General features: G+C 42.5%; 56 protein-coding genes, 1 tRNA gene, 1 other RNA gene and 2 pseudogenes (2 of these 60 running past the window's edge). 52 read left to right on the top strand and 8 right to left on the bottom strand.

Annotation, left to right across the window (positions count from 1 at the left end; translation table 11 throughout):
- The 10 genes from murA to ACVC7Q_RS03575 all read left to right on the top strand — a co-directional run.
- Positions 1–105: the 3' portion of a UDP-N-acetylglucosamine 1-carboxyvinyltransferase gene (gene murA, locus ACVC7Q_RS03620; protein ID WP_447264869.1), read on the top strand. It extends 1,179 nt beyond the left edge of the window; 105 of the gene's 1,284 nt are visible here — the last part of the coding sequence; its start codon lies beyond the left edge, outside the window; it ends in the stop codon at positions 103–105.
- Positions 95–283, top strand: coding sequence for a DNA-directed RNA polymerase subunit beta (locus ACVC7Q_RS03615; RefSeq protein ID WP_049486327.1), 189 nt, complete (start codon positions 95–97; stop codon positions 281–283). Before murA ends, ACVC7Q_RS03615 begins: the two co-directional genes overlap by 11 nt.
- Before the next feature lie 82 nt (positions 284–365).
- A complete protein-coding gene (locus ACVC7Q_RS03610) occupies positions 366–1,205 on the top strand; it encodes a DNA/RNA non-specific endonuclease (RefSeq protein ID WP_447264868.1) in 840 nt (279 codons plus the stop codon).
- A gap of 81 nt (positions 1,206–1,286) precedes the next feature.
- Positions 1,287–2,006: a M57 family metalloprotease gene (locus ACVC7Q_RS03605; RefSeq protein ID WP_447264867.1), complete on the top strand. Its 720-nt coding sequence runs from the start codon at positions 1,287–1,289 to the stop codon at positions 2,004–2,006.
- A 107-nt stretch (positions 2,007–2,113) separates the two neighbouring features.
- The gene (locus ACVC7Q_RS03600) at positions 2,114–4,021 is read left to right on the top strand and encodes an ABC-F family ATP-binding cassette domain-containing protein (protein WP_447264866.1); all 1,908 of its coding nucleotides are present in this window, start codon (positions 2,114–2,116) and stop codon (positions 4,019–4,021) included.
- 55 nt (positions 4,022–4,076) lie between these two features.
- The gene (locus ACVC7Q_RS03595) at positions 4,077–5,051 is read left to right on the top strand and encodes a hypothetical protein (protein WP_447264865.1); all 975 of its coding nucleotides are present in this window, start codon (positions 4,077–4,079) and stop codon (positions 5,049–5,051) included.
- Positions 5,052–5,345: 294 nt separating this feature from the next.
- On the top strand, positions 5,346–5,699 hold the full coding sequence (locus ACVC7Q_RS03590) for a hypothetical protein (protein ID WP_447264864.1): 354 nt from the start codon (positions 5,346–5,348) through the stop codon (positions 5,697–5,699).
- A gap of 4 nt (positions 5,700–5,703) precedes the next feature.
- On the top strand, positions 5,704–6,576 hold the full coding sequence (locus tag ACVC7Q_RS03585; RefSeq protein ID WP_447264863.1) for an Rgg family transcriptional regulator: 873 nt from the start codon (positions 5,704–5,706) through the stop codon (positions 6,574–6,576).
- A 25-nt stretch (positions 6,577–6,601) separates the two neighbouring features.
- A complete protein-coding gene (locus tag ACVC7Q_RS03580; RefSeq protein ID WP_447264862.1) occupies positions 6,602–7,780 on the top strand; it encodes an MFS transporter in 1,179 nt (392 codons plus the stop codon).
- 109 nt (positions 7,781–7,889) lie between these two features.
- Positions 7,890–9,068, top strand: a complete 1,179-nt coding sequence (locus ACVC7Q_RS03575; RefSeq protein WP_447264861.1) for an MFS transporter — start codon at positions 7,890–7,892, stop codon at positions 9,066–9,068.
- Positions 9,069–9,152: 84 nt separating this feature from the next.
- Here the strand turns inward: ACVC7Q_RS03575 and ACVC7Q_RS03570 are convergent, their stop codons facing one another.
- Genes ACVC7Q_RS03570 through murT form a run of 3 tightly spaced genes read right to left on the bottom strand, consistent with a single transcriptional unit; the run spans position 9,153 to position 11,596 of the window.
- Complete coding sequence (locus ACVC7Q_RS03570) at positions 9,153–9,455, bottom strand: LapA family protein (RefSeq protein WP_447264860.1); 303 nt, start codon at positions 9,453–9,455, stop codon at positions 9,153–9,155.
- 9 nt (positions 9,456–9,464) lie between these two features.
- Positions 9,465–10,253, bottom strand: a complete 789-nt coding sequence (gatD, locus tag ACVC7Q_RS03565; RefSeq protein ID WP_447264859.1) for a lipid II isoglutaminyl synthase subunit GatD — start codon at positions 10,251–10,253, stop codon at positions 9,465–9,467.
- Positions 10,253–11,596, bottom strand: coding sequence for a lipid II isoglutaminyl synthase subunit MurT (gene murT, locus ACVC7Q_RS03560; protein ID WP_447264858.1), 1,344 nt, complete (start codon positions 11,594–11,596; stop codon positions 10,253–10,255). The genes gatD and murT overlap by 1 nt, the downstream gene beginning before the upstream one ends.
- 103 nt (positions 11,597–11,699) lie before the next feature.
- Between murT and cdaA the strand changes: the two genes are divergently transcribed.
- From cdaA to whiA, 11 genes are all read left to right on the top strand, one after another.
- Positions 11,700–12,548, top strand: coding sequence for a diadenylate cyclase CdaA (cdaA, locus tag ACVC7Q_RS03555; RefSeq protein ID WP_447264857.1), 849 nt, complete (start codon positions 11,700–11,702; stop codon positions 12,546–12,548).
- Entirely contained in the window at positions 12,545–13,294 is a 750-nt protein-coding gene (locus ACVC7Q_RS03550) for a CdaR family protein (RefSeq protein ID WP_447264856.1), read from the top strand. The genes cdaA and ACVC7Q_RS03550 overlap by 4 nt, the downstream gene beginning before the upstream one ends.
- Positions 13,295–13,315: 21 nt before the next feature.
- Entirely contained in the window at positions 13,316–14,665 is a 1,350-nt protein-coding gene (gene glmM / locus ACVC7Q_RS03545; RefSeq protein WP_447264855.1) for a phosphoglucosamine mutase, read from the top strand.
- 45 nt (positions 14,666–14,710) lie between these two features.
- Positions 14,711–16,045, top strand: coding sequence for an Ig-like domain-containing protein (locus ACVC7Q_RS03540; protein ID WP_447264854.1), 1,335 nt, complete (start codon positions 14,711–14,713; stop codon positions 16,043–16,045).
- 117 nt (positions 16,046–16,162) lie between these two features.
- Positions 16,163–16,294, top strand: a complete 132-nt coding sequence (locus ACVC7Q_RS03535; RefSeq protein ID WP_003011566.1) for a DUF4044 domain-containing protein — start codon at positions 16,163–16,165, stop codon at positions 16,292–16,294.
- Between the two features lie 33 nt (positions 16,295–16,327).
- On the top strand, positions 16,328–17,641 hold the full coding sequence (gene obgE / locus ACVC7Q_RS03530; RefSeq protein WP_013903339.1) for a GTPase ObgE: 1,314 nt from the start codon (positions 16,328–16,330) through the stop codon (positions 17,639–17,641).
- Between the two features lie 51 nt (positions 17,642–17,692).
- Positions 17,693–17,857: a hypothetical protein gene (locus ACVC7Q_RS03525; RefSeq protein WP_003006512.1), complete on the top strand. Its 165-nt coding sequence runs from the start codon at positions 17,693–17,695 to the stop codon at positions 17,855–17,857.
- A gap of 18 nt (positions 17,858–17,875) precedes the next feature.
- The gene (locus tag ACVC7Q_RS03520) at positions 17,876–18,259 is read left to right on the top strand and encodes a RidA family protein (protein WP_003006514.1); all 384 of its coding nucleotides are present in this window, start codon (positions 17,876–17,878) and stop codon (positions 18,257–18,259) included.
- Positions 18,260–18,335: 76 nt separating this feature from the next.
- Positions 18,336–19,226 (top strand): RNase adapter RapZ, encoded by an 891-nt coding sequence (rapZ, locus tag ACVC7Q_RS03515; RefSeq protein WP_009732574.1) that lies wholly within the window; start codon positions 18,336–18,338, stop codon positions 19,224–19,226.
- Complete coding sequence (locus ACVC7Q_RS03510; RefSeq protein ID WP_347089282.1) at positions 19,223–20,200, top strand: YvcK family protein; 978 nt, start codon at positions 19,223–19,225, stop codon at positions 20,198–20,200. Before rapZ ends, ACVC7Q_RS03510 begins: the two co-directional genes overlap by 4 nt.
- On the top strand, positions 20,197–21,114 hold the full coding sequence (gene whiA, locus ACVC7Q_RS03505) for a DNA-binding protein WhiA (RefSeq protein ID WP_447264853.1): 918 nt from the start codon (positions 20,197–20,199) through the stop codon (positions 21,112–21,114). The genes ACVC7Q_RS03510 and whiA overlap by 4 nt, the downstream gene beginning before the upstream one ends.
- Positions 21,115–21,136: 22 nt before the next feature.
- Here the strand turns inward: whiA and ACVC7Q_RS03500 are convergent, their stop codons facing one another.
- Positions 21,137–22,105, bottom strand: coding sequence for an NAD(P)/FAD-dependent oxidoreductase (locus ACVC7Q_RS03500; protein WP_447264852.1), 969 nt, complete (start codon positions 22,103–22,105; stop codon positions 21,137–21,139).
- A gap of 172 nt (positions 22,106–22,277) precedes the next feature.
- Between ACVC7Q_RS03500 and rpsU the strand changes: the two genes are divergently transcribed.
- On the top strand, positions 22,278–22,454 hold the full coding sequence (gene rpsU, locus ACVC7Q_RS03495) for a 30S ribosomal protein S21 (protein WP_000048054.1): 177 nt from the start codon (positions 22,278–22,280) through the stop codon (positions 22,452–22,454).
- Positions 22,455–22,554: 100 nt separating this feature from the next.
- On the opposite strand, the gene mscL is transcribed toward rpsU, so the two are convergent.
- A complete protein-coding gene (mscL, locus tag ACVC7Q_RS03490) occupies positions 22,555–22,935 on the bottom strand; it encodes a large conductance mechanosensitive channel protein MscL (protein WP_447264851.1) in 381 nt (126 codons plus the stop codon).
- 215 nt (positions 22,936–23,150) lie between these two features.
- Here mscL and dnaG point away from each other — a divergent pair, with 215 nt between their 5' ends.
- From dnaG to ACVC7Q_RS03425, 13 genes and pseudogenes are all read left to right on the top strand, one after another.
- Entirely contained in the window at positions 23,151–24,929 is a 1,779-nt protein-coding gene (dnaG, locus tag ACVC7Q_RS03485; RefSeq protein WP_447264850.1) for a DNA primase, read from the top strand.
- Between the two features lie 2 nt (positions 24,930–24,931).
- Positions 24,932–26,041, top strand: coding sequence for an RNA polymerase sigma factor RpoD (gene rpoD / locus ACVC7Q_RS03480; RefSeq protein WP_285308018.1), 1,110 nt, complete (start codon positions 24,932–24,934; stop codon positions 26,039–26,041).
- 189 nt (positions 26,042–26,230) lie between these two features.
- Complete coding sequence (locus ACVC7Q_RS03475; protein ID WP_004220168.1) at positions 26,231–26,560, top strand: metal-sulfur cluster assembly factor; 330 nt, start codon at positions 26,231–26,233, stop codon at positions 26,558–26,560.
- A 171-nt stretch (positions 26,561–26,731) separates the two neighbouring features.
- On the top strand, positions 26,732–27,439 hold the full coding sequence (locus ACVC7Q_RS03470) for an ABC transporter ATP-binding protein (protein ID WP_223141196.1): 708 nt from the start codon (positions 26,732–26,734) through the stop codon (positions 27,437–27,439).
- Positions 27,440–27,448: 9 nt separating this feature from the next.
- A complete protein-coding gene (locus ACVC7Q_RS03465; RefSeq protein WP_340280446.1) occupies positions 27,449–28,243 on the top strand; it encodes a hypothetical protein in 795 nt (264 codons plus the stop codon).
- A gap of 103 nt (positions 28,244–28,346) precedes the next feature.
- Positions 28,347–28,695, top strand: a transfer-messenger RNA (tmRNA) gene (gene ssrA / locus ACVC7Q_RS03460).
- An 11-nt stretch (positions 28,696–28,706) separates the two neighbouring features.
- A tRNA-Ser gene (locus ACVC7Q_RS03455) sits at positions 28,707–28,794 on the top strand.
- 95 nt (positions 28,795–28,889) lie between these two features.
- Positions 28,890–31,991 (top strand): DNA polymerase III subunit alpha, encoded by a 3,102-nt coding sequence (locus ACVC7Q_RS03450; RefSeq protein WP_447264849.1) that lies wholly within the window; start codon positions 28,890–28,892, stop codon positions 31,989–31,991.
- Between the two features lie 83 nt (positions 31,992–32,074).
- Positions 32,075–33,088, top strand: coding sequence for a 6-phosphofructokinase (pfkA, locus tag ACVC7Q_RS03445; protein ID WP_447264848.1), 1,014 nt, complete (start codon positions 32,075–32,077; stop codon positions 33,086–33,088).
- Positions 33,089–33,157: 69 nt separating this feature from the next.
- Entirely contained in the window at positions 33,158–34,663 is a 1,506-nt protein-coding gene (gene pyk / locus ACVC7Q_RS03440) for a pyruvate kinase (protein ID WP_447264847.1), read from the top strand.
- Between the two features lie 159 nt (positions 34,664–34,822).
- Positions 34,823–35,383, top strand: coding sequence for a signal peptidase I (gene lepB / locus ACVC7Q_RS03435; protein ID WP_447264846.1), 561 nt, complete (start codon positions 34,823–34,825; stop codon positions 35,381–35,383).
- A gap of 100 nt (positions 35,384–35,483) precedes the next feature.
- A pseudogene (locus ACVC7Q_RS03430) lies at positions 35,484–36,120 on the top strand (amino acid ABC transporter permease).
- Positions 36,102–36,200, top strand: a pseudogene (locus tag ACVC7Q_RS03425) (amino acid ABC transporter substrate-binding protein); the annotation flags it as partial. The pseudogenes ACVC7Q_RS03430 and ACVC7Q_RS03425, both read left to right, overlap by 19 nt.
- A gap of 283 nt (positions 36,201–36,483) precedes the next feature.
- Here the strand turns inward: ACVC7Q_RS03425 and ACVC7Q_RS03420 are convergent.
- Positions 36,484–37,674, bottom strand: a complete 1,191-nt coding sequence (locus tag ACVC7Q_RS03420) for a cation diffusion facilitator family transporter (protein WP_447264845.1) — start codon at positions 37,672–37,674, stop codon at positions 36,484–36,486.
- Positions 37,675–37,826: 152 nt separating this feature from the next.
- Between ACVC7Q_RS03420 and pcrA the strand changes: the two genes are divergently transcribed.
- The 4 genes from pcrA to ACVC7Q_RS03400 all read left to right on the top strand — a co-directional run bounded on the left by pcrA (position 37,827) and on the right by ACVC7Q_RS03400 (position 43,042).
- Complete coding sequence (pcrA, locus tag ACVC7Q_RS03415; protein WP_447264844.1) at positions 37,827–40,112, top strand: DNA helicase PcrA; 2,286 nt, start codon at positions 37,827–37,829, stop codon at positions 40,110–40,112.
- A 370-nt stretch (positions 40,113–40,482) separates the two neighbouring features.
- Positions 40,483–41,757 (top strand): DUF2130 domain-containing protein, encoded by a 1,275-nt coding sequence (locus ACVC7Q_RS03410; RefSeq protein ID WP_447264843.1) that lies wholly within the window; start codon positions 40,483–40,485, stop codon positions 41,755–41,757.
- Positions 41,758–41,766: 9 nt separating this feature from the next.
- Complete coding sequence (locus ACVC7Q_RS03405; RefSeq protein ID WP_447264842.1) at positions 41,767–42,210, top strand: N-acetyltransferase family protein; 444 nt, start codon at positions 41,767–41,769, stop codon at positions 42,208–42,210.
- Between the two features lie 31 nt (positions 42,211–42,241).
- On the top strand, positions 42,242–43,042 hold the full coding sequence (locus tag ACVC7Q_RS03400) for an alpha/beta fold hydrolase (protein ID WP_447264841.1): 801 nt from the start codon (positions 42,242–42,244) through the stop codon (positions 43,040–43,042).
- 314 nt (positions 43,043–43,356) lie between these two features.
- Here ACVC7Q_RS03400 and ACVC7Q_RS03395 read toward each other — a convergent pair whose 3' ends face one another.
- Entirely contained in the window at positions 43,357–44,673 is a 1,317-nt protein-coding gene (locus ACVC7Q_RS03395) for an FAD-containing oxidoreductase (protein ID WP_447264840.1), read from the bottom strand.
- A 180-nt stretch (positions 44,674–44,853) separates the two neighbouring features.
- Between ACVC7Q_RS03395 and truB the strand changes: the two genes are divergently transcribed.
- The 13 genes from truB (at position 44,854) to ACVC7Q_RS03330 (ending at position 57,323) form a co-directional block, all read left to right on the top strand.
- Positions 44,854–45,750: a tRNA pseudouridine(55) synthase TruB gene (gene truB, locus ACVC7Q_RS03390; protein WP_447264839.1), complete on the top strand. Its 897-nt coding sequence runs from the start codon at positions 44,854–44,856 to the stop codon at positions 45,748–45,750.
- 4 nt (positions 45,751–45,754) lie between these two features.
- Positions 45,755–46,675 carry a bifunctional riboflavin kinase/FAD synthetase gene (locus ACVC7Q_RS03385; protein ID WP_447264838.1) on the top strand — a complete coding sequence of 307 codons (921 nt, stop codon included), beginning with the start codon at positions 45,755–45,757 and terminating at the stop codon, positions 46,673–46,675.
- Between the two features lie 172 nt (positions 46,676–46,847).
- Complete coding sequence (locus tag ACVC7Q_RS03380) at positions 46,848–47,249, top strand: Spx/MgsR family RNA polymerase-binding regulatory protein (RefSeq protein ID WP_021152971.1); 402 nt, start codon at positions 46,848–46,850, stop codon at positions 47,247–47,249.
- A gap of 12 nt (positions 47,250–47,261) precedes the next feature.
- Entirely contained in the window at positions 47,262–47,540 is a 279-nt protein-coding gene (locus ACVC7Q_RS03375) for a UPF0223 family protein (protein WP_003003480.1), read from the top strand.
- Positions 47,530–48,300, top strand: a complete 771-nt coding sequence (locus tag ACVC7Q_RS03370; RefSeq protein WP_447264837.1) for an inositol monophosphatase family protein — start codon at positions 47,530–47,532, stop codon at positions 48,298–48,300. The genes ACVC7Q_RS03375 and ACVC7Q_RS03370 overlap by 11 nt, the downstream gene beginning before the upstream one ends.
- Entirely contained in the window at positions 48,301–49,605 is a 1,305-nt protein-coding gene (locus tag ACVC7Q_RS03365) for an RsmF rRNA methyltransferase first C-terminal domain-containing protein (protein WP_447264836.1), read from the top strand.
- A gap of 107 nt (positions 49,606–49,712) precedes the next feature.
- On the top strand, positions 49,713–50,579 hold the full coding sequence (locus ACVC7Q_RS03360) for a phosphate ABC transporter substrate-binding protein PstS family protein (protein ID WP_368403295.1): 867 nt from the start codon (positions 49,713–49,715) through the stop codon (positions 50,577–50,579).
- A 16-nt stretch (positions 50,580–50,595) separates the two neighbouring features.
- On the top strand, positions 50,596–51,507 hold the full coding sequence (pstC, locus tag ACVC7Q_RS03355; RefSeq protein ID WP_447264835.1) for a phosphate ABC transporter permease subunit PstC: 912 nt from the start codon (positions 50,596–50,598) through the stop codon (positions 51,505–51,507).
- On the top strand, positions 51,497–52,381 hold the full coding sequence (pstA, locus tag ACVC7Q_RS03350; RefSeq protein ID WP_003006597.1) for a phosphate ABC transporter permease PstA: 885 nt from the start codon (positions 51,497–51,499) through the stop codon (positions 52,379–52,381). The genes pstC and pstA overlap by 11 nt, the downstream gene beginning before the upstream one ends.
- Before the next feature lie 10 nt (positions 52,382–52,391).
- Positions 52,392–53,195, top strand: coding sequence for a phosphate ABC transporter ATP-binding protein PstB (gene pstB, locus ACVC7Q_RS03345; RefSeq protein WP_447264834.1), 804 nt, complete (start codon positions 52,392–52,394; stop codon positions 53,193–53,195).
- 29 nt (positions 53,196–53,224) lie between these two features.
- Positions 53,225–53,983 (top strand): phosphate ABC transporter ATP-binding protein PstB, encoded by a 759-nt coding sequence (gene pstB / locus ACVC7Q_RS03340; protein WP_049496099.1) that lies wholly within the window; start codon positions 53,225–53,227, stop codon positions 53,981–53,983.
- A 12-nt stretch (positions 53,984–53,995) separates the two neighbouring features.
- Positions 53,996–54,649: a phosphate signaling complex protein PhoU gene (phoU, locus tag ACVC7Q_RS03335; RefSeq protein WP_447264833.1), complete on the top strand. Its 654-nt coding sequence runs from the start codon at positions 53,996–53,998 to the stop codon at positions 54,647–54,649.
- Positions 54,650–54,779: 130 nt separating this feature from the next.
- Positions 54,780–57,323 carry a M1 family metallopeptidase gene (locus tag ACVC7Q_RS03330; RefSeq protein WP_447264832.1) on the top strand — a complete coding sequence of 848 codons (2,544 nt, stop codon included), beginning with the start codon at positions 54,780–54,782 and terminating at the stop codon, positions 57,321–57,323.
- A gap of 97 nt (positions 57,324–57,420) precedes the next feature.
- Here ACVC7Q_RS03330 and ACVC7Q_RS03325 read toward each other — a convergent pair whose 3' ends face one another.
- Positions 57,421–57,671 carry the 3' end of a sensor histidine kinase gene (locus tag ACVC7Q_RS03325; protein WP_447264831.1) on the bottom strand. It continues 1,027 nt past the right edge of the window, so 251 of the gene's 1,278 nt are visible here — the last part of the coding sequence; its start codon lies off the right edge, out of view; its stop codon occupies positions 57,421–57,423.

The following is a 57,671-nucleotide window of genomic DNA, read 5'->3' as shown; positions in this document are numbered from 1 at the left end:
AGCAAATTAAGTCACTTAGACCGTGGTTATTATCAATTCCATAAGAAATTGGTGGCACTTGGTGCAGACGTGAAACGTGTAGAGGAAGCAGACGATGAAAACTAATCTTCGCTATGTTGGAAAACAGCTAGGAATTGTCCTCCTGTTGGCTGTGATTGGCATCATCATTTTTGCAATTGGTTTGGTCATTGGCTATGGAGTGATTGGCGATGGAAAAAATCCATGGTCCATTCTCTCTCCGGATACCTGGTCAGAAATCATTGGAAAGCTAACCGGCAAATAAGATTTAAATAACATTGAGTAAAAAGGAGAGCAGCGAATCGAGTCAGTGACCCATCTAGCGCTGCTCTTTTTTGGAGAGAGGCATGACAAAACAAACAGTAACCAAACGAACCAAACAAACCTTAGCAGGTTTTGTGGTGGCAACAGTCCTAGCAATCGGGGGCTATTATTTTAATCAACCGACGATAAAAGAAGCGACGGATCAGGTTGTTTCCGTGGTGACCAGTAGCCAACAGGAAACACCCAGTAAAGAGTTAGCTAGCTCTGTACTAACAAAATCTGCTCGTTCACAATTAGGAAATGACATAGAATGGAATGGAGCTGGAGCCTTTGTCGTTAAGGGCAATCGAACAGATTTGGATGCCAGTGTGGCTAGTCAACCCTATGCGGATAACAAGACAAAAGAAGTCAATGGAAAGACCGTACCAACTGTTGCTAATGCCATCATGACTAAGGTGACTCGTCAGTACAGAGATCGCGATGCAACAGGAAGTGGCCTAACCGATTGGAAACCTGCAGGTTGGCATCAGGTTCATAATCTGTCAGGAGAGTACGACCATGCTGTGGATAGAGGTCATCTATTGGGCTACGCCTTGATCGGCAATCTCAAAGGCTTTGACGCCTCTACTAGCAATCCCAAAAATATCGCCGTGCAAACAGCTTGGTCTAATCAAGCCAATGATCCTCATTCCACTGGTCAAAACTACTATGAGACCCTGGTTCGAAAAGCCCTAGATAAGAACAAGCGGGTCCGCTATCGGGTCACTTTGATCTACAATCAGCCGGAAGATCTGATTCCTTTAGGTTCTCAGATCGAAGCCAAATCGAGTGACGGGACTCTTGAGTTCAATGTCTTTGTTCCCAATGTTCAAAGTGGAATGAGCCTGGATTACCAGACAGGAAAAGTAACCATCCATCAATAAGCTGGAAAGTGGATTTGCTTAAGCTTTTTTTAAGCATGAGGTGTTACAATTGCATACCTTCTTTAAGAGAAAGGAGAATGTATGAGAACCATTTTTCGATTTGTCAGAGGAAGCCTTCGCATGGCTTGGAGTCTCTTTTGGGGATTTTTCTGGACAATTGCGATCAGTTTTCTAATTTTAGTGGGGATTATCTATTTCACAGATTCTCCTAGTTCTGGTATGGATGGGGTTGGACGAGCTGCGCAAAAAGTGGTCTATCAGGTTGGAAATTTATTTGGCGATCAGGGCTTTGCGTCGCGTTTTGGAATGGCGCCTAGTTCACCAACAACCCAGACGGACAATCATGAGCATAGCGGTGCTCGCTGGGAAAAGGCTGAGGCTACGGTTTATCTAGATCCCAATATTAGTCAAACCTTTATAAAAGCATATCGGGATGCTATTGAGGCTTGGAATCAAACAGGCGCCTTTACCTTTAAATTGGTCACAAATGAAAAAGAGGCCAATGTGGTCTTGACCGAAATGGACAACGCATCCGTTTCTGCAGCAGGAGAAACTGCCTCTCAAACTAACCTCTTAACCAATCGGTTCACCCACATCACAGTTCGCCTCAATCGCCATTATCTGTTAAATTATGTCTATAACTATAGTTATGATCGGATTGTCAATACAGCTGAGCATGAGCTAGGCCATGCGATTGGGTTGGACCACACAGATGGAGAATCGGTCATGCAACCAGCTGGCTCTTTCTACAGTATCCAGGATTCAGATGTAGAAGCAGTCCGGCAATTATACAAGGAATAATGAGTTTTAAAATACTTGCTAAAAGTTCTGGGCCTCAAGGGGCTCGGGATTTTTTTGATGCTTCGTCTTCCCTTGTTTAATCCGTAAAAAGATAGTAAAATAGGGACATGATTATTTTACAAGCCAACAAAATTGAACGCTCTTTTGCAGGGGAGGTTCTTTTTGATAACATCAGCCTGCAAGTGGATGAACGGGACCGGATTGCCCTGGTCGGAAAGAACGGAGCCGGTAAGTCGACGCTCTTAAAAATCTTGGTGGGAGAAGAAGAGCCGACTTCTGGGGAAATCAATAAAAAGCGCGACCTTTCTCTCTCTTATCTAGCCCAGGATAGCCGCTTTGAGTCGTCCAATACCATCTACGATGAGATGCTCCATGTCTTTGACGATCTCAGAAAGACAGAGAAAAGTTTGCGGCGGATGGAGCTGGAGATGGGGGAAAAAACTGGGGCTGATTTGGAGAAACTTATGCAGGATTATGACCGCCTTTCGGAAGAATTCCGTCAGGCTGGTGGCTTTACCTATGAGGCAGATATCCGCGCTATTCTAAACGGCTTCAAGTTCGATGAGTCCATGTGGCAGATGAAGATTGAAGAGTTATCAGGAGGGCAAAATACCCGTCTAGCTCTGGCCAAGATGCTCTTGGAAAAACCAAATCTTTTGGTACTGGACGAGCCGACCAACCACTTGGATATTGAGACCATTGCCTGGTTGGAAAATTACTTGGTCAATTATAGTGGGGCCCTTCTCATTGTAAGCCACGACCGGTATTTCTTAGACAAGGTTGCTACCATTACACTGGACTTGACCAAGCATTCTTTGGACCGCTATGTCGGCAATTACTCCAGCTTTGTAGAGCAAAAAGAGCAAAAATTGTTGACCGAAGCCAAGAACTACGAGAAGCAACAAAAAGAAATAGCCGCTCTCGAAGACTTTGTCAATCGTAATTTGGTGCGAGCGTCGACCACCAAACGGGCCCAGTCTCGTCGCAAGCAGTTAGAAAAAATGGAGCGCCTAGACAAGCCCGAAGCTGGGACCAAGTCTGCCCATATGACCTTCCATTCTGATAAGGCCTCTGGCAATGTCGTTTTGACAGTAGAAGAGGCAGCTGTCGGCTATGATGATCAAATCCTGTCCGAGCCAATCAATCTGGATATCCGTAAGATGAATGCGGTCGCTATTGTAGGACCAAATGGGATCGGGAAATCTACTCTTATCAAGTCTATTGTCGGGCAGATTCCTTTCATCAAGGGGGAAGCTCGTTTTGGGGCCAATGTCGAGGTGGGCTACTATGACCAGACCCAAAGTAAACTAACCCCTCACAATAGTGTCTTGGATGAACTCTGGAATGACTTTAAACTGACACCAGAAGTAGAAATTCGCAATCGCCTAGGAGCCTTCCTTTTCTCAGGGGACGATGTCAAGAAAACCGTCGGCATGCTGTCAGGTGGAGAGCGGGCCCGCCTGCTCTTGGCCAAGCTGTCCATGGAAAACAACAATTTCTTGATTCTCGATGAGCCGACCAACCACTTGGACATCGATAGCAAGGAAGTACTGGAAAATGCCTTGATTGATTTTGATGGGACCCTGCTCTTTGTCAGCCATGACCGCTACTTTATCAATCGGGTAGCGACCCAAGTCTTAGAACTCTCAGAAGAGGGCTCGAACCTTTATCTGGGAGACTATGATTATTATCTGGAGAAAAAAGCAGAGTTAGAGGCCCTTGCTGCAGCGCAAGCAGAAGCTGAGCCCGCTTCTTCAACGGAAGAAGTCACTGGCAATGACTATCACTTGCAAAAGCAAAATCAAAAGGAACTCCGCAAAATCACCCGTCGCATTGAGCAATTGGAAGCAGAGATGGAAGAGCTGGATCAGAAAATCCAAGACATCACCGAAACCATGCATAGCACCAACGATGCAGACGACTTGGTCCAACTGCAAAGCGAGCTGGACCAACTGACTGTCCAGCAGGAAGCGGTCATGGAAGAGTGGGCAGAACTGTCAGAGCAGGTGGAATAAATTGTCTCGTTGAAAAGTGGATTTTAGACTCCTAGGGTAATCAACGGAGAGTAAGATGAACAAAAAGATATTTGTTAGGACACTATTTGACTGGTGTATCGTTATTGTTTTATCGGTTGTTTGCTATTTTGATATACAGCCAGCTATTCATATGAATACGAACCCCGAAAAATTGTATCAGCAAGGCTATGTTTATAAGGCCGAGAATAGTGAAGATGTATTAGCGATAAAAGTGCTGGATATTGACCCTAACCCGATTGAGAGAAAGAATAATACTTATTATTTAGTTAAACATGAATATGGGGTCACAGCCATGAAGGTCATTAAAGGAAGCGTAAACAAACTACTTGAGATGAAAGAAGCACTTGCTCCTCAAGAAAATCCTTTGGAATCTGCTGAGTTTTATCTTCATGTACAGGTGTTGCCTGAAATTCGCAGGAGAAGGAAAAGTTCAGATGTCGTCATTATTAGCCAAGAATTTAAGGACATCATTCAAGAGAGATTTAACCAAAGCGACCTTTCAAAAGACGGGGCTACTGTCGATACGACGCATCTTCTTGATTTGATGGACGACAAAGGAGTAGCTCATTTTCTCGTGAAACCTGTATTGGTGGGACTTGCAGCATTCTTTTTCTTCATCAATACAATCAGAAGGACTTTCTATTTACGTAGACAGTTCAAACTTTTTAATACATTGTTTCCAGGTTATGCTAATCAGCCAGAGCGATTAGTGAAAGTTGCGGACTATGGGGATCACTCGTTACGAATGTTAGTTCACCAAGATGTTCTCGTGCTATACGGTTCGGAGTTTCAAGTCGTTCCAGTAAAAAGTATTAATCAAATTAAATTGTTTAGAACACGCAGAAAAGGACATTTTCGTTATAAGGCGAAGCTGTTCTTCTATTCGGGATCTTCTCTACAATTAGACGTCAATAGTGACGTGATTGAAGCGCAATATCGTTTCTTTGAATATCTAGCTACTCTTGCACCAATAGCAGTTGAAGATGGATGGATGATGAATCACAGTTAAGGGGATTGAGTTTGAAGATCTAAAAAGAATCCTGAAGAAGGACTTGAGGCCCTTGTTGCAGCACAAGCAGAAGCGGTGCCCGCCTCTTCAACGGAAGAAGTCGCCAGCAATGATTATCATCTGCAAAAGCAAAATCAAAAGGAACTCCGTAAAATCACCCGTCGCATTGAGTAATTGGAAGCTCAAATCGAGGACTTGGATAGTCAGATCACTCAGCTTCAGGAAGCCATGCTAGAATGGGAAGAATTAGCGGAGAGAGTGTAGTTTTCTAATTTGCCTAAGGAGAACATTGTGATGACTGAAAATGATTGGTTTATGAAGCAGATTAAAGGTGTAGCCGATATAATTGGTACAACTTTGCGCCTACAGATTCAGAATTTAGATTTGGGGCAGTATGAGGATGAGGAAGGAAGACTCGTCAACGGGAATCACTATCTTCAGCAAGTTTTAGAAGAGCAGCGCTTTGCAGAGGCCATTTCTTTTGTTGAAGAGCAGATGAAACGCCTACCTCTTCATCAGTATGATCTATTGGTTGATTGGCTGATTTCTTACTTAAGACAATTAGATTTTTCCGTTAAAGAAGATCATGGATTCTACGAAGGATACTTGCAAGAGTTAGAAAGGTACTTAAAGGAATTTAAGTGGTAATCAAATGGAAGATTTAGGCAAAGTTTTTCGTGAATTTCGAATGAGTAAAAATTATTCATTGAAAGAAGCTGCAGGAGAAGCCTGCTCGACCTCTCAATTATCCCGCTTTGAATTGGGCGAGTCGGATTTAGTTGCGTCGCGTTTCTTTGAGATATTAGATAATATCCATGTGACGATTGAGAATTTTATGGATAAGGCTAGAAGTTTTCAACACCATGATCATGTGGCCTTGATGGCCCAGATTATTCCTCTTTACTATTCAAATGATATTGCTGGTTTTCAAAGGCTTCAAAGAGAACAACTTGAAAAGGCTAAAAGTTCGATCAATCCCCTTTATTTTGAATTGAACTGGATTTTGTTACAAGGGCTGATTTGCCAGAGAGATGCCAGCTACACGATGAAACAGAGTGATCTGGACAAGGTGGCGGATTATCTCTTTCAAACGGAAGAGTGGACCATGTATGAGTTGATCCTCTTTGGCAATCTTTACAGCTTTTATGATGTGGATTATGTCACTCGGCTTGGTAGAGAAGTGATGGAGCGTGAAGATTTCTACAAGGAAATTGGTCGCCATCGAAAACTGGTCTTGATTCTAGCTCTGAATTGTTACCAGCATTGTTTAGAACACCGTTCTTTTGAAAATGATAGTTATTTTGAAGCCTATGTGGAAAAGATTATCGGCAAGGGAATTAAACTATACGAACGCAATGTCTTTCATTACCTCAAGGGATTTGCCCTCTATCAGAAGGGACAAACAGAAGAAGGGCGTCAGCAAATGCAAGAGGCTATGCATATTTTTGATGTGCTAGGTCTTCCAGAGCAGGTAGCTTACTATCAAGAACACTTTGATAAATTTGTAATAGATGAATGTTCCTAAATAGGACAGAGATAAAGGAGATTTTATGAACCGACATGCGGTCCAATTAATTAGTCGTGGGGCGATTACCAAAATTGGAAATATGCTTTATGATTATGGGAATAGTGTCTGGCTGGCCTCAATGGGGACTATAGGAAAGACGGTATTAGGAATCTATCAGATTTCTGAGTTAGTGACAGGGATTCTCGTCAATCCTTTTGGAGGAGTGATTTCAGACCGTTTTTCTCGTCGCAAGATTTTGATGACGACCGACTTGGTGTGTGGACTCCTTTGTTTGGCGATTTCTTTTATCAGAAATGATCGTTGGATGATTGTGGCACTGATTTTTGCCAATATTGTTCAGGCCATTGCCTTTGGTTTTTCTCGACCTGCTAATAAAGCCATTATTACAGAGGTGGTAGAAAAAGAAGAGATTGTAACCTATAATGCGCACTTGGAGTTGGTCTTACAGGTTGTTAGTGTCAGTTCACCTGTCTTTTCTTTCCTAGTTCTACAATTTGCCAGTCTCCATGCGACCCTCTTACTAGATGCGCTGACCTTTTTCATTGCCTTTGTCCTAGTGGCATTCCTTCCGAAAGAAGAAGCTAAGGTTCAAGAGAAGAAACAGTTTACGGGAAAAGATATTTTTTCTGATATCAAGGAGGGGTTAGACTATATCTGGCATCAGAAAGACATTTTCTTTCTCCTCTTGGTGGCTTCCGGCGTTAATTTCTTTTTTGCAGCTTTTGAGTTTTTACTTCCCTTTTCCAATCGACTTTACGGAGTCAAGGGGGCTTATGCGACTATTTTAACACTGGGAGCAATTGGGTCTATTCTAGGAGCACTTGTTGCCAATAAAATTGCATCAAGTATGAAAACTCTCCTGTTTTTACTGATTATGGCAGGGGGCGGAGTGTTCATGATGGGCTTGCCTCTTCCGCCTTATTTTTCCTTTTCGGGAAATCTGGTCTGTGAATTTTTTGTGACCATTTTCGACATCCACGTTTTTAGTCAAGTGCAAACAAAGGTGGAAGATGATTATCTGGGGAGAGTCTTGAGCACGATTTATACTTTGGCTGTTCTTTTTATGCCCATCGCCAAAGGTTTGATGACTTGGTTACCAAGTGTCCAAGTAGAATCCTTTCTCCTGATTGGAGCTGGAGTTATTCTCTTTTCACTCTTTGCTCAGCTAGTAGCTAAGCAGTTTCAATCAAAAGAACAGTAGGTATCCTTTTATAAAATTGCAATCTATTATTTTTCCCAAATAAGGGACAAAATGAAAACCTCTTTCATGAACTGATACAATAGTTTCAGAAAATGAAGGAGGTTTTTTTATGAAGCGACATGCAGTCCAATTAATTGCTCGTGGTGCAATCAATAGAATGGGAAATATGCTCTATGATTATGGGAACAGTGTCTGGCTGGCCTCGATGGGGACGGTAGGAAAGACAGTATTGGGGATTTATCAGATTTCTGAACTTGTTACCTCCATTCTAGTTAATCCATTTGGTGGCGTGATTTCAGACCGTTTTTCTCGTCGTAAGATTTTGATGACGACCGATTTGGTGTGTGGTCTCCTTTGTTTGGGCATTTCTTTTATCAGGAACGATCGTTGGATGATTGCGGCTCTGATTGTTGCCAATATTGTCCAGGCCATTGCCTTTGCTTTTTCTAGAACTGCCAATAAAGCCATTATTACAGAACTTGTAGAGAAAGACGAGATTGTGACTTATAATGCCCACTTGGAGTTGGTCTTACAGGTTATTGGTGTCAGTTCTCCCGTATTCTCTTTTCTTGTTTTACAATTTGCCAGTCTCCATGCGACCCTCTTACTGGATGCACTGACCTTTTTCATTGCTTTTGTACTGGTTGCTTTACTGCCGAAAGAAGAAGAAAAGGTTCAAGAAAAGAAAGGGTTTACGGGAAAAGATATTTTTTCTGATATCAAGGATGGACTGCACTACATCTGGCAGCAGAAAGAAATTTTCTTTCTCTTATTGGTGGCTTCCAGTGTCAATTTCTTCTTTGCTGCTTTTGAGTTTTTACTTCCCTTTTCGAACCGACTTTACGGAGTCAAGGGGGCTTATGCGACCATCTTAACCTTGGGGGCTATTGGCTCCATCATCGGAGCCTTGATTGCTAATAAATTTAAATCAAGCATGGAGATGCTTCTCTTCTTATTGATCTTAACAGGAGTAGGAGTATTCATGATGGGCTTGCCTCTTCCTCCTTTCCTTTCCTTTTCTGGCAATTTAGTCTGTGAACTCTTTATGACGATTTTTAATATCCACTTTTTTACCCAAGTGCAAACTAAGGTGGAAGGAGACTATCTAGGAAGGGTCTTAAGCACCATTTTTACCCTGGCCATTCTCTTTATGCCCATCGCTAAAGGCTTGATGGCCTGGTCGCCAAGCGTCCGCATGGAATCTTTCCTCCTGATTGGTGCTGGCGTCATTCTCTTTTCCTTCCTAGCCCAACTAGTAGCCAAGCAGCTACCATCAAAAAGTCATTAGATCAGCATGAAAAAAGCACCGACTGGTGCTTTTTTGATCTAGACAAACTGTTTTACAGAAAACAACCGAAGCGATGCTAAAAAATCAATCGGTGCTTTTGTTTTCGATTTGTTCGATTTTTTCTTCTTTATCACCTGACATCTTTTGTCCTAGTTGTTTTTTCGCGGCTTTTAACTCATGTTTTAATGAGAAATTTTTTGGAAGGCTGACTAAGAAAGTCACCAGCGAACCGAGAAGGACACAAACCAGAATCAAAATGATGAGAGGGAGTTTAAATTGGACCAGCAAAAAGTTCACAGTCACCGTTTGCATATTGGCCAAGGAAATAATCGCAATGAGCAGTACAGAAATCAGTAGTGCAACATATTGTAGTTTTCGTTTATTCATTTTGTCTCCCTATTTTTCTAATTCAGCCTTGCTTTTTACATCAGCGTATTCTTCTGCTTTTTCAAGGCTTAAGATATCATTGTATGTCGCTAGGACGATGTCTTGTCCATATTTTTTCTTTAGAGCTGTTGTCACCAAGCGATAGGCCAAATTGGCGTTGCGAGAGAGGATAGGACCGTGGAAGTAGCTACCAAAGACGTTTTTGTAATGAACGCCTTCGCACCCATCTTCTTTATTGTTCCCATTTCCGTAGACGACCTTGCCCAGCGGTTTTTCATCCTCTGCCAAGAAGGTCCGACCTTGGTGGTTCTCAAAACCATAGTAGGTTTCATTGAACTCTTCATTATGGATCTTGATGTCGCCAATATAGCGGTTGTTTTCTTGGTTGAGAGTGTAATGCCCCATAATACCAAGGCCCTCAATGCGTTTGCCAGAAGCTTCAATGTAGTATTGGCCTAGAAGCTGAAAGCCACCACAGATAGCAAGGACCACACCATCGTCATCAATAAATCGTTTGAGATCTTCTTTTTTATCAGGTAGATCTTCTGAGACAATAGTCTGTTCGTAGTCTTGGCCTCCACCGAAAAAGGCAATATCGTAGTCGTCTGGATCAAAGCGGTCTTTGAGAGAAACGATATCCACAGTGACATGAGCACCAAGCTTTTCCGCAACGTACTTGAGCATGAGGATATTTCCATTGTCCCCATAGGTATTCATCAAATTCCCATAAAGATGGGCAATTCTCAATTCGTATTGGTAGGTTTCCTGATCAGGGGATTGTAGTGAAGTATAAGTCATTAATTCATCTCCTTTTCAATCAGGTGTTCTTGGGCCAAAATCTCACGGAATTCAAGCATGGCCGTATAAGTGGCTAAGATATAGGCGTGAGGGGTTTCCTGTTGCTGGATGCGTTGGAAGACCTCTTTTAATTCAGCCATTTCTGTGATTTGATCAGCAGGGTAGCCAGTGACCCGAAGTCGCCGAGCAATCTCAGAGTGGCGCACCCCGCCAGCATTGATTTCTGGAATATCCATCTGGGTGATTTGCTCAAAGTCCGCATCCCAAATCCAGCTCGTGTCGATTCCGTCTGCATAATTCGCATTAAGGAGGACTGATAAGCTAAAGGAATAAGGTGCTAGTTTGATCATTTCAATGGCTTGGGTCGCACCAACTGGATTCTTAATCAGAACCAAGGTACATTCCTTATCCCCAATCTTAAAGGTTTCCTGACGACCAAAGACAGCGCGACTGCGATCAAATCCTTGCTTAATCACTTCAGGTTGCACTCCAAAGAATCCAGCAACGGAAACAGCAGCTAAGGCATTGTAGATGTTGTAGAGACCGCCGATATTGATGTGGTAGTCTTGGCCTTGAATCCGGAATTGGGAAGAGCGATGGGTTAAAGAAAGGAGGTCTGATACGGCATAAGTCAGAGGAGGTCTGTGGAAACCACAGTGCTCACAGATATAATCCCCAAGATTAGCATAGGTATTGAGCTTGTACTTGAGAATATTGTGGCAATGCGGACAGAGGATTCCTTCCGTATTGTAATGAGCTAGTTGTGGCTCTGATTTGTCAGTATCAAATCCATAATATTGGATCGGATTGGATAAGGTCTGACTATTAAAGAGCGGACTATCACCATTTAACAAGACTGTTGCAGTTGGGACCTTGTGAATGGCATCCAAAATCATTTGGTAGGTCGTATAGATCTCTCCGTAGCGGTCCATCTGGTCCCGGAAAATATTAGTGACCACAAAAAGGCTGGGCTTAATATAATCACAAATCCGAGAGAGGCTGGCCTCGTCAATTTCAAGTACCGCAATCGGTCGATTTGATTTCGAATGCTTAGCCCGTAAGAAGGTCGTTGTAATCCCAGAGATCATATTGGCCCCACTTGGATTGGTCAAAATAGGTCCAAAAGCTTCTTGGAGAATACCTACTGTTAGCGCAGTGGTCAGGGTTTTTCCATTTGTCCCTGTAATCACAACAATCTCATAGTTTTTTGCCAGTTGACTGAGAATATCTTTATCAAATTTGAGGGCTACTTTACCTGGTAGGGTTGATCCCCGCCCCATCTTTTCTAGAATAGAGCCGGAAAGCTTTCCTGCCAGAAGGCCCAAGGTTGTATTTATCTTCATAAATCATATTTTATCATAAAAAGCATCAGAAGGTTACAGAAAAATCTGTTGAAACGTGTTATAATAAGATGATGTCTTTTAGAGAAGTGGTAGGTATGAGAATATGAATATTCAACAGTTTTCAAATCCACAATTTTGGACCAGTTTGTTCCCGAATTGGTGGAGTGTTATTATCAATATCATCGATATTGCCCTGGTGGCTTGGTTGCTGTATTTTTTGATCAAGGCCATCGTCGGGACCAAAATCATGATTTTGGTTCGTGGGGTCATTATCTTTTTCTTGGTTCAGTTTTTGGCCAATTTCTTAGGTCTCACGACTATTTCTTGGCTGATCAATCAAGTGATTACCTACGGGGTTATCGCCCTGGTTGTGATTTTCTCCCCTGAGATTCGGATTGGCTTGGAGCGTCTGGGTCGGGCGACAGAGTTCTTTACGACGAGTGAAGTCAGTGAGGAAGAGAAAATGGTACAGGCCTATGTTAAGGCAGTGGCTTATATGAGCCCACGTAAGATTGGTGCCTTGGTAGCTATTCAAGGAGCCAGAACCCTTCAGGAATATATCTCCACAGGTATTCCTCTGGATGCAGATATTTCAGGAGAATTGCTGATTAATATCTTCATTCCTAATACTCCTTTGCACGATGGAGCGGTCATTGTCCGCAATGACAAAATCGCTGTTTCTTGTGCCTACCTGCCCTTGACGGAAAACACTGAGATTTCAAAAGAGTTTGGAACGCGTCACCGTGCAGCTATTGGCTTATCTGAAGTTTCTGATGCCTTTACCTTTGTGGTATCAGAAGAAACGGGTGGCATCTCTATGACCTACAACGGAACTTTTCGTCATGATTTAACTTTAGAAGAGTTTGAGACGGAATTGAGAGCCTTCTTGGTTCCTGAAGAGAATAAAACGATTAGTTGGAAAGAGCGTCTATTTGGGAGGGTAACAAAATGAGATCGAAAAAAGAATTTCTTTATGTTTTCGCCTCCGTCTTATTATCCTTTATCTTATTTATCAATGCGTCTTCCTTTAATTTTCAAAATAATAGTAGCGCTAGACAAGTGAGTTCAGAGACCTATACCAATACCTTGACCAATATTCCAATTGATGCTAAATATAATGACAAAAAATACTTTGTCAGTGGGTTGACGTCAGAGGTAACGGTCTTTCTTAAAGGTTCAAACCGGGTCGCACTTGCAAGTGAGATGCAACCGGGAACTCGGAAGTTTCGTGTGGTAGCGGATCTACGTAAGGTCAAGGAAGGCACCGTCGAAGTTCCGTTGATTGTAGAAGATCTTCCAGCTGGTTTAACAGCAACCGTAGAACCTCAGAAAGTTTCTGTAAAAATCGGTAAGAAAGCGAAAAAATCGTTTGCAGTTAGAGCCACGATCCCGGATAATCAAATTGTGGATGGAATTACGGTAACGGATATTTCTCTTGAAAAAACTAAGGTGGAAGTGACGAGTGATCAAGAAACCTTAAGTCGTATTGATCATGTCCAAGCAGTCTTCCCATCCAGTGAGATCATCAGTGGAAATTATAGCGGAACCATTTCCTTAAATGCAGTGGATGCTCAAGGAAATATTCTACCAGGCTTGGTTAATCCGAGTGAAACACGGATTCAAGTGACCACAAAGAGTAGCTCGTCTACGTCAAGCTCTAGCAGTTCGTCGTCGACCTCTTCCAGTTCAAGTAATTAGAAAGTAAAAAGGTAATCAAAAATGGGTAAATATTTTGGAACGGACGGTGTCCGTGGAGAAGCAAATGTAGAATTAACGCCAGAATTAGCCTTTAAGTTGGGTCGTTTCGGTGGTTATGTGTTGAGCCAACATGAAGAAGAAACACCTTTGGTGTTTGTTGGACGTGATACGCGTATTTCTGGTGAAATGCTGGAGCATGCTTTGATCGCTGGCCTCTTATCAGTTGGGATTCGCGTTTATAAGTTGGGTGTGATTGCAACGCCAGGTGTTGCCTATCTGGTTCGTACGGAAAAAGCCAGCGCCGGCGTTATGATTTCTGCTAGCCACAATCCAGCCTTGGACAATGGAATCAAATTCTTTGGTGGTGATGGTTTCAAATTGGATGATGATCGCGAGCTTGAAATTGAAGCCTTGCTTGATGCCGCTGAAGATATCCTTCCACGTCCAAGTGCGCAAGGTTTAGGAACAGTCATGGAATATCCGGAAGGCTTGCGTAAGTATCAAGAATTCCTTGTATCGACAGGAGTCCAACTCGAGGGCATGCACGTGGTCTTAGATACAGCAAATGGTGCAGCCTCTACCAGTGCTCGTCAAATCTTTGCAGATTTAGGAGCTCAATTGACCGTCATCGGTGAAAACCCAGATGGTTTGAACATCAATGATGGGGTTGGCTCTACTCACCCAGAGCACTTGCAAGAGAAAGTGAAAGAAGTAGGCGCAGCGATTGGTCTTGCCTTTGACGGAGATAGTGATCGCTTGATTGCAGTGGATGAAAATGGAGAAATCGTAGACGGGGATAAGATCATGTACATCATCGGTTCGTATCTTTCAAGCAAGGGCTTGCTCGAAAAAAATACGATCGTTACAACTGTTATGTCCAATCTCGGTTTCCACAAGGCATTAGATGCGAAGGGGATTCAAAAAGAAATCACAGCTGTTGGAGACCGTTATGTGGTCGAAGAAATGCGCAAATCTGGGTATAACCTTGGTGGGGAACAATCCGGTCACGTAGTGATCATGGATTACAACACGACTGGGGATGGCCAATTAACAGGCGTTCAATTGACTAAAATCATGCAAGAAACCGGTAAGAAATTATCTGAATTGGCTGCAGAAGTAACCATTTACCCACAAAAGCTTGTCAATATCCGGGTTGAAAATAGCATGAAAGACAAGGCGATGGAAGTGCCTGCTATTCGTGAAATCATTGAAAAAATGGAAGCGGAAATGGCAGGAAATGGTCGTATCCTTGTGCGTCCAAGTGGAACCGAACCCCTCCTTCGTGTGATGGCAGAAGCACCAACTCATGAAGAAGTAGACTACTATGTGGATACCATTGCTGCAGTTGTCCAGGCAGAAATTGGTCTTTAAATCTATAAAAAATAGCTCGCAAACGGGCGAGCAGAGGAGGAAATTATGAAACAGGTCCGTCAAATTGTATGGGCACTTGTCTTAGTGCTAACGATTCTATTCACAGCTGGTTTGACTAAAACCATTCAGGCCGCAGAAGTCTCGTCTTATACACAGACAGCAAGCTTAACGAAAGATGGCAATCCTTTAACGAATGGCAGCAAGGTGTTGACGAATGAAAAATTGTCAGCAAGCATTTCTTTGACCTTCCCTAATTCGCAAGCCATTCAAGCTGGTGATACTTTAACACTTAGCTTACCAAAAGAATTAACCCTCTACACAGCATTGGAATTCAATGTTCTTGAGGAAGGTCAATCAAATGGTCAAACTGTGGGGAAAGCTGTTGTTGATACAGGTAAGAAAACTGTGACCGTTACCTTTAATGATTATTTCGCATCTCATCCACTTAATAAACGAGTTGCCTTGCATTTTGATGTAAAAGTAGACTCCGAAGTGGTTACTAAAACATCCCCAATCCAGTTTAAACTAGGCAATACAGATTTTTCATTGAATTATGAAAAGACTGATGGAGAAGCTGGAGACTATGAGATGAAATATGGCTACCAAGATAAGTCTGATCCAACCATTATTAAATGGCGAATTATCTTAAATGCCCGCCAAGATATGCTTCGTGGAATGGTTATTAAAGACCAGTTCGGAGATGGTTTAACATTGGTTAAAGGTAGCTTGCGTGCCGTTCGGTTTGCTCCTGTAGAAGGTGGCATTAAGAATGAAGCGCAGATTTTAAGTCTTCCAGTTCTTGATAACTTTACTAAAAAAGCGGTCTTGGAAAAGAATGCAGATGGTCAAATCACTGGCTTTACCATTGATTTTGGAGATAACTACAACTGGCCAATGTATATTGAATATTCGACCAAAGTAGCTCCTGGTACAAAAGTAGGTGATCTTGTTCATAACACGCTCACATGGACAGCAACTAATTTCCCGGCACCACGTAGTTTAACCCGTGAAGTGAGATTAGAATCAGGATCTGGCGAAGGATTAGGTGAGAAAGAACAAACCCCACCGACACCTAGCACAACATCCTCGTCAAGTTCATCGTCTTCATCAAGTTCTAGATCTTCGTCAAGTTCTAGCTCTTCGTCAAGTTCATCGTCTTCATCAAGTTCATCGTCTTCATCAAGTTCTAGCTCTTCGTCAAGTTCTAGTACTTCATCAAGCTCATCATCAACTTCTGTCAAAGAAGAAGAAGCACCAAAACCTGGTAAGAAAAAAGTTCTTCCAAGTACAGGTGAGAAGATGACACCGGTTGTTCTTGTCATGGGTGTCTTACTGGCGGTTCTTTCTGTTAGTATTTTACGAGTAAGAAAAGATTCCTAAATCTATCCATAAGAGATCAGACGTTTGTCTGGTCTTTTTGTGTAGGCTCGATTTGAAAAATCCCCTATTTCGTGGTAAAATAGGGCTAATGAATTTATAGTAATCGAGGTATTAGCAGTGGCTTTTGGAGATAACGGAAAACGTAAAAAAACACCATTTGAAATGATCACGATGGTGGTTATTGTGATTATGTTGATTGTAACGGTTGGTGCAATCTTTGCAACCGCAATTGGTGCTCTTTCTTATTAAGACGCACGCAGAAATAAAGGAAATCATCTATTTATGAGTATGTTTTTAGATACAGCCAAGATTAAGGTCAAGGCTGGAAATGGCGGCGATGGCATGGTGGCCTTTCGCCGTGAAAAATATGTCCCTAATGGCGGACCTTGGGGTGGTGATGGAGGTCGTGGTGGCAATGTCATCTTCGTAGTAGACGAAGGCTTGCGCACCTTGATGGACTTCCGTTATAATCGGCATTTCAAAGCCCAAAATGGGGAAAAAGGAATGACCAAAGGGATGCACGGACGGGGAGCAGAAGATCTCTATGTACGAGTTCCCCAAGGAACGACCGTCCGAGATGCTGAGACTGGCAAGGTCATTACCGACTTGGTTGAAAATGGACAAGAGTATATTGTAGCGCACGGAGGCCGAGGAGGTCGCGGAAATATTCGTTTTGCCACTCCTAAAAATCCAGCACCAGAGATTTCTGAAAATGGAGAGCCTGGTCAGGAACGTGAATTAGAGTTAGAACTGAAGGTCTTGGCAGATGTTGGTTTGGTTGGCTTCCCTTCTGTTGGGAAATCGACCCTTCTCAGTGTTATCACTTCAGCCAAACCAAAAATTGGGGCTTATCATTTCACAACCATCGTTCCAAATTTGGGTATGGTTCGGACACCGTCAGGTGAATCCTTTGCCGTAGCAGACCTTCCTGGATTGATTGAAGGGGCCAGCCAAGGTGTCGGATTAGGAACCCAGTTCCTTCGTCACATTGAGCGCACCCGTGTTATCTTGCACGTCATCGATATGTCAGCCAGTGAAGGTCGCGACCCTTATGAAGATTATGTTCAAATCAATAAAGAGCTTGAAACCTATAATCTTCGCTTGATGGAACGTCCTCAGATTATCGTGGCGAATAAGATGGACATGCCGGAAAGCCAAGAAAATTTGAAAGAATTCAAGAAGAAATTGGCAGCTAATTACGATGAGTTTGATGAACTGCCACAGATCTTCCCGATCTCTAGTTTGGCTCATCAAGGTTTAGACAATTTGTTAGATGCAACGGCAGAATTGTTAGACAAAACACCAGAATTCCTCTTGTATTCAGAAGACGACATGGCCCAAGAAGAAGTCTACTATGGCTTTGATGAAGACCAGCCAGCCTTTGACATCAGTCGTGATGACGATGCCGCTTGGGTCTTGTCTGGTGAAAAACTTGAAAAACTCTTTAATATGACCAATTTCGATCGGGATGAAGCGGTCATGAAATTTGCTCGTCAATTGCGTGGAATGGGTGTTGATGAAGCTCTTCGTGCACGTGGGGCAAAAGATGGCGATATCGTCCGGATCGGTAAATTTGAATTTGAGTTTGTAGATTAAGGGTGGTCCCGAGCGGATCAAGGATTCCAAATAAGAAATGAGGCTTTTTCGGTGGGAGATAAACCAATATCTTTTCGAGATGAAAATGGAAATTTTGTTTCAGCAGCTGATGTTTGGAATGCTGAAAAATTAGAAGAACTATTTAATACGCTAAATCCAAAGCGCAAGTTGCGCCTACAAAGGGAAAAATTAGCAAAAGAAAACCAGCAGAAGTAAATAGACTTGGAGAATACTATGGCAAAAACAATTCATACAGATAAAGCACCTGCAGCAATTGGACCTTATGTTCAAGGGAAAATTGTAGGCAATCTTCTCTTTGCAAGCGGACAAGTTCCCTTGTCACCTGAAACAGGAGAAATCATTGGCGAAACTATCCAAGAACAAACAGAGCAAGTCTTAAAGAACATTGGGGCTATTTTGGAAGAGGCTGGGACAGACTTCGACCACGTGGTGAAAACCACTTGTTTCTTAAGTGATATGAATGACTTTGTACCTTTCAATGAGGTCTATAAAACAGTCTTTACCACAGAGTTTCCAGCTCGATCTGCTGTTGAAGTAGCACGCCTGCCACGTGATGTGAAGGTTGAAATTGAAGTTATTGCGGAAATCAAGGCCTAATAACCATTCAAAGACAAAAAGACAGAGTGGAAAGCAGGAAACTGTAGGCCACTCTGTTTTATTTTGGGAGGAGAAAATGACAGAAAGTAAGATTCAACTGGTCATGGTAACAGGGATGAGCGGTGCTGGCAAGACCGTCGCTATCCAATCGTTTGAGGATTTGGGTTACTTTACCATCGATAATATGCCACCGGCGCTCTTGCTGAAATTTATTGAGCTCATGCGTCATAGCCCGGATAACAATAAATTAGCCGTTGTTGTGGACATGCGGAGCCGTTCTTTTTTCAATGAAATTCGCACCATTTTGGATGAATTGGACAATCAAGAAGACCTCGATTTCAAGGTTTTGTTCTTGGATGCTACTGACAGTGAGTTGGTAGCACGATACAAGGAAACACGTCGTAGCCACCCACTAGCGGCAGATGGCCGTGTTTTAGATGGGATTACCTTAGAGCGAGAGCTCTTGTCTCCTTTGAAAAATATCAGTCAAAATGTGGTGGACACGACTGAATTGACGCCCCGTAATCTGAGAAAAACGATTGCAGAGCAATTTGCCAGTCAAGATAATCAGCCAGATTTTCGGGTTGAGGTCATGTCATTTGGTTTCAAATACGGCCTTCCGATCGATGCTGACCTCGTCTTTGACGTGCGTTTTCTTCCAAATCCCTACTATAAATTGGAACTTCGGAATTTAACCGGTCAAGATCCAGCTGTCTATGATTATGTCATGGATCACCCTGAATCAGAGGACTTTTACCGTCATCTCCATGACTTAATCGTTCCTATTTTACCGTCTTATAAACGAGAAGGTAAATCCGTTCTCACCATCGCTATGGGCTGTACTGGAGGTCAACACCGTTCAGTAGCCTTTGCAGAGCGCTTAGCGCATGATTTAGAAAAAAATTGGCAGGTCAATTGCAGTCATAGAGACAAGGACAGACGGAAAGAAACGGTGAATCGCTCATGAGAAAACCTAAAGTAACCGTTATTGGAGGAGGGACAGGGATTTCTGTTATTCTCGATAGTCTAAGAAAGAAACCGGTCGAGATCACTGCCATTGTAACTGTTGCAGATGATGGCGGTAGCTCAGGTGAATTGCGGAAGAACATCCAAAAATTGACGCCACCGGGTGACCTGCGAAATGTCTTGGTTGCCATGTCAGATATGCCTCGTTTTTATGAGAAGGTCTTTCAATACCGCTTTGCAGACGATGATGGGCCTTTGGCTGGCCACCCTTTAGGAAATTTGATCATTGCAGGGATTTCAGAGATGCAAGGCTCGACCTATAATGCCATGCAGTTGTTGACCAAGTTCTTTCATACAACCGGCAAGATCTATCCGTCGAGTGATAGTCCCTTGACCCTTCATGCCGTTTTTCAAGATGGAAAAGAAGTGGTAGGAGAAAGCCACATTGCCAACTACACTGGCATGATTGATCATGTTTATGTGACCAATACCTTTGATCAAGAGCGCCCAAAAGCTAGTAAGAAAGTGGTGGAAGCTATTCTTGAAAGTGATATGGTCGTCTTAGGTCCTGGTTCGCTCTTTACCTCGATCCTTCCTAATTTGATGATCGATGAGATTGGGAAAGCCATCCTTGAAACCAAGGCCCAAGTAGCTTATGTTTGTAACATCATGACTCAAAGAGGAGAAACCGAGCATTTCACAGATAGTGACCACGTTGCCGTGCTCCATAAACATTTGGGAGAGAAGTTCATTGATACCGTCCTTGTCAATATTAATCAGGTTCCCGCAGCTTACATGAACAGTAATAAATTTGATGAATACTTGGTGCAGGTAGAGCACGATTTTAAGGGGTTGCACTCGCAAGTTCCCCAAGTGATTTCTTCCGATTTCTTAAAGCTGGTCAATGGAGGAGCCTTTCATGATGGTGAAAAAGTGGTCGAAGAGTTGATGCAGATCGTGCAGGTGAGAAAATGAGTTTTACGGTTCGTGTCAAAGAAGAATTATTGTCTCTCAAGCGATTTGAAAAGAGTGAATTGGCTGCCATTATCAAGATGTCTGGGAGCCTCGGAATTTCAATGGGCGGCTTGACGCTCTCGGTGACAACCGAAAATGCCAAGATCGCTCGCCATATCTATGAGTTGTTGCATCATTTTTATGAAGCTAAGTCGGATATTCGTCACCACCAAAAAACCAATTTGAAAAAGAATCGTGTCTACACAGTATTCTTGGATGAAAAGGTGGAAGAAATTTTAGCTGACTTGCATTTGGCAGATGCCTTCTTTGGGATTGAGACAGGCATTGATGCTAGTGTTTTAGAAGATGAAGCAGCCAGTCGTGCTTATCTTCGAGGAGCTTTTTTGTCGAGTGGTTCGATAAAAGATCCTGAAAAAGGGAAGTACCAGCTGGAAATTCATTCTGTTTATACAGACCACGCGGAAGGAATTGCCCTTCTCATGCAAGGATTTTTACTAGATTCGAAAACCATCGAGCGTAAAAAAGGAGTGGTAACCTATTTGCAACGAGCGGAAGATATTATTGATTTTCTAATTGTCGTAGAGGCCATGCAAGCCATGCAGGAATTTGAGTCCATCAAGGTTATGAGAGAGACGCGCAATGACCTCAATCGGGCCAATAATGCCGAGATGGCCAATATCCAACGCACGGTCACAGCTAGTATGAAAACCATCAATAATATCAGTAAAATTGTGGATACGGTCGGTCTAGGGAGTTTACCAAGTGACTTGCAAGAAGTTGCCTATATTCGGATGAACCATCCAGATTATTCCATCCAGCAGATCGCTGATAGTTTGCAAAAACCTATTTCAAAAAGCGGCGTCAATCACCGCTTGCGTAAGATTAATAAAATCGCAGATGATTTAGATAAATAAAAAAGGCCAAAGGCCTTTTTTATTATAAACTGGTTGAGTGCGTTGGTTGGACTTTCTTATCTGGATAGATGTAGTTAATGGCATTGTTTACAGCTGTTGGAGCTTCCCCCAGACCTGTAGCGATGAGATCGATCTTTCCTTCATAGAAGCAGCAGTCTCCACAAGCATAAATTCCAGGAAGGCTAGTTTCTTGTTTTTGGTTGACCTTGATTTTATGGCGTTGCAATTCTACCCCCCATTCTTTCAGGTTTCCAATAGAAGATTTAAAGCCATAATTGACGAATAAGTGATCAATCGGAATGAGTTCTGTTTCATCGGATTTGACTTTTGTGATTTCAAGGTGAGTGGCATGACCATTTTCTCCAATCAAGCGACTTGGGACAAAGGGAGTTTTGATCTGCACTGAAGAATGTTTCAATTCCTCTACACTGTGTTCGAGGGCGCGGAAGTTATCTCTGCGGTGAATGATCGTAGTCGGAGCAATCTTATCAAAAGCAAGGGCCCAGTCTACCGCAGAGTCCCCTCCCCCAAGGACAGTTACCTGCTGTCCTTGGTATTGTTGGATATTTGAAACGTGGTAGTGAACATTGTCAAAGTCCTCAGCCCCTTCAATGTCAAGGGTGCGTGGCTTAAAGGCTCCACCGCCCATGGCAATCACAATTGCTTTTGACAGATGCTTTTGGCGAGAAGTAGTGATGGTGAAAATATCGCCCTCTTTTTGAATGTCTTCAACAGTTTCATTGAGGAAGATTGGAGTGTCAAATCCTTGTACTTGTTCGATCAAGCGGTTGCTCAATTCTTCCCCTGTTAAATTCGTAAATCCAGGGACATCGAGAATGGTTTTTTCTGGATAGAGGATGGCTGGTTGCCCTCCCAATTGTGGAAGGGAATCAATTAGTTTGACTTTTACTTGGCGCAAATTACCATAAAAAGCAGCAAAAAGACCAACTGGTCCGCCCCCAATGATGGTAATATCATAAATTTCTGACATGGTGTCTCCTTCAGGGTTTTCTTTGTTTCCATTGTAACATAAAATGGAAGGAATGAAAAAGTTGGAAAGCGCAAAAATGAATGGGGATCCTAAAAAATTATAAAAGATATTGACAGAATCTTTCAAGTGTGATAAAATAATTAAGATTTTAGGCTTGAAGGGAGTGAAAAACATGTCAAAAACAGTAGTACGTAAGAATGAATCTCTTGACGATGCTCTTCGTCGTTTCAAACGCGCGGTTACTAAAGCTGGTACTCTTCAAGAAACACGCAAACGTGAATTCTATGAAAAACCTTCTGTAAAACGTAAACGTAAATCAGAAGCAGCTCGTAAACGTAAAAAATTCTAATTGAATACAAGAACAGACTTCGGTCTGTTTTTTGTTTCTCTAGAAAAATAGAAGACAAAAAAGCCGACCTTCTTCTAGAAGATCGGATCTTTTTATCTAATTATTTGTTTGCAAGCAAGTCGCGGATTTCAGTAAGCAACTCTTCTTGAGTAGGAGCAGCAACTTCTTCTTCAGCAGCTTCTTCCTTTTTACCAAGTTTTTGAGCTTTTTCAGCAGCTTTCACTACGAAGAAAAGAACAGTACCAACAACAAGGAAGTTGATAACAGCGCTCAAGAAGCTACCGTATGCTACACCGTTCCATGACAAATGTGCAATATTTTCAACATGAGCAGCTTTCAAAGCTGGCTTCAAAATAAGTGGAGTAACGATATCGTTTACAAATGATGTAACGATAGCTCCAAATGCAGCTCCGATAATCACAGCAACAGCAAGGTCAACAACGTTCCCACGAAGGAGAAAAGCTTTCAAATCTTTTAACAAATCCTAAATATGTCCTTTCATAATAATTTTTTACTATGATAGTATAACGGAAAAATATTCGACTGACAAGAAATATGCATCATTTTTTTAAAATTAGTGATAAAGGTTGAAAATCTTTTCTTTTATGTGTGAAATCAGTAGGAAAAAATTTACTTTTACTAACTTTTAGTATAAAATATAAAGTGATAATCTATGGTAAAATGGAGGCACTGTTTATGGTTGATAAAGAGCTGATTGCAGAAATTAAAAACAGTGTAAACATTGTTGAAGTTATTGGAGAAGTTGTTTCTTTGACTAAGGCTGGGCGTAATTTTTTAGGGCTCTGTCCTTTTCATGGTGAAAAGACTCCTTCTTTTAATGTCGTTGAAGACAAGCAGTTTTACCATTGTTTCGGATGTGGTCGCTCGGGAGATGTCTTTAAATTTATTGAAGACTATCGGGGAGTTGCCTTTATGGATGCAGTCCAGATTGTAGCAGAAAAAGCAGGGATTGCGCTTCAGTATCAGGCAAGGCCTAGTCAACAAGTGCAAATCAATCCCAACCAAGAACTTTATGAGATTCATCAGGAAGCCAGTAAGTTCTACCAGGCGATTCTGATGACGACAAAGATGGGAGAAGAAGCGCGAAATTATTTGCATGAACGTGGACTGACGGATGAGGTCATCCGACATTTTCAATTGGGCTTAGCCCCAGCAGAAGGGAATTATCTCTATCGAAATCTCTCTGAGAAGTTCTCTGAAAAAGTGATTACCGATTCGGGGTTATTCACAATCTCAGATGCTGGAACAGTTTTTGATGCCTTTCAGGATCGGATTATGTTTCCTTTGACGGATGATAGCGGACGAGTCATTGCTTTTTCTGGTAGGTTATGGAAAACGATTGATGATGGGAGTCATCAAGCCAAGTACAAGAATAGTCGAAGTACCCGTCTATTTAATAAGAGTTATGAACTTTATCATTTGGATCAAGCTAAGACGAGCGCCAAAAAGCAACATGAAATGTATGTCATGGAAGGCTTTATGGATGTCATTGCGGCTTATCGAGCTGGGATTGAAAATGCAGTCGCCTCTATGGGAACAGCCTTGACACCAGAGCACGTCCAGCACTTGTCTCGTTTCGCTAAAAAAGTGATTCTGACCTATGATGGGGATAAGGCTGGACTTGAAGCGACAGCTAAGGCCTTGGAGGTTTTGCAGGATCTGGAGTTAGAGATCGTCCGTATCCCTGATCAGATGGATCCCGATGAGTACCTCAAAAAGACCTCCCCAGAAGATCTAGCTTCCCTCTTGAAGAATTCGCGGATCAGTAAGGTTGAATTCTTGATGCACTACTGGAAACCCCAGTATATTGAGAACTTGCAGTCACAGATTGAGTTTGTCGAGAAGCTGGCACCGATGATTGCTCAGACCCGCTCCATTACTGCGCAAAATACCTACATTTACAAACTGGCTGATTTATTGCCAGATTTTGATTATTTGCAGATTGAGCAGATTGTGAATAATAGTCGCTTGCATCAACGGCAAGAGGCCCAAACGAGTGGGCGCGCAAAAACGTCGAATTTTTCAGTAGATCTCTTGCCGAATCGTGGGATGACGCGCTTGATCAAGGCAGAAAATCATCTGTTGAGTAGGATGAAGGATTTTCCCATGGTGCTGAATGATTATCGATTACGACCAGATTTTTCCTTTGATACACCCGAGCTTCAGATCTTGTATCAATTACTCTGTCAAAATGGGGAAGTTAGTTCGCAGGATTTGTCCGAGCAAACTGAAGGGGTCCAGCATGCTTGGTATCGCATGTTAGAAGAAGATTTACCAGAAGAGATAGCGGATGGTGAACTCGAAGAAGTAGAAGCGACAAGAAGTCGTGAGCTCCTTCGCAAAGAAAGTCAACAAATTGGAAATAAAGTGAAAGAAGCTTCCTCAACTGGGGATGCGGAAACAGCTTTATTGGAACTCGAGCGTTTGATCGCTCAAAAAAGAAGAATGGAGTAGGAATGGCTAAAGAACAAAAAGATATTACAACATTGGACGTTCAAATTGCAGAATTTATTCGCAGCCACAAGCAAAGCGGAACTGCAACAGATGATGAAATTAATGACAAGTTGGTTATTCCTTTCACACTGGATGCCGACGGTATTGAAGATCTTTTGCAACGTATTCAAGATGCAGGAATTTCGATCACGGATAAAGATGGTAACCCAAGTGCGCGTGTGTTGAACAATGAAGAAGAGCCAGAATTGTCAGATGAGGAATTGCTTGGAAGCAACTCTGCCAAGGTCAACGACCCAGTGCGGATGTACTTGAAAGAAATTGGGGTTGTTCCTCTTTTGACCAATGAAGAAGAGCAAGAATTGGCTATCTTAGTAGAACAAGGTGATTTGGAAGCCAAACAACGTCTAGCAGAAGCTAACCTTCGTTTGGTTGTATCCATTGCGAAACGTTACGTTGGTCGTGGAATGCAATTTTTGGATTTGATCCAGGAAGGAAATATGGGCTTGATGAAGGCCGTTGATAAGTTTGACTATACCAAAGGGTTCAAGTTCTCTACCTATGCTACTTGGTGGATTCGTCAGGCTATCACTCGTGCCATTGCAGACCAAGCCCGTACCATTCGGATCCCTGTTCACATGGTAGAAACCATTAACAAGTTGGTTCGTGAACAACGTAATCTCTTGCAAGAATTGGGACAAGACCCAACGCCTGAACAAATCGCTGAACGCATGGATATGACGCCTGATAAGGTGCGCGAAATCTTGAAGATTGCCCAAGAGCCTGTTTCTTTGGAAACGCCAATCGGGGAAGAAGACGATAGCCATTTGGGAGATTTCATCGAAGATGAAGTGATTGAAAATCCAGTAGACTACACCACTCGTGTGGTTCTACGTGAACAATTAGATGAAGTCCTCGATACCCTGACAGACCGTGAAGAAAACGTCCTTCGTTTACGTTTCGGTTTGGATGATGGAAAAATGCGGACCTTGGAAGATGTGGGTAAAGTCTTCAACGTGACCCGTGAACGGATCCGTCAGATCGAAGCCAAAGCCCTCCGCAAACTTCGCCACCCAAGCAGAAGCAAACCATTGCGTGATTTTATTGAGGATTAAAAATGTCCGGGGGACATTTTTAACGGTCGCCAAGAAATGAAAAAGCGACCTAGGTCCGAGGGACCTTTTTAACCCGAGCCGAGAAATTCGGAAGCGAGGAATGTCCAGTGGACATTTTTAACGGTCGCCTAGAAACGAAGCAAAAATCTAGGTCCGGCGAGAGTAAACTAGTAAAAAAGGAAGTGTCATATGGCATATACAACTGAGCAAATTGAAGAAATTAAAAATAAAATCTTAAATGCTTTGGAAGAGGTAATCGATCCTGAGCTTGGGATTGACATTGTCAATTTAGGTCTTGTTTACGAGATCCATTTTGATGGTGAAACTGGAGCAACCATCATTGATATGACCTTAACGACCATGGGATGTCCATTAGCGGATCTGCTGACAGATCAGATTCATGATGTTTTAGCGGAAGTAGAAGAAGTGACATCTGTGGATGTGAAGTTGGTCTGGTACCCTGCTTGGACGGTAGAAAAAATGAGCCGCTATGCACGAATTGCACTTGGAATTAGTTAAAAATTCTATTCATCAAAACAAATCAGAGGTTAGGGAAACCCTAACCTCTGATTTGTTTGTACTCCTTTTTTTGAACAAGCATTTACAAATTCTTAGCAAATTTTCAGATAAAGTTGCAATCATTAAGGGGACAGGGTATAATAGCATAAATAGAAAATAAAGGAGATTTACATGAATCAGTATCCTTTGGTCTACTTGGACCATGTGACAAAGAATTATGGGCATGAAGTTGCTCTCATGGATGTTAGTTTGAACATCCAACCTGGCCGTATTATTGGCCTTTTGGGTCCCAATGGTAGTGGGAAAACAACCATCATTAAATTGATTAATGGTTTGTTGCAACCAAGCCTTGGAAATATCTATATTCATGGTCAATTACCATCCCCAGCTTCTAAAAAAGTTGTTTCCTATTTGCCGGATACGACTTATCTGAGTGAAAATATAAAAATTAGTGATGCTATTAGCTATTTCCAAGATTTTTATGCAGATTTTAATGTCCAACGAGCTTACCAATTGCTCAACGATTTGCATTTGCATCCAAATCAAAAATTGAACAGCCTTTCAAAAGGGAACAAGGAAAAAGTGCAATTGATTTTGGTGATGAGTCGTGAAGCTGACTTGTATGTTCTTGATGAACCAATCGGTGGGGTTGACCCAGCGGCGCGTGATTATATTTTGCGGACCATTATTCAAAATAGACGTCCAAACTCTTCTGTCTTGATTTCTACTCACTTGATTGCGGATATTGAGCAAGTTTTGGACGAAGCGATTTTCATCAACCAAGGAAGAATCCTCTTGCATGAAAATACGACTGTTTTGCGCAATCAACACGGAAAATCAATCGATGAGATCTTCCGTGATCAATTCCGTGTTTATTAGGAGGACCCCATGTTTGGTAAATTATTAAAATACGAATTTAAATCGACAGCTAAGTGGTATTTATTGATCACCCTGATTGCACTAGGTTTGTCAGTGATTACAGGTGTTATCGGTGGAAGTGCTACAAACGGTTTTGTGAATATGGAAACCAATAGTATGCAAATCATAACGGGGACTCTTGGGATTCTCATTTTTGGAGGAGTCATCGGTCTTTATCTTAGCAACTACTATATTATTATCCGTCGTTTCTATTCTAACTTATACGGACGTGAGGGATATTTGACTTGGACCCTTCCAGCAAGTCCCCATGCGATTCTCTTGTCTAAATTTGTGGGAGCTTTAGTAGCGAGTCTTTACTGCCTATTCCTTCTATTTTTGAGTGGTTTTATTACAATACTTGTGATGGGCGCTGTCATTGGACAAGACCTCTCTCCTGTATTTAGTATTATTGCTGAGGCTTTTAGTCATTCTATTGCTTATTGGATTATCATCTGGTGGATTTTTACCACAGCTTCAGGAATCTTACTATTTTATGTATCAATCGCACTTGGCCAACTGTTCCAAAATCGTCGTGGATTGAAGGCTATTCTGTTTTTCTTTCTCTTGTGTATTGTGTTAAGTATCATCGGTACAGCAGTCAATCCATTAAAAGATTCATATGCTGTCGGATATGCATTAGTTTATGGAAATATTGATGATTTTGGACCAAACTTCATCCCAGGTCTCATTTATGAAGTTATTAAGATTGTTTCTATGTACTTCACCATTCACTACATCAGCAAGTACAAGTTGAATCTTCAATAATAACAGCAAATTGAGCAAGGAGCTTCCCAGCGGAAGCCTTCTTGTTCAATTTTTTTCTTTTGCATTTTTAGCTACATTTTGATATACTAAATGTATTCGTTTTGGGGTCGTTACGGATTCGACAGGCATTATGAGGTATATTTTGCAACTCATCTAGCGGATGTAAAACGCCAGTTAAATATAACTGCAAAAAATAATAATTCTTACGCTTTAGCTGCCTAAACACCAGCAGGCGTGACCCGATTCAAATCGCTCGTGTTTGATGACAGGTCTTAATTTTAGCGAGATACGATCTAACTTTGTCTAGGAGTTAGATAAGAGATTGATAGACTCGCAGGTACAGGGCTTGAGTTATGTGTCATGTAGCTGTTAAAAGAAAACATAACCTATGGTTGTAGACAAATATGCTGGCAGGTGTTTGGACGTGGGTTCGACTCCCACCGGCTCCATATTTTTTATTCATGGAAGATTACTCAAGAGGCTTAAGAGGCCGTGTTGGAAACGCGGTAGGCGTGTAATAGCGTGCGTGGGTTCGAATCCCATGTCTTCCGTTGTTGAGACATCATTGTGTAGCAGTGGTGTTTTTTTGTACAAAAAGGAGTTACCAAAGGAGGCACCAAGATAGACAATGCGGAAAGGAGAAAAAGTGATTACACAGCTAGATACCAAATCAGTCTATACCTTTATGGAAAGTCTTGTGACCATAAAAGACTATGTCCAAGTGGCTAAAAGCATGGGGTATGGCGCATTGGGAATCATGGATGTAGATAATTTGTATGGTGCTTATGAATTTATCGAAGCCTGTCAGGCCCACAACCTCAGCCCTTTGGTCGGTTTAGAAATTGGACTAAAAGTAGACAATGAAACAATTCCGTTTCGGATGATGGCCCTGTCAACGAAAGGCTACCAGAATCTGATGAAGATGTCGACCGTCAAAATGATGGGAAAAAACAATTGGGAAGATGTGAAGCACCTCACAGAAGGAGTAGCGGTCATTGTCCCAGCGCCTTTTGCTAGTGAAGACATACCGCTTGGTCTAGATTACTTCATAGGAGTTTTTGCCGATACGCCGGACCAAGAATTTAGCCACCCTGTGCTCCCTCTTCATACTGTGCGTTTTTTTGAGGCGGAAGATATGGAAGCCATGCAGATGCTCGCGGCCATCAAGGACAATCAAAGCTTGACAGAAACAGGACCAATTGACTCTAGAACAGTCCTAAAAACTCCTCAGGAGTTACAGAATGATTTTGCTGAGCGATTTCCTCAAGCCATCACAAATCTTGAAAAACTTGTCCAAGGGATTCAATACGACATTGATACTCAGTTGAAATTGCCTCGCTTCAATCCTCAGAAACCAGCTGTTGAGGAATTGAGAGAATTAGCCCAAGCGGGTCTCCTTCGAAAGAACTTGACCAGTCCGCTCTATCAAGAACGTTTGGAGCATGAATTAGACATTATTCACCAAATGGGCTTTGATGATTATTTCTTGATTGTCTGGGATCTTCTTCGTTTCGGACGAAGTCAGGGATATTATATGGGAATGGGGCGTGGGTCTGCTGTCGGATCACTGGTAGCTTATGCCCTGGAGATTACAGGGATTGATCCAGTGGAGAAGAACCTCCTGTTTGAGCGCTTTTTAAATGTGGAGCGCTACACCATGCCGGATATTGATATTGATATTCCTGATATCTATCGTCCAGAATTTATCCGTTATGTGAGAGACCGTTATGGGAGTTACCATGCGGCTCAGATCGTGACCTTTTCAACCTTTGGGGCCAAACAAGCCATTCGAGATGTTTTTAAACGTTTTGGGGTACCAGAGTACGAATTAACCTCCATTACCAAGCGGATTGGCTTTAGGGATACACTGACGACAGCGTATGAACAGAATCTAGCTTTTCGACAAGTGATTCATAGTCGAGCAGAATTTGAACGTGGCTTTGAAATTGCCAAAAGAATTGAGGGCCAACCTAGACAGACCTCGATTCATGCGGCGGGTGTTGTGATGAGTGACCAGGATTTGACGGATCACATTCCTCTCAAGTATGGAGAAGACATGTTTGTCACCCAGTACGATGCTCATGCGGTTGAAGCCAATGGTCTATTGAAGATGGACTTTTTGGGTCTGCGAAATTTAACCTTTGTTCAAAAAATGAAGGAAGCCGTCTATGAAAAGTACCAAGAAGAGATCGTGATTGAAGCCATTGATTTAGAAGATCCAGAAACCTTGGCCTTATTTGCTGCTGGGGATACCAAGGGGATTTTCCAATTTGAACAGGCTGGAGCTATCCGCCTTTTGAGACGTGTGAGACCCAATCATTTCGAAGAAGTGGTAGCGACCACCTCTCTCAATCGTCCAGGAGCTAGTGATTACATTGATAATTTTGTCAAAAGAAAGAACGGCCAGGAAAAAGTTGACATTCTGGATCCAGCTATTGAAGAAATCTTACGGCCCACTTATGGGATCATGCTTTACCAAGAGCAGGTCATGCAGGTTGCCCAGCGTTTTGCAGGCTTTAGCCTAGGGAAAGCCGATATCTTACGTCGGGCCATGGGCAAAAAAAATGCGACTGAAATGCACAAGATGGAAGACGATTTTGTCACGGGTGCTCTTAAACTTGGTCATACGGAAGAAAAAGCCAAAGAGGTCTTTGCGATTATGGAAAAATTCGCAGGCTATGGTTTTAACCGTTCCCATGCCTATGCCTATTCTGCCTTGGCCTTTCAGATGGCCTATTTCAAGGTCCATTATCCAGATGTTTTCTTTGATATCATGCTCAATTATTCGAGCAGCGATTATCTGACAGATGCTCTCCAGTTTGATTTTAAAGTCGCGCCATTATCCATCAATACCATCCCTTACAGAGATAAGTTTCAGGATCGAAAAATTTACTTGGGAATGAAAAATATCAAGGAACTCCCAAGAGATTTAGCGTATTGGATCATTGACAATCGTCCCTTTGAAAGTGTCGAAGATTTTATTTTACGCCTTCCTAATCAGTATCATAAATTACCTCTATTGACGCCTTTAGTAGAACTAGGGTTGTTTGATAACTTTGAGAAGAATAGACGCAAGGTGCTTCACAATTTGCCGAATTTATTTGTCTTTGCAGATGAGCTAGGCAGTTTGTTTGCGGATTCTAACTACTCCTGGACAGAGGCAGAGGACTATAGTCAGGCTGAAAAATATGAGAAGGAAGAGGCCATTATTGGCATCGGGCTCAGTACCCACCCATTGGTTGCGATTGGGCAAACGAGTCCCTACGAGATCCAACCAATTTCTCAACTCATACAAGGAGAGCAGGCACGCATTCTCATTGAGGTACAAAGCATTCGGACTATTCGAACCAAGTCGGGCGATCTCATGGCTTTCTTACAAGTCAGTGATACCAAGAAAAAACTAGATGTGACCCTTTTCCCTGAAACCTACAATCGATTTTCCTCCTTGATAAAAGAAGGTGGCTTTTATTACTTAACAGGGAAGATACAAGAGCGTGATGGGCGCTTACAGATGATTCTAGCAGAGGCTCAACTAGCGACTAATGAGAAATTCTGGATTCAGTTGCTCGATCATCGTCAGGACCAAACGATTCTTTCTATCTTGAAAAAATATCCAGGGCCATATCCTGTGGTATTACGCTATGAAGATGAGAAAAAAACTCTTCAATTGAAGGGCTATACAGTTCAGAAAAACAAAGAATTGGAAGATGAACTAAAGAATCTCGTTATGAAAACGATTTATCGGTAAAAACTACGAAAAATACGAGAATTTTAGTCTTCTTTGTGTTATAATTACGTAGAATGTAAAAGAAAAAAAGGAGCAAAAACGAAATGAAACGTATTGCTGTTTTAACTAGTGGTGGAGATGCCCCTGGTATGAATGCTGCCATCCGTGCAGTTGTTCGTCAAGCAATTTCAGAAGGAATGGAAGTTTTCGGTATCTATGATGGATATGCGGGAATGGTTGCTGGTAAAATTCAGCCCCTTGACGCCTCATCTGTTGGAGATATTATTTCCCGTGGTGGGACTTTCCTTCATTCAGCACGTTACCCTGAATTCGCACAACGCGAAGGTCAATTAAAAGGGATCGAGCAATTGAAGAAACACGGGATCGAAGGTGTTGTCGTTATTGGTGGAGATGGTTCTTACCATGGTGCGATGCGCTTGACTGAACTTGGATTCCCAGCTGTTGGTCTTCCTGGTACGATCGACAACGATATTGTCGGAACTGATTTTACAATTGGTTTTGATACTGCAGTCACAACTGCAATGGACGCGATCGATAAGATCCGTGATACTTCATCTAGTCACCACCGTACCTTCGTTATCGAAGTGATGGGACGTAACGCTGGAGATATCGCTCTTTGGGCAGGGATTGCATCTGGTGCAGATGAAATCATCATCCCTGAAGAAGGATTCAAGATCGAAGATGTTGTTGAGAGCATCAAAGAAGGTTACGCAAAAGGCCGTACCCATAACATTATCGTTTTAGCTGAAGGCGTGATGTCTGCAGATGAATTCGGTAAAGCCTTGAAAGAGGCTGGTGATGAAAGTGACCTTCGTGTGACTGAGCTTGGCCACATCCAACGTGGTGGTTCACCTACTGCGCGTGACCGTGTTCTTGCTTCACGTATGGGAGCACACGCTGTTAAATTGCTGAAACAAGGAATCGGTGGTGTAGCCGTTGGTATCCGTAATGAAAAAATGGTTGAAAACCCAATCCTTGGTAAAGCAGAAGAAGGAGCCCTCTTTAGCTTGACAGAAGATGGTAAGATTGTGGTAAACAATCCACATAAAGCTGATCTTGGTCTTGCCGAGTTGAACCGTAGCTTGTCTTCAATCTAATGTTATTTCATTAATTCGTTAACCTTGTCTTAAAAAGACAGATATATTTAAAAAGGAGTCATATATATCATGAACAAACGTGTAAAAATCGTTGCAACTTTAGGTCCTGCGGTAGAAATCCGTGGCGGTAAAAAATTCGGTGAAGATGGATACTGGGCTGAAAAACTTGACGTCGAAGCTTCAGCACAAAACATTGCTAAATTGATCGAAGCTGGCGCTAACACTTTCCGTTTCAACTTCTCACACGGTGACCACCAAGAACAAGGTGAACGTATGGCGACTGTTAAACGTGCAGAAGAAATCGCTGGTAAAAAAGTTGGTTACCTTCTTGATACAAAAGGTCCTGAAATCCGTACTGAATTGTTCGAAGGCGAAGCTAAAGAATATTCATACAAGACTGGTGAACGTATCCGCGTTGCTACAAAACAAGGCATCAAATCAACTCGTGAAGTGATTGCTTTGAACGTTGCAGGTGCGCTTGATATCTTTGATGACGTTGAAGTTGGACACCAAGTATTGGTTGATGATGGTAAATTGGGTCTTCGCGTTGTAGAAAAAGACGCTGCAAAACGTGAATTCGTTGTTGAAGTTGAAAACGATGGTATCATCGCTAAACAAAAAGGTGTAAACATCCCTAATACGAAGATTCCTTTTCCAGCCCTTGCTGAACGTGATAACGATGATATTCGTTTCGGTCTTAAACAAGGTATCAACTTCATTGCGATCTCATTCGTACGTACTGCAAAAGACGTAAACGAAGTTCGTGCAATCTGTGAAGAAACTGGCAATGGTCACGTTCAATTATTTGCGAAAATCGAAAACCAACAAGGTATCGAAAACTTGGATGAAATCATTGAAGCTGCTGATGGTATCATGATTGCTCGTGGTGACATGGGTATCGAAGTACCATTTGAAATGGTTCCAGTTTACCAAAAAATGATTATCACAAAAGTCAATGCTGCTGGTAAAGTTGTTATCACTGCAACTAACATGCTTGAAACAATGACTGAAAAGCCACGTGCAACTCGTTCAGAAGTATCAGACGTATTTAACGCTGTTATTGATGGAACCGATGCTACAATGCTTTCAGGTGAATCTGCAAATGGTAAATACCCACTTGAGTCAGTTGCAACAATGGCTACAATTGACAAGAACGCTCAAACTCTTCTTAACGAATACGGACGTTTGAACTCAGATTCATTTGAACGTAACTCTAAGACAGAAGTTATGGCTTCAGCAGTTAAAGATGCTACAAACTCAATGGACATCAAATTGGTTGTAACTTTGACTAAGACTGGTCACACAGCACGTTTGATCTCTAAATATCGTCCAAATGCTGATATCTTGGCATTGACATTTGACGAATTGACAGAACGTGGATTGATGTTGAACTGGGGCGTTATCCCAATGTTAACTGAAGCTCCATCATCAACTGATGATATGTTTGAAATTGCTGAACGTAAAGCAGTTGAAGCAGGTCTTGTAGAATCTGGTGACGATATCGTTATCGTTGCAGGTGTGCCACTTGGCGAAGCTGTTCGTACAAACACAATGCGTATCCGTACAGTACGTTAATAGACAATTATATCTGAAAGCCTTGCTGGTCGGTTTGAAAGGACTGACCGCGAGGTTTTTCTTGTTTAGTTTGCTAACAAGAATTCTCACTAATGCTTACTTTCTCTTTTTTAAAGATCAAAAAAATGGTATAATAAACAAAAAGGAAGGGAGACATGCATGCCAAGGAGAGATTTAATTAGAAATGTCATCATTGTCAGTGTACTGGTTTTGGCACTGATTTTGCTTCGTATCTTTGTATTTCATCCATTTAGTATCAATGATAAGATGGCCAATGCTTCTGTGAAAAATGGAGATCTTGTGGTAGCGACTAGAAATGCTCAGGTAGATCGCAGTGATTTGGTCTTATACAAGGTCGGTGGAAAAGACTACCTTGGACGTGTCATTGCCAAAGAAAACGATGAAGTCAGTTATGTAGATGATGTCCTCTATTTGAATGGACAAGCAACACCAGAACCTTACCTGAATAAAATGCTGAACAAACACCTAGCTGCTCCTACGAGTAATGGGTATTATACGGATGATTTCTTCTTATCAGAGTTAAAAGGAACCAAGGCTGGTCGTGTACCATCCGATACTTATCTAGTTTTAAATGATAACCGTGGAGATACAGAAGATAGCCGTGAGTTTGGCTATATCCATAAAAATCAGATCGAAGGAGTCGTGAATCTACGTCTCTACCCTCTCAATAAATTTGGATTTATAAAAGTAGAAAAATAGCCGAAAGGCTATTTTTTTTTATAAATATCAAAATGAACTATTTGTTTTTCCATTTTTGTGGTAAGATGTTCATTAAATAATTTTTTGGGAGGAGAATGCTATGCAGTATGCTTTGGAAATTTTACCAAGTTTGTTAAAGGGAGCAAGCCTCACCTTGCAAGTGTTTGCTTTCGTATTGATTTTATCGATTCCACTAGGAATCGTTGTTGCCTTTTTGCTTCAATTGCGCTCAAAGATCCTGCATGGACTCCTAACGATTTATATCTGGATCATGCGAGGGACCCCCTCTATTGCTCCAGTTGATCTTTATTTATTACGTCCTTCCAAGTATTGGGATTCGGATTGATCGGTTGCCTGCGGCTATTATGGCCTTCACCCTTAATTATGCAGCCTATTTTGCGGAAATCTTTCGTGGCGGAATTGTGGCCATTCCGACAGGTCAGTATGAGGCGGCTAAGGTCTTAAAATTGAGTTCATGGCAAACGATTCGCTACATTATTTTGCCTCAGGTGGTGAAGATCGTTCTTCCAAGTGTCTTCAATGAAGTCATGTCCTTGATCAAAGACACTTCCTTGGTCTATGCTCTGGGAATTAGTGATTTGATCCTCGCTAGTCGGACAGCAGCCAATCGTGATGCCAGTCTAGCACCTATGTTTTTAGCGGGAGCTATTTATTTAATCCTCATTGGGATTGTGACCATCATTGCCAAGCGGGTTGAATTGATGAAGCTTTCGTAAAACTCTATCAAAAGGGTCAGTTCCAAAAGATCTCTAAGAAGTGGTTCGGAACGGATGTAGCGACAGATGACATCAAGTAAAAAAGCTAGGAAATCATTCCTAGCTTTAGATTAAAGACAAAGTTATCTTAAAAACTTTCCTTAGGTGAGTACGGACGTCAGCGAACTTCTACGAAGTTCCATGACTTAGTTTTGAACCTAAGGTTTCAAAACTCCCGAGTGCTAGAAACATCACTGTTTCTAGCACTCGGGAGTTTTGGTATACTTTTGATTCATTTTAAAAAATAGAAAATTTTTGGAGAATCAATTAACTTTTTTATAAGGTTTGGATACTCTCTCAAGCTAGGAAATACTTCCTAGCTTTCTAGTCTGTTTTATTAGTAATTTGATGGAAAATCTTTTGCCAAGTTTCGTGGCGACGCCAGAGACTGGTATGGATTTGACCGTCTAGTTCATAGCGTATGAGTTTGGTTTTTTGGCTGATGGACTCCAGTTCAAAGTTTTGGAATTGAACTTGGTCGCTTGCGAGAGCCTCTATTAATTCCGCCTTGTGGTGTTCGTGACCAGTATCGTCAATCAAGGTATAATTATCCGCTAGCAGTGTATCAAATTCTTGCTTAGCATAGAGGCGTTTTTCGTAGGTCAAGAGTTTCTTTTCAACGTTTTCGATCAGCTCATCTTCAGGAATTGAGCTAGGTTCCACATGGACGTCAATGTCAAAAACTCCAAATTCTTCTTTCAAGAGATCCTCGACTTCTTCTGTAATGGCATGGCTTTCATAGACTGAAAGATCGGGATTCATCTCTAAGACAACGTCCAGATAGATATTGCTTCCATAGGTCCGTCCACGTTGAGATTTCACACGAGCAACCTTAGGGAGTTTTAAAATAGCTTTTTCGTAATCTTCGAGGAGACTATCGTCAAAGCCGTCTGAAAGACTAAAGGAAGATTCCATAAAAATATCGTAGGCTGTTTTGAGGATAAAGAAGGTGATGATGATGGCTGCGATTTTATCGACAATTGGATAGTTAAAAGCACTAGCAGCAATCGCAATCGACGTCCCAAGAGATGTGACGACGTCTGAAAGATTGTCTTTTGCGGCTGCTTTTAGGGCTTTGGATTTGGCACGTTTTGCTAAGCGAAGATTGTAGAAATAAACGGCTAGCATGACAAGGGCTGAAACCATTCCGACACCAGCACCGAGTGGATCAATGCTAACAGTTTCATTGCTGAAGATCTTTTGGAGGGTATCGCGTAAGACATCAAAACCGACATAAAACATAATGATGGAGGTGACTAGACTAGCTAGATCCTCAATTTTCCAGTGACCAAACTTGTGATCACGGTCAGCAGGTTGGCGAGCGAGACGAATCCCGATGAGCAGGGCAGCATTGCTGATAATATCTGATAAGTTGTTAAATCCATCAGCGACCAAACTAGAGGAATGAAGCAGATGGCCGGTAGCTAATTTTGCTGAAGAAAGTAGTAAATAGGCTAAAATACTGATGATGGCACCACGTTCGGCCAGTTTTAAGTTACTGTATGGTTTTTCCAAAATTTCCTCCTACAACCTCGGATATGAACCTGTTTTCTTTAAGCTACTATTATATCGTTTTTGGAAGGGAAATTCAAATGAGTCCTTTTTTAAAAGAAGCTAGGTCGGTTTTTGTGGTATAATAGAACGATTGAATGAATGAGGAGTATGAGATGAATCCTTTATTGAATGGTATGAATGATCGCCAAGCAGAGGCGGTCCAAACGACAGAAGGTCCCCTCTTGATCATGGCGGGGGCGGGTTCTGGTAAGACACGTGTCTTGACCCACCGCATCGCTTACTTGATCGATGAAAAAATGGTCAATCCTTGGAATATTTTGGCCATTACCTTTACCAATAAAGCCGCTCGGGAGATGAAGGAGCGGGCTTATCAATTGAATCCAGCCACCCAAGATTGCTTGATTGCAACCTTCCACTCCATGTGTGTGCGTATCCTCCGTCGAGATGCGGATCACATTGGCTACAATCGCAATTTTACCATTGTCGATCCAGGTGAGCAACGGACCTTGATGAAGCGGATCTTGAAGTCCTTGAATTTGGATCCTAAGAAATGGAATGAACGGACCATTTTGGGGACTATTTCCAATGCCAAAAATGACTTGATTGATGAAGTGGCCTATGCTGCCCAAGCGGGAGATATGTATACCCAGATCGTCGCCAAGTGTTATGAGGCTTACCAAAAGGAACTCCGTCAGTCAGAAGCGGTGGACTTTGATGATTTGATCATGCTGACCTTGCGTCTCTTTGACCAGCATCCTGATGTGCTGACCTATTACCAGCAGAAGTTCCAATACATCCATGTAGATGAGTACCAAGATACCAACCATGCCCAATACCAATTAGTCAAACTGTTGGCTTCTCGCTTTAAAAATATATGTGTTGTTGGGGATGCGGACCAGTCTATTTATGGCTGGCGGGGAGCAGACATGCAAAATATTCTCGACTTTGAAAAGGATTACCCCGATGCCAAGGTCGTTTTGTTAGAGGAAAATTATCGCTCCACTAAAACCATCCTACAAGCAGCTAACGATGTTATCAAAAATAATCGGAACCGCCGTCCAAAGAATCTCTGGACCCAAAATGCTGACGGGGAAGAGATTGTCTATTACCGGGCCAATGATGAGCAGGATGAAGCGGTCTTTGTTGCTAAAACGATTGAAGAGCTTAGTCGCGAAGCTGGCTACAAACACCGTGATTTTGCTGTTCTCTACCGGACAAATGCCCAGTCACGGACCATTGAAGAAGCCTTGCTCAAGTCCAACATTCCCTACACTATGGTAGGGGGCACCAAGTTCTACAGCCGGAAGGAAATTCGAGATGTCATTGCTTATCTGAACTTGATTGCTAACCTCAGTGACAATATCAGTTTTGAGCGCATTATCAATGAACCTAAGCGGGGAATCGGGCCAGGTACAGTAGATAAGATTCGCGATTTTGCCCAAATGCAAGAGACTTCGCTCCTGGATGCTTCGGCTAATATCATGCTCTCAGGTATCAAAGGAAAGGCAGCCCAGGCTATCTGGGATTTTGCCAATCTCATTCTTGATTTGAGAGAAAGATTGGACCAGCTGACCATTACAGAATTGGTCGAAGAAGTCCTTGACAAGACGGGTTATATGACAGCCTTAACCAATCAGGGGAATTTGGAAAGTCAGGCCCGCATCGAGAATATCCAAGAGTTCCTATCTGTTACCAAGAATTTTGATGAAAACGGGGAAACCGTCAAAGACGAAACAGGTGTGGAAACCTTGAGTCGTTTCTTGAATGATTTGGCCTTGATTGCCGATACAGACGATGGAGCCCAAGAGACCTCAGAAGTGACCTTGATGACTCTTCACGCGGCTAAAGGCTTGGAGTTTCCAGTTGTCTTCTTGATTGGGATGGAAGAAAATGTCTTTCCACTTAGTCGTGCGGCTGAGGATCCAGATGAGTTGGAAGAAGAGCGTCGTTTGGCTTACGTGGGGATCACGCGGGCAGAGAAGGTTCTCTTCTTGACCAATGCCAATTCTCGTTTGCTCTTTGGGCGGACCAGCTACAACCGTCCGACGCGCTTTATCAATGAAATTAGCTCAGATTTGTTAACCTACCAAGGATTGGCCCGTCCAGTCAACACTAGTTTTAAGGCATCTTATAGCAATGGTGGCGGAACGACCTTTGGAAAAGGCATGAGTCTGTCACAAGCCCTTCAAGAGCGCAAGAGACAAGCAGCTCCAAGTGCCCTCACATCATCAAGCCTCCCCTTTGGCAATAGCAACCGTTCTAGTGCTAAAGAGAGCGTCGCTTGGTCTATTGGCGACATTGCTATTCACAAGAAGTGGGGAGAAGGAACTGTGCTTGAAGTCTCTGGTAGTGGCAACACCCAAGAGCTTAAGATTAACTTCCCAGAAGTGGGGCTCAAGAAACTCTTGGCCAGTGTCGCGCCGATTGAGAAGAAATAAACTGAAGCCAGTAAGCTAAGTGTACTGTTTCAGATCATAAACATGCACTATCTCCTTGAGGATCTAATTTGTTACTGCAAGAAAAAGCTCCAAGAAAAGAACTTCTGGGAATAGTGCAGAATAGGTTGAGACTTTTCGCCGTGAGGAAAGCACCAGAAACACATCAGTTTCTGGTGTTCGGTAGATTTGAGACGTGAGGCTCAAATCTAAGGTATGGAAACCCAAAGGGAGTCGCTACCGTCCGGCCTCACCTAAGAAAAGTCTCTATAGAGGAATGAATATTCAGTTGAAACCAGCAAGCCTCGTTTGCTGGTTTTGATTTTACTGGTAGCATGATATAATATACTAAGAATAGAGAAAGAGGCATACTATGAACGAAATCAAGTGTCCCAACTGTGGGGAAGTATTTACAGTCAATGAAAGTCAATACAGCGAACTCTTGTCACAGGTACGAACAGATGAGTTTGACAAGGAAATTCATGAGCGAATTCGGCAAGAGTTGGCTTTAGCTGAGCAAAAGGCCCTTAATGAGCAGCAAGAGAAGTTAGCCAAGAAGGACCAAGAAATTGCCCAGTTACAAAACCAGATTCAACAGTTTGATACCGAAAAGGAATTGGCCAAAAAAGAGGTGGAACAAACTGCTAGCCAGAGTTTGTTAGAGAAAGAAAAAGAAGTTCAGGCATTGGAGAATCAATTAGCCACCTTGCGCTTGGAGCATGAAAACCAACTGCAAAAGACTTTATCTGACCTAGAAAAAGAACGGGATCAGGTCAAAAATCAGCTCCTTCTACAAGAAAAAGAAAATGAACTTTCTCTGACTTCGGTTAAACAAAACTATGAGGCCCAGCTTAAGGCGGCTAATGAGCAGGTTGAGTTCTATAAGAATTTTAAGGCCCAACAATCAACCAAGGCCATCGGAGAAAGTCTGGAGCAGTATGCGGAAAGTGAGTTTAACAAGGTTCGTAGTTTCGCTTTTCCAAATGCTTATTTCGAAAAGGATAATAAGGTCTCTGCGCGTGGTTCTAAAGGAGACTTCATCTTCCGTGATTTTGATGAAAATGGGCTAGAATTCATTTCCATCATGTTTGAGATGAAAAATGAAGCTGACGGGACTGAAAAGAAGCATAAGAATGCCGATTTTTATAAGGAGTTGGACAAGGATCGTCGAGAAAAGAACTGTGAGTATGCTGTTTTGGTAAGTATGCTTGAAGCAGATAATGACTACTTCAATACAGGGATTGTCGATGTTAGCCACGAGTATGAGAAGATGTACGTCGTTCGTCCTCAGTTCTTTATCCAGTTGATTGGTCTCTTACGCAATGCGGCTCTTAACTCTCTTAAATACAAGCAAGAACTAGCACTTATTCGTGAACAAAATATCGACATCACCCACTTTGAAGAAGACCTGGATGCTTTCAAGGTTGCCTTTGCTAAGAACTACAATTCAGCATCCGTCAACTTCGGTAAGGCCATCGATGAAATCGACAAAGCCATCAAACGCATGGAAGAAGTCAAGAAATTCCTGACCACATCCGAAAATCAACTCCGACTTGCCAATAATAAGCTGGATGATGTATCAGTCAAAAAATTGACCCGCAAAAATCCAACCATGAAAGCGAAATTTGAAGCACTGAGGGGAGAATAGGAGGATCCTATGCAGATACGAAAAGCAACCATGAAAGATGCTGAAGCCCTACTGTCTTTATACGAAGACTTGGGCTATCCAACGACCGCTTCTAATCTGTCTCGACGTTTAGAAATGATTCTTTCTCAACCACATTATGACTGTCTTCTAGCTGAAAGAAACGGAGAAATTTTAGGTTTCTTAGGTTATGCAAAGCTCTTCTTTTTTGAAGCAGATGGATCTTACTATCGTATTTTAGCTTTGTCAGTTGCAAAAGAAACAAGACGACAAGGAATTGCTAGTAGGCTAATCGATGAATTGAAAAAACAAGCGGTAAAAGAAGGAGTTGAGGCACTGGCTTTAAATAGTGGATTAACCGCTGAACGAAATGCTGCACATCAGTTTTATCAGGCAGTTGGATTTGAAAAAGTGACTGCCGGCTTTGCCTTGCATTTAAAAACTCAACATAAATAGATTATGAAAAAATAGTAGAGGGAACGAAGTAATGTCTTCAACAAAAGGGAAAACCTTATATTTTAACGATAAGAGCATGGATTATGTGACCTTTGGTAAAGGTAAGAAGCCATTAGTGATCATACCAGGCTTGGGAGATGGGGTGCAGACGGTTAAAGGAAAGGCCCAGCTCTTTTCCCTCTCTTATCGTCTACTTGCTAAGCATTATAAAATCTATGTTTTTTCTCGAATTAATGAGTTGAGGCAGGGCTATACGACACGGGATATGGCAGCAGATGTAGCAGAAGCAATGGAGACACTAAACCTAGATGTCGCTTATGTTATGGGGATTTCACAAGGTGGAATGATTGCTCAATGGTTAGCTGTAGATTTTCCAGAAAGGGTTCAAAGGCTCATCCTAGCTGTGACAACAGCGAATCCTAGTCAACTTGCTAGAGAACGAATTGAGTATTGGCAAAAACTCAGTCAATCCGGAAATTTTAAGCATCTCATGTTGGATATTGCACAGCACTCCTACACGCAAAAGAGCTATCAAAAGTGGCGCTTGCTTTATAATATCATGGGTCGATTGGGGCGAATCAAAGATGAGAAACGAATTTCCATTCAGTCTCAGTCTTGCCTCACTCACGATAGCCTTGAGGTCTTAAAAGAAATTCATTGTCCGACCTTGGTTCTTGGTGCACTTGAAGATGATGTGATCGGTGTGAAGGGATCCAAGGAACTGGCAAAAGCGATTTCGGGTTGTCAGCTCCTTATTCTTAAGCATTCAGGTCATGCTCTGTATGAAGAAAATAAAGCATTTCAAGAGGCTGTCTGTGGATTTTTACATTAAAAAACGCTGGTAAAATTCCAGCGTTTCATATTGAAGACAAAGCATCCTTAAAAACTTTCCTTTGGTGAGGTCGGACGTCAGCGAACTTCTAAGAAGTTCCATGACTTAGTTTTGAACCTAAAGTTTCAAAACTCTCGAGTGCTTGAAACGTAATGTTTCAAGCACTTTTCTCACAGAGGAAAGTTTTATAGTTGCTTAAATGACTCAAGAAAATAGAAATCATTTTTTTAGAAATTGTCTAGCTATTTTATGTAAAAAATAGTTTGTCTACACTCTAAAACGCTGGAAAAATTTTTCCAGCGTTTTTATGTTAGTTAAATCGCAAAGAGATCGTTTAGGTTTTCTGCCATGGTTGGGTGGGTAAAGATTTGCTTTGCGATGTAAGTATAAGGAATCTTGTTGTCCATAGCCATAGTGATCAGGTTAATGAGCTCACCTGCGGCTTCTCCAAAGAGAGTTGCTCCAAGGATTTCTTTGGTTTCTGGGTTGACTACGGCTTTGAAAGCACCTCGAAGGTCTGCATTGACATGGCCACGTGGCATGGCAGCAACTGGCAATTCTTTGACAGCCACTGGAAGTCCTTTGTCGCGTGCTTCTTGCTCAGTCAAGCCGACTTGGGCCAATGGAGGAGCAATGAAGAGTGTTGTCGCATAGTTTCCGCGTGTTTCGAGATTGTAGCTACCATCGCCTGTGAGGTAGTTGAAGACGATGCGGAAGTCATCGAGGGATATATAGGTGAACTGAGGCCCACCATTGACATCCCCAACTGCAAAGACACCAGGGACGCTGGTTTCCAAATGACGGTTGACTTGAATCGCTCCACGATCAGTGACTTGGATGTCTGTGCTCTCAAGACCAAGTCCAGCTGTATTTGGCTTACGTCCTGTTGCGTAGAGGAGGATATCGAACTCGAAGTCTCCTTTATCGGTTATAAGGGTTAAGCTGTTTTCGCCATCCTTAATTTCTTGGGTATGAACACCTTGCAAGAATTGAATGCCATCTTCTTCAAGGTAGCCTTTTGCAAGAGCTGCAATGCTTGGCTCGATCCGTGGCAAGAATGCTTCAGAAGCGTCTAGTACCGTTACTTGGCTACCCAAGGTATTGTAGAGATGGGCAAATTCCAATCCGATTGGTCCACCACCAAGGACACCCAGGCGTTTAGGTAGGTTTTCCAGCCGTTGAATACCGGTTGAATCTACAGCAAATTTGCTTTCAGCAAGTCCTGGGATTGGAAGGATAGTTGGCACCGCACCAGTATTAATAATAATGGTTTCAGCTGTCAATTCTTCCTTTTCCTCACCTGCTTGAATTTCGATGACCTTGTTGGAAAGGAAACGAGCTGTCGCATCAATAATGTCCACACCCGTTCCAGCAATAGTTGCATAGTTCTTGCCATTGAGACGAGTGGTGACTGCATTTTTCTCATTCATGGCTTGCTCAAAATCCAAGCCTTTTTCTGCGGCAACAATCAAGGTCTTGGTGGGAATACAAGCGATATTGATACAAGTACCACCGTACATAGATTTGCTCTTTTCAATCAGAGCGACTTTTTTCCCTTGGCTTGATAATTTCGCTGCAAGTGTTTTACCAGCTTTACCAAATCCAATAACAATAACATCATACATTAACATATGTAACACCTTCTTTCGGTTTCTATTGTATCAAACCCATTTTAAAAAGTCTGAAATCTGCTACGGGATTTTTTAGGAGCTCATGGGAAGGGGGAAAGAGGGACAAGAAGCCTGCTTTCATGGTATAATAAGAGGTCGGTGACCCGGATGGTCACATATGAGTTAGAAAGAGCAAACCAGATGAACGGAATTATCAATGTAAAAAAAGAAGCAGGAATGACTTCACATGATGTGGTCTTTAAACTGCGAAAAATCCTAGGTACTAAGAAGATTGGCCATGGAGGGACTCTGGACCCGGATGTGGTGGGAGTGCTTCCGATTGCCGTAGGAAAAGCGACCCGGATGGTTGAATTTATGCAGGATGAGGGTAAAATCTACGAGGGCGAAATCACTTTGGGATTTTCTACCACGACGGAAGATGCCAGCGGGGAAGTCGTCGAGCGGACGCCAGTGGAAGCACCTTTAGATGCAGCAGAGGTAGACCACATGATTGCCCAAATGGTGGGTGAAATCGAGCAAGTACCGCCTATGTACTCAGCAGTCAAGGTCAATGGGCGTAAGCTCTATGAGTATGCACGGGCAGGAGAAAAAGTGGAACGCCCTGTCCGACAAGTGACCATTTATGACTTTACGCGTACCAGTGAGATCGGCTATGAGACAGGACTAGCCCGTTTTCGTTTCCGGGTTAAATGCAGCAAGGGGACCTATATCCGGACCTTGTCGGTGGATTTGGGTCAAAAGTTGGGTTACGCCGCCCACATGTCCCACTTAACACGAACCAGTGCTGCAGGTTTGTTACTGGATGATGCCCTGACCTTGGAAGAAGTGGCAGAAAAAGTATCTCAAGGAGATTTGAGCTTCCTTTACCCACTTGAAATTGGAACCGGGGATCTTGAAAAAGTAGAGTTGACAGCCCAAGAGGTTGGCGAAGTCCAAGTAGGACGCTTTATTCCAGTTAAGAGCGAAGCCAGAGAGTTAGCTGCTTTTTACCAAGGGAAATTGGTAGCCATTTTAGAAAAAAGAGAAGAACTTTACAAACCTCGAAAAGTTTTTCTAACAGAAAGTGTGTTACAATAAATTCATGAATATTCGTACGATAACTACTGCTAACCAGATCCACTTGGAGAATGAGACAGTTTTGGTTCTGGGCTACTTTGATGGCCTGCATCTGGGGCATCAAGAACTCTTTAAAAAGGCGCGTCAGATCGCGGATGAAAAATGCTTGAAGGTTGCTTTGTTAACCTTCCCTGAATCTCCTAAGTTGGCCTTTGTTCGCTACCAACCAGAATTGTTGCTCCATTTGCAAAGCCCTGAGGATCGGTTCCAAAAATTAAACGAACTAGGAGTGGATGAGCTCTTTCTCATTGATTTTACGACTGATTTTGCTTCTAAAACAGCCAAAGAATTTGTTGATCAATTCGTAAAAGCCTTGAGAGCCCGAGTTTTAATTGCTGGATTTGATTATAGTTTTGGCTCTGATAAGAAAACTGCCTCTGACTTAGCTGCTTATTTTGATGGTCAGGTGGAAGTCATTTCTCCTGTATTGGATCAGGGGGAAAAGATCAGTTCGACCCGCATCCGTCAAGCTGTCCTAGAAGGACGGGTCAAAGAAGCTGCACGGTTGCTTGGTCATCCCTTGTCCAGTCGGGGAATTGTTGTCCATGGAGATGCGCGTGGCCGTACCATTGGCTATCCTACTGCCAATCTAGCACCGATTGATCGGACCTATCTACCATCAGATGGAGTCTATGTAGTTGATGTCGATTTTAAAGGGCATACCTACCGGGGCATGGCTTCTGTCGGGAAGAATATTACCTTTGATGGGAAAGAGCTTCGGTTTGAAGTCAATCTCTTTGATTTTTCAGGAGACATCTACGGCCATACCCTGACCATTCACTGGTTAGATAAGATTCGAGAAATGGTCAAATTTGATGGGATAGATCAACTAGTGACTCAACTAGAAGAAGATGAAGCAGTTTCACGAAACTGGACCGAGGATTAGGAAGCTACCTAGTCCTTTTTTCTGCTGTCTTTTGGGGAATAATGAAAGTGGTTTCTTTTTTTCTACTTAAAATCAGAAAAATCGTCGAGAAATCAAAAAAGCGCTTTTCAAGCACCTAATTTTTTTGTATAATAGAGTTAGATAGTTATATATAAAAAAAGAAGTGAACCACATGATTACATTATTTTTATCACCGAGTTGTACATCATGTCGAAAAGCTCGGGCTTGGTTAAAAAAGCACGATGTTCCATTTAAAGAACACAATATTATGACAAGTCCTTTGAGCAAACAGGAGTTGACAAGTATATTGGCCTTGACCGAAAACGGAACAGACGACATTATTTCAACTCGTTCAAAAATTTTTCAAAAATTGGATGTTGATGTTGAAGATTTATCGATCTCAGCCTTGATTCGTCTGATTGAGGAAAATCCAAGTCTCTTGAGGAGACCGATTATTTTAGATAACAAACGCATGCAGATCGGCTTTAACGAAGACGAAATTCGGGCCTTCTTGCCGCGGAGTTATCGTAAACAAGAGTTACGCTCTGCCACTCTAAGAGCAGAAATAAACTAAGAAGTATGTCGAATGCAAAAAAATTATAGTTACCCACTGGACTTATCGTGGAGCACTGAAGAGCTTGCTTCAGTGCTTTCTTTTTTCAATAAAGTTGAAGAAGCCTATGAAAGTAAGGTAGAGGCCAAAGAATACATGGAAGCCTACCGCGCTTTTAAGAAGGTCGTGCCTAGTATCGGAGAAGAAAAACGTCTCGGACGGGAGTTCGAAGAAGTGAGTGGTTATTCTCTCTATCGTGCGACCCAGGCTGCAAAGCAAAAAGAGGAAGGATGGTTTTCTCTTGAAGAATAAGTTAGAGTTTGCCAAACAAATCGTTTTAGAGGCTGGAGACTACTTGCGTCTTCATCTCCATGATGACTTGATGATCTCAAAAAAGACTGGGCCGACAGATTTAGTAACCCAGATGGACCAACAGGTTCAAAATGATTTGGTTGAAAAAATCAATCGTCGCTATCCCGAAGATCGGATTTTTGCGGAGGAAGATGGCCTTCGATCTTCGATTTCAAAAGGAACGGTTTGGGTCATTGATCCCATTGATGGAACCAATAATTTTGTGACCCAAAAGGAAGATTTTGCGGTTATGGTAGCCTATTTTGAAGATGGAATTGGTCAATTTGGATTGATCTACGATGTCATGCGAGACCACCTCTTTTATGGGGGTGGAGAATTCCCAGTTTATCGCAATGATGTTGAACTGACGCCCTTTGTAGATCAGCCTTTGGAGAACTTTTTGATTGCGTCAAATGTTGGTATGCTTGAGAAAAATGACTGGGGCATGGCCGATCTTGGAATGGACTCCCTAGGAATTCGCGTCTATGGTAGTGCCGGCATTAGTTTTGCAAAAATTCTCTCAGGTGGTATTCTAGCATACTTTAGCTATATCTGGCCATGGGACTATGCAGCCGCAGCGATCATGGGCGAACGCTTAGGCTATACCGTCTTAAATCTAAATGGGGATCAACCCAATTACCAGACAGTGGAACCGATTATGATGGTTCCGAAAATGAAGTTAACAGAGATTCAAACCTATCTTAAGAAAGGGAGAAGTTAAATGAATTTTCCCAATGGTTTTAAAGAAAAATACCAGCATCTTCTAGGTGAGGATGCTGCTGCTTTTTTTGCGACCTTTGATCAAGAAGCAGTAGCAGCCTTTCGCACCAATCCTTTGAAAGAAGTACAAAAAGTATTTGATGATCCGATTCCCAATACTCCTTGGGGCCATTATGGAAAGGTCTCAGGGAAATCCATCGAACACGCAACGGGCTTGGTCTATTCACAAGAACCAGCAGCTCAGATAGTGGCCCAAGTCGCCCAGCCGAAGCCTGGGATGAAGGTTCTAGACTTAGCCGCAGCACCTGGTGGTAAGACGACGCAACTCTTGTCTTATTTGGACAATCAAGGACTCTTGGTCTCCAATGAAATCCACAAGGGACGCTCGAAAATTCTCGTAGAGAATGTCGAACGTTTCGGTGCCCGAAATGTATTGGTAACCAATGAGTCAGCCGATCGTCTGGCAAAAGTTTTCTCAGGCTTTTTTGATCTGATTGTATTAGATGCTCCTTGTTCGGGTGAGGGGATGTTTCGTAAGCAACCAGATGCCATGGACTATTGGTCCGTCGAATATCCTCGAGAGTGTAGTCTTCTTCAAAGAGAAATTCTAGAGGATGCCCTCAAGATGTTGGTCCAAGGTGGTTCCTTGGTTTATTCAACCTGTACCTGGGCTCCAGAGGAAAATGAAGAAATTGTATCCTGGCTTTTGGAAAACTATGATCTGGAGCTGGAAACGATCGAGAAGATCAATGGTATGGCAGAAGGCATTGACTATCCAGAAACCGCGCGTATGTATCCTCATCGCTTTAAAGGGGAGGGCCAATTTGTCGCTAAGTTTCGTTATCTAGGAGAGAATCGGCCTGCTAACATCCCTTCCAAAAAGGACCAATTATCTGCTGAACAAAAGAAATGGTGGCAGGAATTTGCTAAGAAACATTTGAAGATTACTCTAGAAGGGGTCCTTGAAATCTTTGGTGACGAGCTGTATTTGGTTCCACTTGGTTTATCTGATTTGCGAAAAGTAAAAATTGCCCGAAATGGCTTGCACCTAGGAACCTTCAAGAAAAATCGATTTGAACCTAGTTTTGCTCTTGGTCTAGCTCTGAAACCGAGTGAAGTCAAAGAGACCGTTTCGATCACGCCTGAGGACTTTGTTCATTATGTGGCGGGAGAGACAGTTCAATTGAAGGAAACGCATCCAAATGGTTGGTACCAGGTCGTCATAGAAGGCAATGGTTTGGGCTTTGCTAAAGTGACCGGGCAAACCCTGAAAAATTTCTATCCAAAGGGGCTTCGTTTTAGGTAAAATGCTGGGCAAAGAACCCGTTCTATGATATAGTGGAAGTACAGTTTTTTTTGAAAAAAACTTGTCAAAATTATGAGTGAAATAGTGAAATATCAAGGAGACATGATTTGAAAAAGTCTAAAAAGCTGATCCTAGGACTAGCGACGATCGCATTAGCAGGAAGTTTATCTGCTTGTGCTTCTTGGATCAATCGCGGAGAATCCATCACTGCTGTTGGATCGACTGCCTTACAACCCTTGGTTGAAGGAGTAGTAGATCGCTACATTGAAGAACATCCTGGTAAGATTGTGAATGTACAAGGAGGAGGTTCTGGTACAGGACTTTCACAAGTTCAATCAGGTGCTGTAGATATCGGAAATAGTGACCTGTTTGCAGAGGAAAAGTCTGGTATCGATGCCTCTAGTCTGGTCGATCATCAGGTAGCCGTAGCAGGGACAGCCATCATTGCCAATAAAAATATCTCAATCGACAATTTGACAACGGAGCAATTGCGAAAGATCTTTACAGGTGAATATACCAACTGGAAGCAGTTGGGTGGTCCAGATCTTGAGATCACGATTGTGAACCGTGCCGTAGGTTCTGGTAGCCGTGCTGTCTTTGATGCCATTATCATGGATGGCAAACAACCCAAGCAGGCCCAAGAGCAAGACTCTAATGGAATGGTGAAAAACATCGTTTCTCAAACGCCAGGAGCCATCTCTTATCTAGCCTTTACCTACTTGGATAGCAGTGTCAAAACCATGAAGCTCAATGGTTATCAACCAACCAAAGCCAATGTCGTCAACAATAACTGGCCAATCTGGTCTTACGAACATATGTATACCAAGGGAAAACCCAATGACTTGTCTAAAAAATTCATTGACTACATGATGACGGATGAGGTTCAGCAAAAAGTTGTTGGCAAGATGGGCTATATTCCAATCAATGATATGAAAGTCACCCGTGATTTAAAAGGGAATGTGACAAAAAAATAAAAGAATTAGGTAAAAAATGAACGAAGTAGCAAAAAAAATGCTGACGAAATCAAAAAACTCCCGCCTAGAAAAATTTGGGAAAACCATTACCTTTCTATGTATGAGTTTGATTGTTGTCGTCGTTGCCATGATTTTGATTTTCGTGGCCCAAAAAGGTTTATCGACTTTCTTTGTTAATAAAGTCAATATCTTTAGTTTTCTATTTGGGAGCTCTTGGAATCCTGCTGCAAAGGAATTTGGAGCCCTACCCATGATTCTAGGTTCCTTTATTGTAACCTTGCTTTCTGCCCTCTTGGCAACGCCGTTTGCCATTGGTGCAGCTGTTTTCATGACAGAAGTCTCCCCCAAAGGAGCTCGTTTCTTGCAACCGGCGATTGAGCTTTTGGTGGGAATTCCTTCCGTTGTTTATGGATTCATTGGTCTTCAAGTGGTCGTCCCATTTACGCGTAGTCTCTTTGGAGAGACTGGTTTTGGGATCCTCTCAGGGGTCTTTGTCCTCTTTGTTATGATCCTACCAACTGTTACCTTTATGACGACCGATAGCCTCCGAGCTGTACCCCGTCATTACCGGGAAGCTAGTATGGCCATGGGAGCGACCCGCTGGCAAACCATTTGGCATGTCACGCTCAAGGCAGCCCGCTCTGGAATCTTTACAGCGGTTGTCTTTGGAATGGCGCGTGCCTTTGGGGAAGCCTTGGCAATCCAGATGGTGGTCGGAAACTCTGCAGTGGTGCCAACCTCGCTCACAACACCAGCTTCCACCCTCACCTCTATTTTGACCATGGGAATCGGAAATACCGTCATGGGTACGGTCAATAACAATGTTCTTTGGTCACTCGCCTTGGTCTTGCTCCTCATGAGTCTTGCCTTTAACAGTGTGATTAAACTGATTACGAAAGAAAGAGGGAAGAAGAACTATGCACGCTAAACGAATGGATAAAATTGCAACAGGAGTACTGTATGCTATTTCAGGGATTATCGTTGCGATTCTTGCCTCATTAATCCTTTATATTTTGGTCCGTGGCTTGCCCCATGTATCTTGGCACTTCTTGACTGGTAAATCCTCTTCTTATCAAGCAGGAGGAGGGATCGGAATTCAATTGTATAATTCCTTTTTCCTCTTAGTCATTACTTTGGTGATTTCCTTCCCACTTTCTCTTGGGGCTGGGATTTACCTTTCTGAGTACGCTAAAAAAGGGCGCTTGACCAATTTGGTTCGTACCTGTATTGAGATCTTGTCTTCCTTGCCATCTGTCGTTGTAGGTCTCTTTGGTTACTTGGTCTTTGTTGTCCAGTTCAAATATGGATTTTCGATCATTTCAGGGGCCTTGGCCTTGACTGTCTTTAACCTGCCCCAGATGACCCGCAATATCGAAGATAGCTTGCAGCACGTCCATCATACGCAGCGCGAAGCAGGTTTAGCACTGGGCTTGTCTCGCTGGGAAACCGTAATTCATGTCGTGGTACCTGAGGCTCTTCCAAGTATTATTACTGGGGTTGTCTTAGCCTCAGGACGGATCTTTGGGGAAGCCGCTGCCTTGATCTATACAGCAGGTCAATCAGCTCCAGCTCTCGATTGGTCAAACTGGAATATCTTTAGTGTGACGAGTCCGATTTCGATCTTCCGTCAAGCTGAAACCTTGGCTGTCCATATTTGGAAGGTCAATAGTGAAGGAACGATTCCTGACTCCATTGAAGTCTCAGCTGGTTCAGCCGCTGTTCTTTTGATCTTTATCTTGATCTTTAACTTTGGAGCCCGCAAACTCGGAAGTTACCTCCATAAAAAACTAACATCTGCTTAAAGGAGAAGAAATGTCAAAATACAATTGGGATGAGAGACACATCATTACTTTTCCTGAAGAAAAGGTGGTCCTATCTACCAAAGATTTGCATGTCTATTATGGAAATAACGAGTCCATCAAAGGCGTCGACATGCAGTTTGAAAAGAATAAGATTACAGCCTTGATTGGTCCTTCAGGATCTGGAAAATCAACCTACCTTCGCAGTTTGAACCGGATGAATGATGCCATTGATATTGCGCGTGTTACGGGTGAAATTTGGTATGAAGGAATCGATGTCAATCGTCCAGATATCAATGTCTATGAAATGCGCAAGCACATCGGGATGGTTTTCCAACGGCCAAATCCATTTGCCAAATCGATTTACAAAAATATTACCTTCCCGCATGAACGTGCTGGTGTGAAAGACAAGAAGGTTTTGGACGAATTGGTCGAAACTTCTTTGAAACAGGCAGCTCTATGGGATCAGGTAAAGGATGATCTTCACAAATCTGCTTTGACTCTTTCAGGTGGTCAACAGCAACGACTTTGTATCGCGCGGGCTATTTCTGTGAAGCCGGATATCCTACTCATGGATGAGCCAGCTTCAGCGCTTGATCCGATCGCAACAGCGCAATTAGAAGAAACCATGCTTGAGCTGAAGAAAGATTACACCATTGTCATCGTAACCCACAGCATGCAACAAGCAGCGCGTGCTAGTGATTATACCGGTTTCTTCTACCTTGGAAACCTTATTGAGTACGATAAGACTTCGAATATTTTCCAAAATGCGAAATTGCAATCGACCAACGATTATGTATCGGGTCACTTTGGATAAAGTAATATGACAACAAAAAGGAAAATAGAATGACAGAACCAATTTTGCAAGTCAAGGACTTGTCGGTTTATTACAATAAAAAGAAGGCTTTGAATAGTGTCTCTTTGGATTTTGCTCCAAAGGAGATTACAGCCTTGATTGGTCCTTCAGGATCAGGGAAATCTACCCTTTTAAAAGCCATTAACCGCATGGGGGACCTTAACCATGAGGTCACCACCACAGGGACCGTCCTCTACAACGGTCACAATATTTACGGACCACGGACCGATACGGTCGAATTGCGTAAGGAAATCGGAATGGTCTTCCAACAGCCCAATCCCTTTCCAATGTCCATTTATGATAATGTGACTTATGGGTTGATGATTAATGGTGTCAAGGACAAGGCTGTCTTAGATGAGGCAGTTGAAACCTCATTGAAACGCGCTTCCATCTGGGATGAAGTCAAGGATCGACTGCATGATTCAGCTATCGGACTTTCCGGTGGTCAGCAGCAGCGGGTCTGTGTAGCGCGGGTTCTTGCGACCAGTCCAAAGATTATTCTTTTGGATGAACCAACTTCAGCGCTGGACCCGATTTCAGCTGGTAAGATTGAAGAAACCTTATATGGACTAAAAGACCGTTACACCATGCTCTTGGTGACACGCTCCATGCAGCAAGCGAGTCGGATTTCTGATAAAACAGCCTTTTTCTTGGATGGCGATTTGATTGAGTACAATGACACCAATGAAATGTTCTTGAACCCAGCTAAGAAAGAAACAGAAGACTATGTCTCTGGTAAATTTGGATAGGAAGAAAATAAAATGTTACGAGTTCAATTTGAAGAAGATTTAGAGAAGTTGCATAACCAGTTTTATGCAATGGGAAATGAAGTGTTGAGTCAGATCAACCGTACGGTCCGCGCTTTCGTGACCCATGACCGTGAATTGGCCCGCCAAGTTATCGAAGATGATGCGGAGATCAACAACTACGAAGTGAAATTAGAGCGCAAATCCTTTGAGATTATTGCCCTTCAACAGCCCGTTTCACAAGACCTTCGTGTCGTGATGACTGTCTTAAAAGCGGTCTCTGACTTAGAGCGGATGGGTGACCACGCAGTATCAATTTCCAAGGCAACGATTCGCATGAAAGGGGAAGTCCGTATTCAATCTGTTGAGGAAGAGATCAGCAAGATGGGCCGTGAAGTCAAAGATTTTGTCGAAGCGACACTAGATGTTTACCTCAAAGGCGATGTGGATTTAGCCTATGAAGTTGCGACACGAGACGAAGTCATCAACCATTACTTCGATAGCATCCAAGAATTAGCAACAGAAGAAATTCGGAAGAATCCAGAGTCCATCGTGACCGGACGGGATTATTTCCAAGTGATCAACTTTTTGGAACGCATCGGAGATTATGCAAAAAACATCTGTGAATGGGTGGTTTATTTCGAAACAGGTAAAATTATCGAAATGTAAGATCATAGAGTCTTTTCGATATCAGACAGGCATTCTAATGCTTGTCTTTTCTTTTATCTTGACTTTGTGATAAAATAGTTTTATTAGGGCTTTTGATTGGAAAAGCGTAAAACATTTAAAGGAGGAAATTATGCAAGCAGTTGCACATTTTGTAGAAACATTTGTTCCAGAACATTACGAAGTGTTTTTGGATTTAAGTCGTAAAACAAAGACCTTTAGTGGTCGTGTGGTGATCACAGGTCAAGCCAAGGCGGACAAGATCTCGCTTCACCAAAAGGATTTGACCATCGAAACAGTAGAAGTGGCAGGTCAAGCCCGTCCATTTACGGTTGATGATGCCAATGAAGCAGTCTATGTTGAATTGGAAGGAAAAGGTCAAGTGACAGTTACTCTGACCTATTCTGGTAAGATTACAGACAATATGACAGGGATTTACCCATCTTACTACAGCATTGATGGCGTGAAGAAGGAAGTCCTCTCTACTCAGTTTGAGAGCCATTTTGCGCGTGAAGCTTTTCCAAGTGTGGACGAGCCTGAAGCCAAAGCAACCTTTGATTTAGCTGTGAAGTTTGACCAAGAAGAAGGAGAAATCGTTCTTTCTAACATGCCTGAAATCGATGTGGAAAACCGCAAAGAAACAGGTATTTGGAAGTTTGATACGACTCCACGTATGTCTTCTTATCTCTTGGCCTTTGCGGCTGGAGATCTTCAAGGAGTGACAGCTAAGACCAAGAATGGAACCCTAGTCGGTGTCTACTCTACCAAAGCTCACCCATTAGAAAACTTGGACTTCTCATTGGATATTGCCGTTCGTGCTATTGAATTTTATGAAGACTACTATGGTGTGAAGTATCCAATCCCTCAATCCCTTCATATCGCCCTTCCAGACTTCTCTTCAGGAGCGATGGAAAACTGGGGCTTGGTAACCTACCGTGAAGTCTACCTTCTAGTAGATGAAAACTCTACGGCCCAAAGCCGTCAAACAGTAGCCTTGGTGGTGGCTCACGAATTGGCTCACCAATGGTTCGGAAACCTCGTGACCATGAAATGGTGGGATGATCTCTGGTTGAATGAAAGCTTTGCCAATATGATGGAATATGTCAGCTTGGATGCCATTGAACCAAGCTGGAATATCTTTGAAGACTTCCAAACAACTGGAGTGCCTGCTGCTTTGAAACGCGATGCTACAGATGGCGTTCAATCCGTCCATGTGGAAGTCAAACACCCAGACGAGATCAACACTCTTTTTGACCCAGCAATCGTTTACGCTAAGGGTAGCCGTCTTATGCACATGCTTCGTCGATGGTTAGGCGATGACGCCTTCCGTAAAGGGTTGAAGATCTACTTTGAAAAACACCAATACGGCAATACTATCGGTCGTGACCTTTGGGATGCTCTTGGGCAAGCTTCAGGTCGTGATGTCGCAGCCTTTATGGATTCTTGGTTGGAGCAACCAGGATACCCTGTTGTTTCAGCTTCTGTGGAAAACGATACCTTGATCATCCGTCAAGAGCAGTTCTTCATCGGAGAAAGAGAAGAAAAAGGACGCAAGTGGGTTGTTCCGTTAAATAGCAACTGGACGGGTATTCCAGATACCTTGGAAACTGAAGTCTTAGAAATTCCAAACTACAGTGCCTTGAAAGCAGCTAACAGCGGAGCTCTTCGCTTCAATACAGAAAATACAGCTCACTATATCAGTGACTACCGTGGGGAATTGTTGGAAGACATTCTTGCTGACCTTGCTAGCTTAGATAGCACTTCGAAACTACAAGTGGTTCAAGAACGCCGTCTCTTAGCGGAAAGTGGTCAAATTTCTTATGCAAGCCTCTTGCCAGTGATTGAACACTTGACAGAAGAAAGTTCCTACTTGGTTGTTTCAGCTGTTTCGAGCGTCTTAGCTGGAATCAGTCTCTTTGTGGATGAAGGAACTGAAACAGAAGCTGCCTTCCATGAGTTGTTGAAACGCTTGAACCGATACAACTTTGAACGCTTAGGTCTAGAAGCTAAGCCTGGTGAAACAGAAGAAGACGAAAAAGTTCGTCAGCTAATGATTGCTAATATGATCAAGGCCAATGATGAAGCTGCAAAATCTCAAGCGAGCGCTATCTTTGAAGCGCATGCAGATGATTTGGAAAAACTTCCAGCTGCCATCCGCCTGCAAATCTTGGTCAACCAAATCAAGCACCAGGAAACCAAGGAACTTAGTCAACAATACCTGGATACTTATGTTAAGACGGTAGATGGGAACTTTAAACGCCAGTTGGCGGCTGCACTTTCTTATACCAAGGATGAGGAAACTTTGGAAGCTCTATTGAAGGAGTGGAAGAACAAGGATGTGGTGAAACCTCAGGACTTGGCTATGAGTTGGTACTACAACTTCTTGCACGATGACTTTACCCAAGGAAGAACTTGGACTTGGGCGCGTGAAAACTGGGATTGGATCAAGAAAGCCCTCGGTGGTGATATGAGCTTTGATAAGTTTGTCATCTACCCAGCTAACTGTTTCAAGACCCGTGAACGCTTGAATGAATACAAGGCCTTCTTTGAGCCTCAATTGGATGATATGGCGATCAGCCGAAACATCAGCATGGGTATCAAGGAAATTGCAGCGCGTGTGGATTTGATCCAACGGGAAAAAGCAGCAGTAGAAGCTGCTATCCTTGCTACGAAATAAATGAAATAAATTTATAAAAGATGCTACAGAATGAATTCTGTAGCATCTTTTGTTTTTCAATGAATCATTTGTATTGGATATCGAAGGAGAAGGATCATTAGTTTATTGGACTTGGTAAGAGAATCTCCGTTCGATAGTGGCCATTTTCTTTGAACCGCTTGATAGTTCCTTGGTATTCTTGTACTAGAGCATCAACGTTTCGTAAGCCCCAACCATCTCTTTGACGTGTTTTACGAGTCTCTTGTTCTTGTTCATTAAAGGTATTGTTGATCGAAATAAATAGGTTTTGTTGAAAATAACGTATATTCAGAGCCAATGTTCTCTCCGATTTATCAGTTAATCGAAGAC

It is taken from the genome of Streptococcus sp. W151, from assembly GCF_053010205.1.
This window is presented reverse-complemented; position numbering and strand designations above follow the sequence as displayed.

Coding starts and splice junctions, on each gene's coding strand:
- ACVC7Q_RS03615 (WP_049486327.1), top strand. CDS start 95: ATGAAAACTAATCTTCGCTATGTTGGAAAACAGCTAGGAATTGTCCTC.
- ACVC7Q_RS03610 (WP_447264868.1), top strand. CDS start 366: ATGACAAAACAAACAGTAACCAAACGAACCAAACAAACCTTAGCAGGT.
- ACVC7Q_RS03605 (WP_447264867.1), top strand. CDS start 1,287: ATGAGAACCATTTTTCGATTTGTCAGAGGAAGCCTTCGCATGGCTTGG.
- ACVC7Q_RS03600 (WP_447264866.1), top strand. CDS start 2,114: ATGATTATTTTACAAGCCAACAAAATTGAACGCTCTTTTGCAGGGGAG.
- ACVC7Q_RS03595 (WP_447264865.1), top strand. CDS start 4,077: ATGAACAAAAAGATATTTGTTAGGACACTATTTGACTGGTGTATCGTT.
- ACVC7Q_RS03590 (WP_447264864.1), top strand. CDS start 5,346: ATGACTGAAAATGATTGGTTTATGAAGCAGATTAAAGGTGTAGCCGAT.
- ACVC7Q_RS03585 (WP_447264863.1), top strand. CDS start 5,704: ATGGAAGATTTAGGCAAAGTTTTTCGTGAATTTCGAATGAGTAAAAAT.
- ACVC7Q_RS03580 (WP_447264862.1), top strand. CDS start 6,602: ATGAACCGACATGCGGTCCAATTAATTAGTCGTGGGGCGATTACCAAA.
- ACVC7Q_RS03575 (WP_447264861.1), top strand. CDS start 7,890: ATGAAGCGACATGCAGTCCAATTAATTGCTCGTGGTGCAATCAATAGA.
- ACVC7Q_RS03570 (WP_447264860.1), bottom strand. CDS start 9,455: ATGAATAAACGAAAACTACAATATGTTGCACTACTGATTTCTGTACTG.
- gatD (WP_447264859.1), bottom strand. CDS start 10,253: ATGACTTATACTTCACTACAATCCCCTGATCAGGAAACCTACCAATAC.
- murT (WP_447264858.1), bottom strand. CDS start 11,596: ATGAAGATAAATACAACCTTGGGCCTTCTGGCAGGAAAGCTTTCCGGC.
- cdaA (WP_447264857.1), top strand. CDS start 11,700: ATGAATATTCAACAGTTTTCAAATCCACAATTTTGGACCAGTTTGTTC.
- ACVC7Q_RS03550 (WP_447264856.1), top strand. CDS start 12,545: ATGAGATCGAAAAAAGAATTTCTTTATGTTTTCGCCTCCGTCTTATTA.
- glmM (WP_447264855.1), top strand. CDS start 13,316: ATGGGTAAATATTTTGGAACGGACGGTGTCCGTGGAGAAGCAAATGTA.
- ACVC7Q_RS03540 (WP_447264854.1), top strand. CDS start 14,711: ATGAAACAGGTCCGTCAAATTGTATGGGCACTTGTCTTAGTGCTAACG.
- obgE (WP_013903339.1), top strand. CDS start 16,328: ATGAGTATGTTTTTAGATACAGCCAAGATTAAGGTCAAGGCTGGAAAT.
- ACVC7Q_RS03520 (WP_003006514.1), top strand. CDS start 17,876: ATGGCAAAAACAATTCATACAGATAAAGCACCTGCAGCAATTGGACCT.
- rapZ (WP_009732574.1), top strand. CDS start 18,336: ATGACAGAAAGTAAGATTCAACTGGTCATGGTAACAGGGATGAGCGGT.
- ACVC7Q_RS03510 (WP_347089282.1), top strand. CDS start 19,223: ATGAGAAAACCTAAAGTAACCGTTATTGGAGGAGGGACAGGGATTTCT.
- whiA (WP_447264853.1), top strand. CDS start 20,197: ATGAGTTTTACGGTTCGTGTCAAAGAAGAATTATTGTCTCTCAAGCGA.
- ACVC7Q_RS03500 (WP_447264852.1), bottom strand. CDS start 22,105: ATGTCAGAAATTTATGATATTACCATCATTGGGGGCGGACCAGTTGGT.
- rpsU (WP_000048054.1), top strand. CDS start 22,278: ATGTCAAAAACAGTAGTACGTAAGAATGAATCTCTTGACGATGCTCTT.
- dnaG (WP_447264850.1), top strand. CDS start 23,151: ATGGTTGATAAAGAGCTGATTGCAGAAATTAAAAACAGTGTAAACATT.
- rpoD (WP_285308018.1), top strand. CDS start 24,932: ATGGCTAAAGAACAAAAAGATATTACAACATTGGACGTTCAAATTGCA.
- ACVC7Q_RS03475 (WP_004220168.1), top strand. CDS start 26,231: ATGGCATATACAACTGAGCAAATTGAAGAAATTAAAAATAAAATCTTA.
- ACVC7Q_RS03470 (WP_223141196.1), top strand. CDS start 26,732: ATGAATCAGTATCCTTTGGTCTACTTGGACCATGTGACAAAGAATTAT.
- ACVC7Q_RS03465 (WP_340280446.1), top strand. CDS start 27,449: ATGTTTGGTAAATTATTAAAATACGAATTTAAATCGACAGCTAAGTGG.
- pfkA (WP_447264848.1), top strand. CDS start 32,075: ATGAAACGTATTGCTGTTTTAACTAGTGGTGGAGATGCCCCTGGTATG.
- pyk (WP_447264847.1), top strand. CDS start 33,158: ATGAACAAACGTGTAAAAATCGTTGCAACTTTAGGTCCTGCGGTAGAA.
- lepB (WP_447264846.1), top strand. CDS start 34,823: ATGCCAAGGAGAGATTTAATTAGAAATGTCATCATTGTCAGTGTACTG.
- pcrA (WP_447264844.1), top strand. CDS start 37,827: ATGAATCCTTTATTGAATGGTATGAATGATCGCCAAGCAGAGGCGGTC.
- ACVC7Q_RS03410 (WP_447264843.1), top strand. CDS start 40,483: ATGAACGAAATCAAGTGTCCCAACTGTGGGGAAGTATTTACAGTCAAT.
- ACVC7Q_RS03405 (WP_447264842.1), top strand. CDS start 41,767: ATGCAGATACGAAAAGCAACCATGAAAGATGCTGAAGCCCTACTGTCT.
- ACVC7Q_RS03400 (WP_447264841.1), top strand. CDS start 42,242: ATGTCTTCAACAAAAGGGAAAACCTTATATTTTAACGATAAGAGCATG.
- ACVC7Q_RS03395 (WP_447264840.1), bottom strand. CDS start 44,673: ATGTTAATGTATGATGTTATTGTTATTGGATTTGGTAAAGCTGGTAAA.
- truB (WP_447264839.1), top strand. CDS start 44,854: ATGAACGGAATTATCAATGTAAAAAAAGAAGCAGGAATGACTTCACAT.
- ACVC7Q_RS03385 (WP_447264838.1), top strand. CDS start 45,755: ATGAATATTCGTACGATAACTACTGCTAACCAGATCCACTTGGAGAAT.
- ACVC7Q_RS03380 (WP_021152971.1), top strand. CDS start 46,848: ATGATTACATTATTTTTATCACCGAGTTGTACATCATGTCGAAAAGCT.
- ACVC7Q_RS03375 (WP_003003480.1), top strand. CDS start 47,262: ATGCAAAAAAATTATAGTTACCCACTGGACTTATCGTGGAGCACTGAA.
- ACVC7Q_RS03365 (WP_447264836.1), top strand. CDS start 48,301: ATGAATTTTCCCAATGGTTTTAAAGAAAAATACCAGCATCTTCTAGGT.
- pstC (WP_447264835.1), top strand. CDS start 50,596: ATGAACGAAGTAGCAAAAAAAATGCTGACGAAATCAAAAAACTCCCGC.
- pstA (WP_003006597.1), top strand. CDS start 51,497: ATGCACGCTAAACGAATGGATAAAATTGCAACAGGAGTACTGTATGCT.
- pstB (WP_447264834.1), top strand. CDS start 52,392: ATGTCAAAATACAATTGGGATGAGAGACACATCATTACTTTTCCTGAA.
- pstB (WP_049496099.1), top strand. CDS start 53,225: ATGACAGAACCAATTTTGCAAGTCAAGGACTTGTCGGTTTATTACAAT.
- phoU (WP_447264833.1), top strand. CDS start 53,996: ATGTTACGAGTTCAATTTGAAGAAGATTTAGAGAAGTTGCATAACCAG.
- ACVC7Q_RS03330 (WP_447264832.1), top strand. CDS start 54,780: ATGCAAGCAGTTGCACATTTTGTAGAAACATTTGTTCCAGAACATTAC.